This is a genomic window from Streptomyces sp. NPDC090032 (assembly GCF_044748025.1).
Classification (GTDB): domain Bacteria; phylum Actinomycetota; class Actinomycetes; order Streptomycetales; family Streptomycetaceae; genus Streptomyces.
Genome location: NZ_JBIVFF010000001.1, coordinates 775413 through 819234, shown reverse-complemented (window position 1 = coordinate 819234; position 43822 = coordinate 775413). Strand labels below are relative to the sequence as shown.

Sequence of the window (43822 nt, the reverse complement as noted above, 5' to 3'; positions counted from 1 at the left end):
CCGGCAGCGCGTCGCTTTAAACCCACACGCCCCCCACCACCCCGGGGCCCCCCCCGCAGGCGCCTCCCTTCAAGACGCGCCCCCCCGCCGGGGGGGGCCCCCCCCGGGGGGGGGCCCCCGCCACCGGATCTCATGGCACTGAACAGTCAGGGCCCGGTCTGGGCCAGCTCCTCCTTGCCCCAGGCAACGAGAGAAGAGTGCACATACCCGGTAACACCAGTGCCCTTCATCGTCACCTTGACCCACGCCCCGTCGCCCCCAGCCCAGCCATGCGCTGTACAGGTGTCACCCTTGTACGCCGTACCGATGGCTGAAGCACTCTTGCGCGGCTGGGCGCGGACCGTGGCCGAGGATGCAGTGATGCGGCAGAAGTCCTTCTTGGCGACCACCTGTGCGACAGGCGCTTGCCCGGCCGGGGCGGCAACTGCGGGAGACGACATGGCGATCAGCAGGGCGGCGAGCATTCCGACGGTGAGCGGCAAGACGTGGCGGCGTGACAACAGACATTCCCCTCCGGCGTGTTCAGCCCCCGTATGGTGAGGGGCGTCGCAAATCTCTCACCTACCAGCCGCGCTTTGACCAATTTCTAGATCGATTACATCGTTTCGAGTGATTTTCCCTAGATCACCCCGGGCGGGGGGTAGGCCAGCAGGCCAGGCAGAACGGGTCGACGGTGCGCGGTTCCCGGGACCGTCCTCGCATGCGTCTGGCGCTGACTTCAGCGCGCCACTTCGACTGAAGGGCGCCGGGCGCCGCAGCGCGAGGCAGTCCATCGGAGTAATACCGGGCGAGGTTGATCCTTAGGTGGACGTCCGGCTTCCATGCCTAGTTGCGACTTGTCCTGCAACACGGCAGTCCCAGTCTGGCGGGAGGACGCTGATCGAGGACAGCAACACCACCTGAAACGTGTCGTCCCCGCCGACGCCGCAACGCGCAGGCGCCCGGATCTCACGGGCGGAGATCTCACGGCACGGCGAGGAATTGCGCGACGCACCGGATGCCACGGAAGCAGCGTCTGCGTTGCTTGAGGAAAAGATCCAACTCATCGACACGCGCATGGCCGAGCTCGCCACCCTGCGAGCCGACCTTGAGGTGCGCGTCGGCACCGGATACCCGTTGCATGCGACCGATTGAGAAGACCTCACTGATTGCACAAGAGGTGCGGGGTCCGTCGGACTGCGGAGAGCAGGCTGCGCACGTGATCCCACCCGCAGTCGCGCAGTTGGGAGCTCACAGCACGGGACGCTCCGGCATGGGCTGCTCTACGCCGTCCAGCTCCAGCGTGCATCTGGGCTTGAACAGGGCGAGGTGCGGCTCTCGTATCCGGACCCGGAACGGGCGGGTGGGCTCTTCGGGAAGTTCGCCGGTCAGCACGCTCGTCCCGGGGCCGTGCCCTGGCTGGCATGCGACCACCTTTCCGTTGACCAGGAGCTCGATCTCTCCGCTTCTTCCGGGCCCGACGTTCACGGTGATCGAATGGTCACCCTTATCTAGGTGGAAGTGGTAGCTGTGCTCCATGACGCACCTCCCAGTACTGGAGGTACGTCCAGCCTAGATCCGGTGCTCTCCTTGCCCGTACTTGCGCAGCGAGGTGATGAACGGAGTTCACTGGACCGGGAAGCGCGCGTCCCCTGGGCCTCTCGCCGACCGCGGGGAGCGACAATGGTGGTGGGTGCCGTGCTGGTCGGTTTGCGGAGCGCAGGTTGCGAGATCCTGCCCGGTGGACCGGTTCCGGAGCCGGCAGGAGACGACGATGAACGGCTCGGTCCGTGTCGGACAGGTGGTCGGGATACCGCTGCGCATGCACTGGAGTGTGCCGGTGCTGGTGGTTGTGTTCGCGTACGGTCTCGGCCGCCAGACCCTCCCCGTATGGACTCCAGGGCGCTCGGATGCGGTGTACACCTTCGCCAGTGCCGTAGGGGCCGTGCTGCTCATGGGCAGCCTGCTGCTCCACGAGACCGCGCACGCGGTGACTGCCCGCAGGAAGAAGATCGCGGTCGAGGATGTGACGCTGTGGGCGCTGGGCGGGATGACCCGGATGGGGCGCCCGAAGACCGCGGCGGTGGCTTTTGCCGTGGCGGTCAGCGGGCCGCTCACCAGCCTGGCCATTGGGGGCTCCGCGCTCGGAGCGGGAATCGGGCTGCACCAGCTGCCGGGCTGGGCGGTGCCCGCAGCCGTTCTGGTGTGGCTGGGCTGGGCGAACCTGTTCCTGGGCGCGTTCAACCTGCTGCCCGCTGCGCCGCTCGACGGCGGAAGGGTGGTGCAGGCGGCATTGTGGTGGCACACCGGAGACCGGGAACGTGCGGATCGGGCGGCCTCCCGAAGCGGTCAGGTCGTGGGTGTGCTGCTGGCGGTTGTCGGCTGGATAAGCCTCCTGCACGGAGGGCCGGGCGGGCTGTGGCTCATCTTCGTCGGCCTCTTCATCACAGTCGTCGCCGGTGCGGAACGGCAGCGCGCCGTGATCCACACGGCACTGAGGGGCGTGCGGGTGGACAGTGCCATGTCCAGCCCGGTGACCACCGGTGCCGACTGGCTGACCGCCCAGCGGTTCATCGACGAGGTGGCAGTGAAGTCCCGCCATTCAGCCGTGCCGCTGCTCGATTTCGAGGGCCGTCCCAGCGGGATCGTTCAGGTACGCAGGCTTGCCGGGATACCAGAAGCGCGCCGGGAGGATCTTCGTGTGTGCGAGGTGGCGATCCCGATGTCTCAGTGCGCGGTTGCCGCTCCGAGTGATCTTCTGAGTGAGGCTCTCGACCGGCTCCGCCCGAGTACCGGCATGCGCATTCTCGTCGTGGACGACGGCCATCTGGTGGGGATCATCACCGCGAAGGACATCTCACGGCTGATGCAGCAGCACACTCTGCGGGGCCGAGGGTCCAATTGATGGATCCATGGAAGATGCCACACGCAAGTCGGCGCTGTACGACGTCACCCTACGGCCGGCGCTCAGCGCACGACAGTCCGCGAGGTATACAAGGGGCGCAGCACCGTCAGCCGCTCCGTCAACCGCCTGAAGAACTGGCGCGGGCCGGCAACCCGTTACAAGAAGACGGCCACCGTCTACCGGGCCGACCTCCTCATCGCGGGCATCTATACCGGTGCCGGCACGATGACCAAGGTCAGCGATGGATAGACCGGCTACCAGGCCATCAGCTGAGCAGACTCCAGACCGGGTCATGTGGGTGGCCCACACACCAGCAAATACGGCCGAGCATGAGCAACACCGTGGCTCCGGGGCAGCTCACGGCTGTGCCGGCGGGGCAAGTTCGGCTCCGTCGAAGGCGAGTTCCGCTGGGACGGCATCGTCCAGGGCTCGGATCAGCCGCTGCCCGCCGCGATACCAGGCGGGGTTGACTCCGACGTTGCAGCCGCAGCGTCCGATCAGGTTGCGCTCGGGACCCCATCGTTCGAGTGCAATGACGTCGTCGAAGCGGAGTTCGTGGTGGGCGCTGGGTGTGCATGAGACCACTGACTTGTCGGTAAGGATCACCCAGTGCCGGTCCGTGGTGCGCCTGAGCATGTGTTTGGCCAGAGGTTGTTGGAACGCCTGTCCCCACGGAGGGATTTCGTCCCAGGTCCAGCAGGAAGTGCACCATAGACGGCGGCCGTCGGGGCCCGTGAGGTGAAGTAGTAGACCTTGTGGGACGACCAACTGGGCTTGTTCCATTGCTCGTTGCCAGGTGTCGCGTACGTCCCGCGGGGTGACGCACTCCAGGGCGCGGCGCCGGCTGCCCTCGTCGAGGAATGGGGTCCCGAACAACTCTGCACGGGCTGCGTCGTCGAGGGTGCGCAGCTTCTCAACGGCTTCTTCCGGCGGGGCGCTGTGCCGGGCAACCTCGGCTGGAGCGGGTTCGTTCGTGGCCAGAGTCATTGCCTCCGACCACACCGTCGCAGCCACACGCTCAGCATCGCTCGCAGGGGTAGAGGTGAGGAGGAGACGCACGACCGTGACGGAGTCGTGCAGCGCTACGGCCGCCTCAGCTGGGGCCTTGCGCAATGGCTGGCCGGTGATAGCGGCGGTCACCCGTTCCCGGAGAATCCGGTGGGCGACTGTCGCCGCCGCGGATCCGACGGGGGTCTCAACGGACAGCGCGACGCCGTCGATGTTCCGGTGGGTCCAGGTGGCGCGTGATTGGCGGGCCTGGGGTGCGGTACGACGTGGGCGATCGCCCGGGGGCAGAGGGAGCCGCAGGTCCGCGGGGTTCGGTCCGGTCAGGGTCAGGACGGCGTTGGCCTTTGTGAACCAGGCCGCGGCGTGCTCGAGCAGCATGTCCGGTGTGGGCAGGTACTGCCCGCTGCGCTCGTGACCCTCCAGGCCGGTGGTCTCGGTGCCGTACCGGGCGTTCAGCGCACCGGCGCTTCGTAGGTCCAGGCAGCTCGCGACCTCGCCGTCGAGCGTGTGCGCCACTTCGCTGAGCCGGCCGACTGGCAGGTCGGACAGTGCGACGCAGAGCACTTCCAGGCAGTCGGAAACTTCCTGGTGGGTACCCGAGACGGCGAACCGAGTCTCCTCGAGGCTGGTGGACACCACAAGCTCTGCCGGCTCCGGTATCTGCTGTCGTGTCTCATGTGCGGCAAGGGTGGCGACCAGTCGGCTGATGCCGAGCGTGCGGTACGTCTCGTCGCGTGCACCGATGCCAAAGCGCAGGGTCGCGTGGAGCGGTCCAGGCTCGGAGAGCCGGAGGACGGGGACGCCGTCGACGTGGCTACGGTGCATGTCCGCACCCTAACCAGGACGTCCGTTCGCCCCTAGAGCGGGCTGCCGTGCCTGCGGCCGGACCTTGGCGGCACAGCGATGCGAGGCGGCTTGAGGCACTTGTTCAACGCCGTCCTGTACAGCCCGCGTGACCGCAGCCGCCACAGAACCCGCCTGTGCTGCATGCGCAGGTGCAGGGGCCTGCCGGGCGGCGCCATGCGCTCCGTGTCGGGGCCGGGGTGGGGTGCGGCAGGTTCAGGGTGGCGACGGGGCGGGTTTCGGTACGGAGGACAGCCTCCGCCACCAGTGTGGTGCGCTCCTCGTACGGGAGTTGATCGAGTTCGGTGAGGTGAGCAAGCAAGCCAGTGTCGGTGAGCCGGGCGGGGTGGTAAGGATCGGCGCACAGCAACAGACAGCGGGCCGCCTCCTTCACCGCCCAGCTGCGCGCCTGCAACACACCCTCGAAGAGTTCAGCCTCCTCGATGCCGGCGGCAGCTTGGACGAGTACGTCCTTGAGGTGGGTGGTCGGCTGCCGTCCTGCAGTGACGGTGAGCAGGGTGTGCGTGTGGGTGAGGATCCGGTGCGCCGCGTTGCGGTAGTGACGGGGCGGGTGGATTCGGGGCATGGGTGGCATATCTTCCGAGAGGACGAGGGCAGCACTGGGTTTCGGGACGCGTCGACCGATCCGTGCCAACTGAGCTGTCCGTCCCCCGGGGCCCGAGGGTGGGCGCCGGGGATGCGGCGTGTGGTGGTTGTCAGGGGGTGGTCTCGTGGGCGGTTCGGTAGGTGTGAAGGACGAGACCGAGTTGGTTCAGCTGTTGGGCGCAGCGTGCTGCGAGGAGGTCGGTGCTGTGCCCGCATGGGCCGAGTAGTCCGCTGACGGGGATGAAGGCTGTGGTGCGGCGGTCGTCGAGGGCTTCGGTGAGGCGGTCGCGGGAGTACGCGGCTTGGAGGCGCAGTCGTTCGTGGAGCCGGTCGGCCTCCCGGGCGGTGTTCAGGACCAGTTGGGCCAGGGCAGCGTGAGGGCCGTCGGCCTGGGTCTGGGTCCGCAGTCGCTGGTTGGCGTCCGGGCCGAGGAGGTCGTGTACGGCCTGTTCGCCGGGGCCCTGTGGGGTAGCCGGTGTTGAACCCGTGGTGTGCGGAGCGGTCTTGGCGATGTCGTGTACCCGGCTGGGCTGGTTGGTCATGGCTGGTTGCCCTTCGTGCTGCGGGGTTTGCGGGGTGGCTGTTAGAGCTGTTCGCCGTAGGGGCAGGTGTTGGTGTGGGCTTGGTCGCGGTCGAAGGTGTCGGGGGTGCCGCCCTGCCGGTCGCAGTCGGCGATCTGGAGGGGGCCGCGTGCCAGGTACTCGCCGAGGTCGGCGAGGTGGCGGACCATCGCGGCCGGGACTTCAGCGGTACAGGCCGGGCAAGGCCCGAGCAGTTCGAAGGGCTCGTCTTCGTAGACGGGGTAGCGGAGGAGGAAGCGGTACTTCTCTGCGGTGTCGGGGCAGGTGGCGGTGGCCAGTACCGGCTCGCCGGGTGTGGTGTGGCGGCGCTGCCAGTCCGGTTCGGTGGTGATCTGGTCGAGGCCGAGTCCGAGGAGGGCGGCCAGGCGGATCGCGGTGCGGGCGTGTTCCTCTCCCCGGTAGCGGCCGTGCGGGCTGACGGCCATGTTGTGGCGGATGAACACGGCGGCAGCGTGGGCGCGTTCGGTGATCGAGGTCATGGCGGGCTCGCTCCTTCATGGTGAGTTGATGTCTCGCGAGCGGGGCCGCCCGCCGGGTAGGTGGGCGGCCCAGGGGTCGGTTCTGGCAGGGGAACCTGCCCGGGCGGGTCAGGTGCGGGTGGCGGCGGCCAGAGCGGCGCTCGCTGCCGTTGAGATCGCGGTGGCGGCCTGGGCGGGGTCGGTCAACTCGAGGAAGGTGGCCCCGTCGAGCGGGCGGGCGCCGGAGGCGAAGGCGAGCCACAGGACCGCGCACCCGGCGGCGCGCAGGGCGGTAATGCGTGTGGCGGCGCTGGCTGCTTCTTCGGGGTAGTAGTGGCCGTCGGAGGCGATCACCAGGAGGCGGCCTGCTCCGGGGTGGTCGAGGCCGAGTCCGGCGGTGAGGGCATCGATGGCTTCGGCGAGGCGGTGGCCGCTGCCGCTCGCGTCGAACTCGGTGACTCGGGCCGAGGTTTGACCGGGGGCGGTGATCGCGGTCAGGACTCGGTCGTAGGCGACGGCGGCGCTGCGAGAGTCGGGGTCGGTCAGGGCGGTTGCCCGGGCCAGGATCCAGGCGGCCGAGGCGATGGGCCCGGTCGCCGAGCCCATGGACCCGGACACGTCGACCGCAACACCGACCCGTAGGGGTGGAGTGGGGCTGTGCTTGCGTTGGGTGTGGATCCAGGGGGTGGCGCTGGGTACAGCTCCTGCGGCCTGCTGGGCGTCGCGGGCCAGGGCCTGGCGCATGTTCAACCGGCCCGGAGGCGCCGCCGAGGCGGTGATCGAGGGGGTGCGCTCGCGGTAGGCGGCCGCGCGCAGGGCGCGAGCCAGGCGCCCAGCCGCTGCCCTCTCCGCCCCGGTGGGGGTGCGGGTGCCGGTCACCGGGGAGCGCAGCTTGCGGCGCGGGTGCGGGCGCCTGCCGGGCAGGACGGGGCGGGCGCCGGGCGCGAACACCTGCCCGGCGATGTGGGCGGCCTGGCGCTGGTGCTGGGCGTGATCTGCCTTGGCCCGGGCCCGCTCCTGGCGCGCGGCATCGGCCTGCTGGCGCGCGGTGGCCTGGGCGTGTTCGTTGCGCCGTACCGCGCGGACCGCCTGGCCGACCGCCTCGGCCAAGGCGCCGTCCGCGCCGCCGCCTGACGGGGGGCAGGAGCCGGGGATCGGGAGTGGTTCGGGATCCTGGTGGTTTTGGCCGAGTGCCTGGCACCAGGCCAGGCCGTGAGCGAGCATCGCCTCGGCGTCGTCATCTGCCGTGGCATGGGCGGCCGTCCAGATCGCGGCAAGCTGGACCAGGAGCTCGGGACCGAGGATCGCGGTGACCGCCTGCTCGACCGGTTCACTCTCGTCCGGGTCGAGGATTCCGGCATCTCGTCGGGCGAGCAGTAGTCCGGCTACGAAGGCGGCCTGCCACCGGTCGGCCGGGCCCTGGGCCATCACCTCGGCCATCACCACCGTGTGCACCGTGGCCCGCAGGAAGCGCCGGTCGTCGGGGCGGCGCGCGAGGTGGGCTGCCTCGGCGCGGGATTCTTCCAGCATTTCGGCCGCCGCCCGCTGGGCCGTGCCGCGCGGCACAGTGGGGGCGAGCCAGCGGGAGTGCGCGGCGTGCGCGGCCTCGTGGATCATCGCGCCCCAGGCCACCGGGTAGCGCTCCTCGTCCCCGGCCCGCTGCGGGTGCAAGGTGCGGGGGCGGTGCGGGGCGAACAGGGCGGCGTCAATCTCGAGGTTCGCGGAGTGAGGGAAGAAGGCAGCGGGGGCGCCGGAAAGGGTGCCCGGGGCACAGGTCACCAGGATGTCTTCACGGCCTGCGAGTTCAGGCAGGCGCTCGGTCAGCTCCGCCGAGATCCGCATCCACTCGACCGCATCGGGGAGCGGCACCGGGTCATACAGCGGACCGCCGTCGTCCTCCCAACGGGCAAGCGCCTCCTCCGTCTCTGACAGGGCGGGCGGGTGATGGTGCACATGGGTGGGGGCGAGTGTGGTCATCGGAGGGTCCTCTCGAAGCTGCGGCGGGATGGGCGGCCGGGCCGTACCGCCGCCGGGGTGGCGGTACGGCAACCGGCGGGCAGGGCTGGGGGGCTAGAGCTGGCGGCCCAGGGCGAGGGCGGTGACCGGGCTGCCGATGGCCTTGGTGACGATCTCGGTGACCGTGTCCCGGTCTTCCGGGGGCGCGATACCGACCAGGTTGGCGAAGGCCACTGCGGTGCCGAGTACGTCGGCGATCTTTTGGAAGGCGATCAACTCGCGTAGCTGCGGGGCCCAGCCGACCTCTCCGGCCTCCTGGCGGGTGGCGAGGTTGCGGGCGACCCGCACCGCCGTGCGGTTGATGTTCAAGGAGGCGGCCAGGTCGTAGTCGGAGCCGACCTGGATCTGCATGCTGAACCGGGAGGCCAGGGCCTCGGTGAGGACCGCGCCGTGCACGCCGGGGTTGTGCCCGGCGATCACGTAGAACCCGTCGACCGCCGTGATCGTCTCGCCCTTGTGCGCCTTGACCTGGATCGCCCTGCGCCCGTCCATGGCCGGATACAGGGCGGCCAACACCTTCGGCGAGATCAGGGTGGCGTCGTCAAGGAGGAGGGCGCGGCCCTCCTGCATGGCAGTGACCAGCGGCCCGTAGATGAACTCGTAGCCGCCCTTGTCGTCCTGGGTGTACTCCCCGATCAGGTCACCGACCGTCGTGTCCCCGTCCCCCGCCACCGTGAGCAGGTCCCCGAAGGCGGCCTCGATCAGGGAGGTCTTCCCGGTGCCCGGCGGCCCGTAGAGGAGGACCGGGACGCTTGCCTCCCGCAGGCGCTGGAGCGCCTCCACATCGGGCAGGTTCGCCAGCGCCCGGGGGTGGTAGCGCTGCCCGTTGGGGCGGGTGACCGGGGCGGGGCGCCCGCTCGGCGGCGGTGCGGGAGCGGGCACCGCACCCGCCTTCGCGGGCCGGGGCGGGCTCGGGGACGATGCGGCGGCCGGGGTGTGCTGCGCGGCGGCCGCTGTGGTCGAAGTGGCCCGGTAGGTACGGGGCTTGTCACCGAGACGCTCCGCCTCGCCCCGGGTGACGAGGGTTTCGCAGGCGTTGCCGACCGCACCGCCCGAATGCCCCAGCTGCTTGGCCAGTTCGGTCACCGTGTAACGGCCCTGCGGGCTGGTCGCCAGGATCCCGGCGATCCGGGCCCGCAGTTCGCCAGGGCGTGACTTGCCTGATGCGGCGGGCGTGGACGCCGAGGGGGCGGGGGTGGTTGCGGCCATGGCAAAGCCTTCCTCTCACTGCTTAAGGAGAATTCGGTGGGGATTCGCGCCAGCCCTCCCCGGCTCGCGCCGGTCGCCGAGGGCTAGGGGCGGAGGGCGATCAAGGGGCAGGAGGTTGGGGCGGCGGAGTGATTTCGGCATGGAGGTGCCGGGGCCCGTACTCACAGGCGTGGTGGGGGGGTGGGGGTGCCCGTCGCGGGACGGAGTCTCAGGCGAGGGGCGTGGGCCAGGGGTGAGGCAGGCCGGGTGTCGGCGTCAGCCGTCGAGGTCAGTCAGCGTGACCGTGATGTGGCTGCCGAGCACCGAGACGATCTCGGTGGGTAGGCCGGTCGCCGGGGCGGTGACCCGCACCCGGATCCGGGACCAGGCCCGGCCCCTGGTCTGACCGTTTTCGACTGCCACCAGCGTGCCGCCGAACTTCACCCGCGCCCCGAACTTGCCGAAACCGAGCTCTTCCCACGCGTCATGACACACGAGCGTCTCGAACTCGATCCAATTCAGCGCGTCCGCCTGACACAGCTCAACCGCATTCACCATATAGCCGCCCATCAGAATCCCCTTTCCGCATTCGGCTACCCCTTCGAATAATTCCCGCCGGGGCGCTTTCAGCCTTTCCCACTCCCGTCTTTTCGGGAACAATTTAAATATAGCTCGGCTCAAGGGTGCAGTGAAGCGGGATTCCGGCTTGATAATGCTGGGATTCTCGTGAATTCACGACGGGAATTATGGCAATTCCGGGGTGGCGCGACGCTTCCTGTCGTGCCGCTCCGAGTCGGCGACCGAAGCCAAGGCCCGTGCGGGCGTCGGCGAAACCGGAAAGTCGAGCGCGCGCTCGAAGGCGGCACGGCCCCGGCGGCACGGCCCCGGCGGCACAGCCCCGGCGGCACAGCCCCGGCGGCACAGCCCCGGCGGCACAGCGGGCGCCTCCGGCTACGCCTGGGCGCCCGCCTCTTCCGACCCGGAGGCCGGCGAACCGGCTCAAGCAGAGAAGGAGGAAAGGAAGGGAGGGGATTGGAGGAGGAAGAGCAGGTGACAGCAATGGTCAGCAGGGAGTTAGTGAGCTGTATGGACGGGGAGAGCAGGGGTGGGCCGCCGGTGCCGCAGATCGGGACAGGTTCTCGTACCGATATGCAGGCTGGCCCGGTCCGCGGTGGCGGATCGGGCCTTGACCTGGGGTGACGCCCCTGTTGGGTGCTCCCGTGCAAGCAGGACGGCGGGATGGATCCCCGTGACAGGACGGGGGTCGGGACGAGCGGGAGGACTTCACCGTCGGATTGACGAGCTCCTGGCCGGAGTCGGGCGCATGGGCGGGGCCTGGTTGAGCAGTAGAAGGGTGGCGGGTTCGGGCGCCTCGTCGATGGCAGCGAGGCGGTCCGTGAGCAGACTCAGGGTGCGGTGTGCGGCATCGTCGCGGCCCAGGGTGAGCTGGAGCTGGATGATGCGCCGGTAGACGCACTCGTTTTCGGGGTCGAGGTCGGCGGCCTGGTTGAGCAGGGCGAGGGCGGGTTCGGGGTCGGCGGAGTGCTGTGCGGTGTGTTCGGCGAGGAGCATCAGGGCGTCGAGGGCGCGGCGGTGCAGGGCGGTCCTGAGGCCCTGGGCCCACAGGTAGTCGGCGCCTTCGCAGAGCTGTCCGGTGTAGAGGGCGGTGGCGTGCTGGAGGGCTGCGGCGCGTTCGTACGGAGAGTCGGCGCGGGTGGCCTGGGTGAGGGCGTTGGTGAACGCGGTGACGTCCGTGGAGATGTATTGCGGGTCAAGGCGGTGGATGGGCCCGCTGAGGGTAACGAAGGCGACCTCTTTCTTTCCGGTGGCGCTGCGGAAGACGCGCCGGGCGGCGCGCCGTAGGTTTTCGAGGTCAGCTTTCATTTCGGCCGGGTCGTCGGCCAGTTGCATTTTCTCGGCGATTTCTTCGCCACGCAGCCCGCTCTGGTGAGCGGCGAGGAGGGCGATAAATTCACGGGTCTCTTCTTTCCGGGTGTCGGCGAGTGTGCATTCTTCGCCATTGACGAGGAGTTTGAATCCTCCGAGGAGAGACAGGTGCACCGGGCGAGACGAGACGGCCTCCGGTACAGAGGCAGGGGCCTGGCGGTTGCGGCTTGGATCGGGGTCATCGGGGCGCTGGGATGCGGGGGCGCCGGCCGGTTCGGGGCCCGGGGCATCAGCGGCGTCGATGGGGTCGAATGCGGCGGTGTGGTGTCCGTGGGCGGCCAGCAGCCCCTGGGCGAGTTCGTGGGCCGTGTCGAGGGTGAGGAGGAACATCGTGGCGCCGTCCAGGGCGGCGAGGGGACCGGTGGAGGTGCCATCGGCGGCGATGTCTAGCTGGTGCTGTGCCACGTCGCGGTGGCCGCCGAGCGTGACGACGGCGAGCTGACCGGCCCCGGCCCGTGCAGCTAGCGCCCGCAGCCGGCCTTCGTCCTCGCCGGGCCTCTGGCCGTCCAGGAGCAGTACGTGGAGGGCGGGCACGCCGTGCTCCAACGCTTCTGTGTCCAGGCGCTGTTCGTGACGAGCGTGCTCGAGTAGCGCGTGCTCAGCAAGTTGGACCGCTTCGGTGGAGTGTTCGGTGAGGATCCAGGCTGGGACGGATGTCTCGATGCCTGGAAGTAGGCAGCGCGCGGTGGCCGTGTCCGTGAGGAGTTGTACGCGGGGCGGGGTGGGGCGCAGTCGCTGGGCAGCGCCGGCGATGGCGATGAGCAGGTGGCGGGCGGCGCCCTCGGCACCTGGCCCCTCCAGGTGTACGCCGCCCGGTTCGGCGAGGGCGTCGATGTGGACTTCCTGGCCGGCGCGTTCGGCGATGGTGACGGTGCCGGGTTGCTCCGGGTCGGCTGGGGCGGTGCGCCGGGTCATGGTGTCGGGGTTGTGGTGGCGGGTGGCTCGGCTGGCCAGGTGGGCTTGGTTGCTGCGGTCCAGGGCCTGGCCCAGCTGCAGTTCGTCGTCCTCCAAGGGCGTGGCGAGGGTGTCGAGGCTGGGGGTGCGGCGTCGTGCAGCATGCCAGCGGGCGAAGCCGAGGGCTGCCGCGATGCCCGCAGCGGTGGTGACGCCGATCGCGGAGGCGGTGCCGAGCGGGATGGTCACCGGGCGATCGTCCTGGGCCGAGCGGCCATCCTGTTGCTGACGGTCCGTCTGACGGTGCTCGGCGTCATGTTCGTTGCGGTCGGGGGGCTGGTGCTTCTCCGGTCCCGGGGTGGGCGTCGGTGTGCTGGGGGACGGAGCGGGCGTCTCGGTGGACGGCCGCGGCGTATGTGGTGCGGGCGCTGGCTCGTTGTGGACGGGCAGGTGAAGTCGCCAGCCCGGTTGGATGTGGTCTGGGTCGGAGAGTAGTTCGCCGTCGGATTGCCGCAGGGCGCAGCTGAGTTGGTAGATCTTCGGCCAGTGCAGGGGGTCGCCGAGATGTTGCTCGGCGATGCCCCACAACGTGTCGCCGGGTTGCACGATGTAGGTGGCGTGCTCTGGCGTGGCGGTTCGCGCGGGTGGCGCATGCAGGGGCGCGGCGGTCGCCACCGGTGCTGCGACGGGGCTCGCGGCAGGAGCTGAGGCGTGCGCGACGGGCAGGCGCCACATGGCGATCAGGGCGATGAGGAGGGTGCCGACGAGGAGTGCGGCGGCGGCCCGGTGGGCGGGCAGCGTTGCGGTGTGTCGCCGCAGGAGCGCCGTGTCCAGTACGAGTGTGGGCAGGCGTCGTAGCAGCCAGAGCGCTTCGCGCAGCACGGTGGCCGTGAAGTACGCCCAGCAGGCCCATCCCACGAGCGCGAGGATCTGCAAGACGAAGGGGTCGCTGATCGGTTGCGCGAGGCGCGTGGTCAGCTCGTTGAATGAGGTGACTTGGCTGGGCCAGGGCGCGCCGAGGGTGGTGAGGAGAATGTAGGGGATACCGACCACCGCCACGGTGCATGCGCTGGCGGAGGCCAGGAGTCGTACGGCGGCGGTCAGCCGGTTTGGTGTGCGGTGAGCCGGGGCCGGTCTTGTCATCAGGGCGCTCCTTGGGTTCCCTGATCCCAGGGGGTGGTGGTGCCGAGTTCGATGTGTGCGGTGGCGGACGCGGTGGTGGTGAGCCGGTCCAGGCCGACCAGTGAGAGGACCTGGGTTCTCTGGATGTGGGTGACGCTGACCCGTACCTGGTCCTCGCGTACCTGCACGCGGGCGGTGTCGCCGACGGCGGCCACCCGTCCGCGTGCCGCGGCAGCCGCCTGTGGTGTGTTGAGTCTGGTGTGGTGGGTGGCGCGCAGGTAGTCGAGGTCGACTTCCTGGCAGGCGGCGCGCGCGGCCTCCTGCGCGGTGTCGGCGGCGCGTACCTTCCCGGCCAGGGCGAGGCCACCGTCGATTACGAGTCCAGCGAACAGGAACAACCCGGCCACCGACACCACGACGACCGCGGTGACCTGCCCCGAGTCCTCGCACAGCGCACCTCGTCGGTTCTTACGTGTCATGGCTCTACTCCCCGATAGAGGTCGACGACGGAGGCGGCCGAGGCTGTGACGTCCACGCTGCGCATGCCTGGGACGTCAAGGGAGGCGTGGCACGTCACTGTCACGCGCACCACTCCCCCGGGGGCGAAGTCGCCCAGTTCGGGGGCGATCCGGGGGCCGGTGCACGAGGATCCGGCTCCGGTCAGGCTGCGGTTGGCCGCCTGGTCGGCCTCAGAGCGTGCTGCGTCGGCGGAGCGCGCCAGGGAGGCGGCACGGGCCGCCTGGTGGGCGGCTTCGTCGGCGTCCAGGCGCGCGCCGACGAGCTTGCCGAAGGCGACAGCGACCAGCGCTAACAGGATCAACAACGGCGTCACCAGGACGAGTTCGGTCGTCGCCGACCCGGCATCCCTCGGCCTGTGTAAGTGAGTGGTCACGCGCATCCGATCACCCCTTCTGTGCCGCCCAACGTTCGGTGGGTCCCGCCGCGTTACCAGCCACGCGCAGATGCAGTCCCGGTACCACCGCAACGACGCCGCCCTCGACATGTGTCACCACTTTCTCGGCACCGCGGCTGACCTTCACTGTGGGATGTGTGAGGATCCGGCCGCCCAGGAGTCGCAGCGTGGCCGCAGCGCGCGCGTCTCCGGCCGCGGCGGTGGCGTGCTGGGCTCGGGCGGCCGCCAAGGCGCGGGAGGCGGCCGTCTGCGCAATGTGCTGGGCGTGCAGCGCGAGGGAAAACTGCACGATGAGCAGCAGCAGGGTCATCAGCAGCGGAACCACGAGTACCAGCTCGGTACTCACGGCCCCATGATCCGCCGGCCGCTTCATGCGTCGTCGTTGGCTTCCTTTAGCCAAGGTCGATCCCGCCCGCTTTGGCGGTCACCTTGGAGGCGATGATGCCGATGACCGCGAGCCCCATGATGACGAGGAGGGCAGTGACGATGACGGTCTCGGTGGAGTACCCGGCATCCTGGGCCATCCCCCTTTGGGCGCGTCGCCACCAGGTGCGGGTCCGGGCTTCGATCGAGCGAAGGTTCACGGCAAGCTCCGTTTTCGTAGTGAGTGTGTGGGGCTACAACCCCGCGAGAACGTTCTGCAGGGCCGGGTAGCCGATGAAGACGAGGAAGCCCGCGAAGAGGACGACCACGGGCAGCGACATCCGCTCGGTGGCGGACTGCGCGGCGCCGTCGGCCTCGGCGAGGCTGCGGGTGCGCATCGCGGCGGCCTTGGCCTCCAGCGACACGCGGATTTTGGCGCCTTCGCTGCCAGCGAGGGAGACTGTCGCCGCGAGTTCCGTCAGTTCCCGCACGCCGGTGCGGGTTCCCAGTTCGCCCAGCTCGTGCCAGACGTTGGTTCGCCCGACCTCCGCGGCGGTCAGGGCGCGGCGCAATTGGGCCGCGCCCCATCCGTGCGCATTGGCTCCGGCGTCCGCGAGGGCCTGGTGGATGCCGGCACCGCCGGCCAGGGCGATGACGACGAGGTTGAGGAAGACGGACAGGGTGTGGCGCAGTTCCTTGCGGCGCTTGCGGGCCTCGGCGCGTACGGACAGGTCTGGGGTGAAGAACAGCCCCGTCCCGGTCAGCAGTGAGCCGAGGACCGTCAGTCGCACACCGAATCCGCTGCCGGTCAGCGCCCACAGCAGCAGTGAGGCGACACTGGGCGCGAGAAGGCCGGCGAGGAAGGCAGCCGCCTTCTCTGCCAGGAACCGCTCGACCGGCACGTCGGCGACCGCGAGGTCGTCGCGAAGGCTCCGCGTGGGCAGGCCCAGGGTCTTCAGTGTCGGCACGGCCCGCCACCCGAGCCTCGTCGCCCAGCCCTCTACCTTGTTTTCCACGGCCGTCGGCGGTGGTGCGGCCGGGGGTTTGCCGAGTCTGGCGAGTGTGTCGGCGAGGGAGGCTCGGGGTGGGTTGATGCCATACACGGTCAGTGCCAGGAATCCGCCGAGTCCCAGCCCGAGAAGAATCATTGTCATCGGCCCCTCGCCTCCCCCGGCGCAGGGCGTACGGCTTTCAGGATCCGGGGCTCTTCCTCCAGGGTGGCGATCTTCATCAGCCACCAGAAGGCGAGGGCGAACAGGCCGCCCACCAAGGCGAGGACGAGTTGTCCCTCAGCGCTCTCGTACGGAGTGAGGTAGGGGCGGTTGAGGACGACCAGTCCCCCCGCCATGCCCAAAGTGGTGCAGGTGATAACGCGCACCGAGGTCCTCACCCGCCCGCGCCCGGCCTCGGTCTTGAGCTGCATGGTCACCTGTTCCCGGGTCGCGGCCGCCAACTGGCCCAGCAGTGCGGAAAGTTGGCGGGCTTGGCGTTCGGCGGCCATGACCAGTGCGGCCGTGACCATGTCGCAGGTGGCATCGTCGACCTCGTCGGCGAAGGTGCGCAGCGCTTCACCCAACGGGTGCCCGTCGTCGATGCGGGCCGCAAGGCGAGCCGTCTGCTCGCGCAGGGCGGGCGGGGCGATGGGGGCGGTGGCGAGGATCGCCTGTTCCAGTCCGGCCGCCGCGGACAGGGTGTCGCGCAGCATCTCCGCCCAGATGGCGACGGCCTCCAGCCTGGTCGTGCGGGCCGCCGCTTGGCGGTCTCGTCCCAGCAGTCGCGGGAGGGTCAGCACGCCGACCATGGTGAGGAGCCCTGCAACTGGCCAGCCTGTGAGGGCCATTGTCAGGGCGGCGGTGACAGCGGCGACCAGCCACTGCCGCCCGCTCGCCTGCAGGGGCAGCCGCCACCGCCGGTGTGCGCTGCGGCGGCCGAGCGGGCGCGGCAGAACTCCGTACACGGTCAGCCAGAGGGAGAGGGCGAGCCCCGCTCCCAGCAACAGCCCGACGAGCACGTGGTGGGTCATGGAGTCCTCCGCCGCTCGGCGCGCAGGAGGTCCACATCCAGGCCTGCATCGACCAGCTCGTCGAAGGTTTCGGTGCGCACGGGAGCCCCTGGCACGGCGCGCCCGTCCGGGCCGGGCTTGTAGACCTCGTTGGAGACGATCTGGGTGCCGTCCGCGTCTACGACCTCGCGGATCGAGTCGATGACGCGCCTGCCGTCTACGTCCCAGCCCACATGCACCACGAAGTGCACGGCCGAGGCGACCAGCAGATTCGTCGCCTCCAGCGACAGCCGCTCCGGTGACTGGGCGGCGTAGGCGGCGAGTTTCGTGAACACTCCGCGTGAGGTGGAGGCGTGGATGGTGGAGAGCGAGCCGTCGTTGCCCTGGCTCATGGCGTTGCACATCGGCACGACCTCCGGGCCGCGAATCTCCCCGACGATCACCCGGTCCGGAGACATCCGAAGCCCCCAGCGCACCAGCTCCGCCTGATCGACGGCGCCCTCGCCCTCCAGGTTCGCCTCGCGGGCCTGCAGGGCCATCACGTTGGGGTGCGCGAGCGTGTCCTCGTGCAGCCCGAGTTCGAAGGTGTCCTCGATCGTCACCAGCCGCTCCTGCGGTGGAATCACCGAGGCCAGGGCGCGGGCGAGGGTCGTTTTGCCGACGTTGGTGCCGCCGCCGATGATGATGTTCTTCCGGGCCCTCACCAGCGCGGTCAAAAACGCCGCCAGGCGCCGGTCGCACACGCCGAGGCGGTCGACCAGGTCGTCCATGGACACGCGCTTGAAGCGATGCCGGCGGATCGTCAGCCCCACCCGGTGCGACAGCGCCATGACCGCGAACAAGCGGGAACCGTCCGGCAGACAGACGTTCAGGCTCGGTGACCCGCGGTCGAAACGCCGTTCCTCCAAGCCCGAACGCGCCGCGATCTGCCGTACGAGATCGACGAGTTCACCGTCGGAGGCGGCCACCGAGCCACGCTGCTCCTCGGTTCCGTCGGCGTAGCGGACGAAGACCTGGTCCGCGCCATTGATCTGGATGTTCTCGATCCGCTCGTCGTCCAAGAGCTCCTGGAGCGAACCGAGGCCGAACAGGGCCTCCATCACCGAACGTTCGATGCCCTCCCTTTCCACATCACTCAGGGCGGGCTTGCCCACCCTGAGTCGGCCCTGGTTGTGGGAGGCGATCTCATCGGCGAGCAGCTTCCTCGCCAGCGTGCGCCGTTCACCGCCGCTCTGCACCGGCAGTCCGGCCTCACTGCGCGAATGCGCGAAGCCGGTCAGGTTCGCGGCGATGTTCTCCCGGAACTTCTCCGCGGCCACGACATGGTCCATCACTGCGCACCGCCCTTCTCCAGCGACCGCAATGCCCCGGACCGGCCGAGCAACTGGCTGGGCAGGGCACGCGAGCCGAGCTGCGCCAACTCGCCGCACAACCCGCCACGTGCCACGCCCGCATCGGCCCCTGCCAGCCGCCGCGCCAGGACGAATGCCGCCCGGGCCAGCGGTGACCGGCGCCACCGTCCTTCGGTCACACGCGCAGTACCGGCGAAGGCATCCGCGGCGCGGACATCCCAGGGCAGCAGGTGGATCTTGTCCCGGTCCATCTCGAGCGCCTGGGCGATGTCGGACTCGGAGTAGCGGCACTTGCCGACGACGGCGAGCTCCGTCGGGATTCCTTCCAGCCATTCGGGGCGCGCGGCCACATGGGCCAGGGCGTCCGCGCTGCCCCGGGCTACCAGCACCAGACGGTCCGCCGCCCGCGCCAGCTCCCGCGACGGGGCAGCCCCGAGGTGCCCGAGATCGAGCAGCACCGTCCCCTCGCTGCCGGCATCACCGCGCAGAACGGGCAGGCATGCCGCTACCTCCGCGACGCTCGGCAGGGCCTGATCCGCTCCGGTCGGCGCCACCACCACCCGCAGACCTCCCGCAATCTCCTGCGTACAGGCCTCGAGGTCCCGCTCCGCCCCCGCCTGCCGGGCGCCGGCCGCTAACGCGAGCAGGCCCGCCATGTCCGACAGTCCGAACCTCACTGCAAGGTCGCCCCCGGAAGCATCCGCCTCCACCACCAAAGACGCCACCTCACCGCTGGGCGACCACGCCGCGGCCAGCGCCAGAGCAAGCGTGCTCGACCCCGCCGCTCCCTTGAGTGACCCGAGCGCCACGATCTGCCGCATCAGGAAACCGCCTTCACGGACGAGCTCAGCACCGCGACCCTCGGATCGCTCATCTGCGCCACCCGGCGCACCGCCCCAGCATCCACGAGCACCGTCACAGCGCCCTTCCCGGACGCCGACTCCGACCGCCCCACCGCGTTCACCACACCGAGCACCGGATCCGGCACCTTCGCATCCGCTCCCGCGTCGGCCGTCTCACGCCCTCCCGGCAGGGCGCCGGGCACCACAGCGATCCGCTGTCCCTGCGCCAGTCCAGCGGGCAGCATCCCCGGCTCGACCCCCACGACGACGAGCGCCTGCCCATCCGGCGGGAACCCGGCCGCGTCGCCCAACTGCCCGGGCGCGAGCAACTGCCCGGACACCAAAGGCACCACGGCCCGCCGACCGATCACCGCATCCCGATGACCAGCTAGGACCAACTGCGTGGCGTCATCGACACCAAGTCGCACGACACCCACGTCACGCGCCTCGATCACCTCACCCGCAGCCACCGGACGCACCACGGACAGCACCGGCTGCCGCTCCCCGGCATTACCCACCGTCCACGCGACACCGCCCGCACAGGCGATGGCCCCGGCGACGCCGAGCGCGACCAGCCCCGGCCGCCACCGCCGCGGCGCCCCCACCGGCCCGCCACCTGCAGGAGGACCCTCGGCCGGCTGCCGGGGCGGCCTGGGCCGCGCCCACCCACCGTTCGCATCCGCCGACCTGGAAGAAGACAAAGAGGTACCCACACTTCACCTAACTCGTTCTCGTTCAAGAAGATCTGGCCCAGGGCCCCTGCTGCCCCAGTACCTTTCGCCCGGCTCGGTGATCAGGCCACGACCAGCGCCTGCGCCTCAGCGACCCTCAAGGGCATCTGCGCCTGGGTCTGCAGCCCCGAAATGAGGCCCTGCTCGCCCCCGCCGCGCCACTCCACGTCCCACGTGACAGTCACCGACACGGTGTATGCATCGTCCGGCCGGCCAGCGGAGGAGCGCACGTATGTGTGCCCACAGTCCGGAGAGCTCGAATCCGCCGCGAACCTTGGCGAGTACGGCGTCCCCGAGCCGTCACACACCTCTGTCTCGCCGTCACCCATGCGCCATGTCGCCGAACGCGGTATCGCCGTCGCCGTCACCGAAACCCCAGGCACCTTCGCGGTCTTCGACACCGGCCTCCACATCGCCCGGTCCAACCACATCCACGTCGGCACCCGCACCAACTGCGCATGCTTCTCATCGGGACTGGTCCGGATCACCGGATCAGGCAACACCAACTCCCGCACCACCTGCTGCGCGACCATCGCAGGGTCCGGCTTCGGCTCCACATCGCGTCCCCGCGGCCTCGCCTTATCACCGTCGAATCGAGGAAGGATCCCCATCCCGTTACCGAGGTCGTACTCCCAGCCATCCGACTCGATCGTCGGTGGCCCCTTCGGACCCCCATCTCCCTTTCCCGCCGAAGCCCGGTGTGGCGAGGACACCCTCGGCCTCCCCTCACTCGCAGGACGCGCAGCGTTGCTCGCGCCGACACCACATCGCCCGGGCTGACGGCACTTCACTCCCGTGCCGAAGTTCACGCCCTCATCGCCGTCGCCCGCCCAACTTACCCCGGCCATCTGGCCAAACAGCCCCACCACCGCCACGATGATTAGCCCGCGTGAAACACGCGCCATTCGACGTGTCACTTCACGCATGTGCCGATGTCCTCCCAGTACAGGTCGGACACCTTCCACGAGCCCTTGGCCGTACGCACAATGGTGGCTTTGGCGCGGTGTCGTCCACCGGACATGTCATGCGGCGAACTTCCCTGCTTCACCTGAACCCACCGAGAGCCGTCGAAGCAGTCCCGCAGTACGACCCTGTTTGGGCTCACCTTCACCACCATCGGCGCAACGGCTACCTCGCCCGTCATAGTCACCCCCGACTTCCGCGCCTGCCGCATCACGTACTGAAGGAGCCACAAAGCGTTCTTCTCTGCGTGATCGTCGAGCCGCGGATGTTTTGGATCCGAGGTCCGGGAGGCTTCGGCGGCGTCCTCCCACATAGCCCTGTAGGCCGCCACGGCCTCACCATCCGCCTCGCCGGTCGCAGACGGGGACACCGAGGCTCGAGGCTCCGAAGCCTGGGAATCCTTCCCGCCCTCCGGACCGCGCGCACCGTGAGTGCACGCCCCCAATCCGCATGCCAGGACTGCGGCGATGGACACAACTGCCCCCGTGCGTACGCCATTTGCTCTCACGTGTCTCCCCCACTCCCACCTGCTACGCATCACGCAGCGTGGTTGATACGTCACCGCTGCAACCGTCATGCCCCAGGATTCTGGCGAGACAAACAAGATCCAGAACATTCGCGTCCCATTCACTCTTACGGTGCGAGTAATCAGCGATCTCACCGCTCGCTGTCACGCCAATTCACCTGCACGGGAGCGGAGTTAGACGTGTTGATCCACCCGGAGTCGGGCAGTGGAGCTGCCGCTACATCAGCGCACCCGCGGACACCATGGCGTCCAACCGCTGAACAGAGCACCTCACAGTCCGATGGGCGCCTGCCTCTGGAGAGCAGTCGCGTGCGCGCCGGATAGGGCGAGTCCGCGGCGACTGCCAACATCACGGAGGCCCGAGTTTGGAGCCGGGCGACGGAGTGCCCACCGCCGTACCGTCAGCGGTGGCCGGCTCGACCCAGGCCACGGTGGGGACCGGCCTCCCGGGTCGAGCGCACCGTGCGGATCGGCCCTCACAACTCCCTCTCAGACTCTTCTGTCTCAACGATCCAGATCGTAGGAACGCTCAGCGCATTCGGATACCTCATCGGGAGCGCCGTTATCCGGTCGCACGACGGTCTCAGCGAGGAGCGGCGGCACGTTCGCCGGGAATGATGCCCAAGCGAACTTCGTGCGCTGCGTACACCTGAACCCCCATGCTCCTTGGGTGAGTTCATTCACGATGGCCAGCCCTCGACCGCGCTCGGCGAGCAAACTCAGCAAGGCATCCAGCCCGCCTCCACGCCCCTCGGGAACAGGTGCGAAGGGGGCAGCCGAGGGAAACGCTGGAATCCCGGGGATGCGCGGATCTGCGTCCTCGATCTCACAGAAAAACTCGGCTGCGGCGAGCCGCAGCCTCATCTCGTACGGTCCCGGCGCATGCTCGGTCGCATTGGCCACGAGCTCGGACACCGTCAACACTGCATCGCTGATCGCCTCGGCGCTCAAATCGAGTTGGCCAAGGATGCCGCGTAATGCGGCTCGGGCCTGCGCCGGCGCGTTCGGGGTGCAACTAGTCCAGCGCAGCAGGACGCAGGGGTTCGTGAACACACGACGGGGGTCGGGCGGAAACGAGCGGTTCATCGCCGCCCTCCCCTCGCCGCATGCCGCCCTCGCGTGATGCGGCGATGACGGCCGGGACCGGGGCTCATACACGTACGCGCTTCGGCGACGGCGAAGGGGCACGCCAGCGCTACGGAGGGCAGCAGCAGAAGTGCGGTAGCCAAAAGAGGGACCACGACAGGGACCTCCACAGTGATCGCGGTTGGGACGCGACCACGACACCGTGGATCTGCGAAGAGCGGACCACCCCCTCACCCAGAACTTTTCAGGAACCAACAGCTCGCGGCGGTACGCTCCGGCCCCCGGAGACGACAGCCCTGCGCGCGCAGAACCCATGACGAGCGAACCGTGCTGCCGCCGGAACGAAGGCTTGAACTGCTGTCCCCCACGCCTCGCCATCGACTGGCCCGCCCCTCCCGCCGCCGGTCACCTCAAAACACCCAGTAGGGCGCGCCGTCCACCGGACGGTGGACGGGGCATGGGGGGCGGCGCGGCGAGATCACATGGCTGCTCCCGGCCTACCCATGGCTGGGGCCGTCGTAGTAGCCGGGTCGAGCCAGCAACACGGAGTTGAAGTAGTAGCCCTGTTCATCGTCCGGTTGCTCGTCGCCGTCGAAGGGGCGCCAGAAGCTGAGCAGCAGTTCTGGCGCGACGAATGACGCAGGCTCCTCGTCGTCGGCGGCGATGGCTGTAGCTTCGGAGATGCGGGTCACGACCTCGCGGGCTGGCAGGCCGAAGAGATCGATTCCGCGGAAGAGCACGACGTCCGATGGCTCAGTAGGGCGTCCCAGTTCCACGGATTCCAGCTGGTCACGCGCGCATTCGATACTGATCATCAGGCCGCTGGGTCGGAAGATATGCTGACCTGCTTGGTCGGACGGGGAGATCGCCGTCGGTTCCCGCAGTGAGTCCAGCACGCTGTTCGCAGCGTGGCGTGACATGCCAATCTGCAGCGGGCCGACACCTATGGGTGGGACGAGCTCGAAATGCATGCGTGCATGGTGTCACGGTCCGCGCTTCCCGCCAGCGGCGGCCGATTACGGGGCTGCCGCGGAGGTAATGCTCCCAGGGCGGCGATGCGTGCTTCGAGCTCATCGACCCGCCGGTCCTGGAAGCGGAGGCTGCATCTGGCAGCTGTCAGTCGTTCATCGAGAGTGCTGTTGTCGGTGATGAGCAGGGGCCGAGCGAGGCAAATCGATGCCGTCGTGCTTGTTCACCAGGACGACGGGGCCGACGTGGTCCTCCTCGCGCAGGTGCCACACGACGTCGGCGCAGCTCGGCCGGTTGTATCGGCTGCCATACCGCGCTGCGCCGGATCACCTTCTCGTCAGGTGCCGGTGAACCGACGGGATCGGTCTGCGCGCGATGAGATCTCCTGCTGGTCGCTGAGGTCGCTACAGGATGTGGCCGCGACCCACGCTCCAGCCGCATCGCGTAGGCGAGACACCCAGGGCGCGTCGCTCGCCTCCGCGATGTCCTCCCACATAGCCGAGGCCATGACGGCATACGCGTGGCGTGCGGCAGGGGCGGCAGCCCGGTAGGCGGGTAGCCGCGCGGCCCACGCGAGTGCGGCGCTGGGGGTATGGCCGGATGCGACGAGCCAGATCCCCCAGGCGGCAGCATCGAGCCAGGGGGCGCCCAGGGTGGCCCATCCCCAGTCGACGAGGTGAGCTGTGCCGTCCTGGGTGAGGAGGACGTTCTGCGGGTTCAGGTCAGTATGGAGAAGGGTTCCGCCGACGACGTGCCGCAACTGTTCTCCGTCGCCGTATGCGGAGAGGCGTTGTTCGGCTCTGCGGAGGTCAACGCCCACAGGGATAGGGAGCCGGGCGACTTTCTGCAGAAGGTTGACGACGGCAGGGAGGTCCGTAGATCCGGGGCGATAGTCAGCGTGGCGCGCGTCGTCAAGATAGTCGAAAGCGACGAGATGCCAGCCTGACGCGCGAATCTGCCAGCGCGCCCGAGGCCCAACGCCGTGTAGGTGACGACCGATCTCGTACTCGCGGTGCTGAGTCGCGACCCGGCCCGGTGACGTGTCCGGCAGCCCCTTGACGAAGAGTGATCCGAGGGCCGTTTCGAGGCGTACGGACAGAGGGCTGTTGTGCCCCGCAGCAATCGGGCTCGCAGCCAGGATAGGACCCGTCTGCCATGCGACGGCCTCACGGACCGGGGCCGGCAGGTCGGCCAGCATGACGGCTTCCATGTTCCCTGCCCCTGTCTCTCGGGCCCCGTAGGCTCTGCTGCGTCGCAACGAGCCTGGAGCGTGTCCATGTACACCATGCGTCCTGCCACCCTGAGCGACCACGACACCATCGAGCGCCTGACCGCGGACCGTTTCAAGTGGATGGCTGACCGCGGTTACGTTCCATGGCCGCAGAGTGCCGCCGAGATCGCCAGCAAGGCCAGCCATGCCCCCATGTGGTGCCTCCTCGACGGCGACCGACTGTGCGGCGTCACGATCATCGTCGACCGGCTCGGCACCGCGGCGTGGACAGAGGAGGAGCGTCACGAGGCGAGTCGCCTGCTGACCTCAACCGTCACCGACCCCGCCCGGGCCGGTCAGCGGCTCGGCATGCGCATTGCGTCGTGGGCAGTCGACTATGCCGCCCGTGACGGAGCGCGCTGGGTTCGTCGCGTCACGACCGAGCACCGGCTGGCCGTGTACTACGAGGAGCAGGGCTTTTCCCTGGTGCGCAAGCGCGAGTTCAACGGACGGCCGCTCTACGCCCTCCAGCGTCCGGCACAACGCCTCCCGAATCCCCTGGGAAACTGAGCAAACCGGGGGCCCGCAATGAAGGGGCCCCCGGCTCCAGAAGGCAGTGCCGCGTGGTCTGGGCGGCCGTGCCCGTCTAGTAGGGGTTGTCGTCACCCGCGTTGCAGCTGCACTTCTCGCTCTCGACGATCGTCTCCAGGTCGTCTACGAGGGTGATCACGCTGCTCTTCACCGGGGCGATCTCGACGGGCACGGGCCCGGTCGCGGGTCGTTGGGTCGTGATGGCGGTCATGTCGGTACCTCCTGTTTCGTGTGCTGGCAGTACATCTGCAGTGGTGCCTTCGCCTCCTGGTAGAGCTTGGCGAGCGGCCTGCACACCCGGCAGGTGCCGGACAAGGCGCAGCCGGAGCAGCCACCGGTGCGAAGCATGAGGCGATCCGCGATCGGGCCGAGGCGGGTGAGGCCGTCGACGCCCTCGGCGACGAGGTCGATCTGCTCATCCCGGCCGACCTTGCAGATCGAGATGCGGCCGTGCGGATCGGAGTGGAAGAAGGTGTGGCCGGCGTGGCAGCCACCGAACGGCTTACGTTCGCGCAGGTGATCCTTCGACTGGGCGGGCAGTGAGTCGGCGCCGCCATAGATCGTCGGGGACATGTTGGAGAATACGTGGTACGGCAGTCCCCACTGCTGGGCCATGTCGATCATCTGCTGCTCCTCGTGGGCGCAGCTCTCCGTGATGATCAGGTTGAGGGACAGGGCGAGCCCGGCCTCGAGCGCGGCCTCGACACCGCGCTGGAACTTGCGGAAGGATCCGCGGCGCTTGGTGAGCCCGTCGAAGGAGTTCTCGGAAGCCCCGTAGACACTGACGGTGATTCGGTAGGGCCGTCGGCCGGTGAGCAACTCGATGTTCTCCGGCTTCCACATGGCCGAGGCGTTCGTGCTGACCGACAGCATCATGCCCAGGTCCCAGGCGTACCTGTAGGTCTGCGCCCATAGGCGGTCGATCATCGGTTCACCGCCCGTCATCTGGAGCCAGACGACACCGGCGTCGCGCATCGCCATCAGCAGCTTCTCGCGGTCCGGCCAGTCCAGGCCGGCGAACCGCTTCTGCGCCAAATAGCAGTGCGCACAGTCGAAGTTGCAGCCGAGGTTGAGCTCGTAGGAGGCGCGGCAGTAGCCGTAGGGCGATGCGTCGCGGACGAGGACCGAACCGTCCATGGCCCGTCCCGCAAGGTGAAGACCCCATGCCTGCTGGACCGTATCGGCGAGCCACGGCGGGACTGTTCCGCCCCGATTCGCGGTGTCGCGCAGCTCCTCATACATCGGCGCCGGTATCGTGGCGCCTGCCTGATTTCCGGGCCGCAGGAGTAAGTGCCTCTCCAGGAACGGCGCTACCAGGACCTCATAGGTCATCAGGAATCCTCCCGGGGTGTAAACGTGAGCGACTTGGATTGGGACCCGCGCCCCGGCCCTGGGACGGGGCGCGGCACGACCAAGGGCGGGACTCGGGTTACACAGGGGCCCTGGCCTTTCGCGGTGAAGTACGCGCGGGCCTTGGCATCAGACAGGACCCTTCGTTGCGTCTATGCTGGCTCCGGCCGCCCCCGTCAGGGCACGCGGCAGATGGCGGCCGGAGCCTCCTCGGGGACAAGGCGCGTAGCACCGAGGAGTCTTGTCGGTTACTCCCCGACGGAAGCGGGCGGCGTCATACCTGGCTGGTCGATGAACGGCGTGAGGGCGTAGCGCTTGCGGCATGGCGGGCACGCGGAGAGTGCGCAGCCCGGGCCGCTGCCGACCTCTACAACGTGGATGAGCCGGGTGTCGTGGGAGTGGGTCTTGCACCAGAAGCACACGACGCGCCCCTCGCCGACCGTCAACACGACGTCAGCTAGGAGGCGACAGCACGTCGTGAGGCTCTCGACGTGCCAGATCGCGTCCTGAAGAGACGGCTGAAAGGTGCGTTCCAGAGTCTTCAGAGACCAGCCGATGATGCGGGTGATCGCTTCGCGCTGTCTGCATTCGTCGGCCACCTCGGCGAGGGCCGCCCGCGCCTGTGGCAACAGCACCTGAGCCCAGTCCCCCAGCTTCACAGCGCGCCCGGCCGCCTCGTCCCTGGTGGTGACGCGCGGTGTCTCCGCATTGAGGAAGTGCAGAATCTCCACGGCTTCGAGCGCAGAGTCATTCATCGGCCACTCCCTCCGCCGCGGCCAGGCGAAGCCGGCCATAGTCGAGGAGCTGCGTGACCGCGTGCGGGGAGCAGAGGTCGGCGGGGCCGTCCATCGGCACTACCCAGTGACACCGAAACTCGCGGGGATCATCGCGGCCCGGACGAGGAACTCCGACGAAGCAGTGCGCGCCGAGGCATTCGGCTTCAGGCACGGCGGTGCCGTGCCATTGCGACAGCCGCTGTGTGCTCGCCGGCACCAGCACATAGAAACGCCGCGCGGCCTGGTCAGCGAAGACGGGGCCCCGCAGGACGCGGGAGAGGTAGTCGCTCACCGCCACCGGATCTTCCGTCCCCGCCGCTGCGTGCACAATGCCGGCCGAGATACGGATGGCCGTGAAAACGCCACCGCACCGCAGCACCGTAATTCCGTTCTCCGCCCATTCCCTCCTGGCTTCCTTGATCGCCGGAGCCGCAGACAACAGCCAGTGGGCTGACGCCAATTCGCGGTCTCGGGCGGAGTGCACGAGCACCCCAGGGCTCGGCTCCGCAGGAGCCCAGACATCGCTCATCGCGCGACCTCCGGCGTATCGCAAAGCATACTGAAGCTGAACTCCCCAAGTAGAGAGGCAAGTTGGGTACGCTCATGCATGGCGACTCCTAACCAGTCGTCAACGCCCCGGGGTCGGCGGACAGCACTGCCCCGGGGCCTTGGCGTACAGGATGGAATTCCCGAGGAAGCTCTGCCTCCCAGCGCGGGGTATCCCCATGATGGGTACACACCGTGGACACCCACCGCGCAGACTCTGGCGAGCAGGAAGAGTGCCGCATGATCTACCAGCCACCGACGGCCCTGCCGCCCGAACTCCTCAACGACGAGGAAGTGCAACGAGCCCTGGCAGACCATGACTTCGGTGTGGTTTTTCGGATCGCACGCGAGCGGGCGGGGATCAGCTACTCGAAGATCGCAGCCGAGTGCGACATCAAACCTGAACGGGTCGGGACACTGGCCAAGGGGCAGGGTCGGATCACGACTTTCGGCAAAATCATGAACATCGCGGATGCGCTACGCGTCCCAGGACCCATGCTCGGCCTCACACCCCGCCCCTGGGAGGCGGATGCTGCCGAAGACGCCCCCGCAGGAATGTCCTCCTCAGAGAACGGAATGCACGTGCGCCGCCGCACCATCCTCCAAGCCGCGACCACCACGGGCCTCGCCGCCGCTCTGCCGGCCCTGCACCGCCCCGATCCCCCGCGCCGCATCACCAGCACATACGTCGACAGGCTCCGCGAGCGCACCGCCCGTCTACGCCGCCTCGACGACTTCCTCGGCGGCGGTGACACCTACCGCGTATACGTCGGCGAAGTCCAGTTCACCAAGGGCCTCCTGCGGCGCGGGAGCTTCACAGACGAGACCCGCCGCCGCCTCACCTCACTCCACGCCGAGCAGGCCCAACAGGCGGGCTGGGCAGCCTTCGACGGCGGCCGCACACAGGACGCCGAATCCCTCTACACGGAAAGCCGCGAGGCCGCCAAGGACGCCGGCGACGCCGACCTCTACGGCAACTCCCTCGCATTCCTCGCCTACAAGACCATCACGGACGACCGCCGGGCCGCCGTCACCTTCGCCGAAGACTCCTGCGCAACAATTACCGGCCGCACCCCATCGTCCGTCCGCGCTCTCCTCTACGAGCGACTCGCCTGGGCCTGCGCCGTCGACAACCAGGCGACAGGTACCGAACGCGCCCTCGCCGCCGCACACGAAGCCCTGGAGACCGCCCAGGAAGACGAACCTCAACCCGACTGGTCAGCCTGGGTCGACCGCACCGAACTCGACATCATGACCGGCCGATGCTGGACCGAACTCCGCCGCCCTCTGCGGGCCGTGCCGGTCCTCACCGCCGCCCTCGACCGATACTCCGACGACCACGCCCGCGACAAAGCCCTCTACCTTTCGTGGCTCGCAGACGCCTACCTCACAGCCGGCGAGGTTGAGCAAGCCGCCGCGAGAACCAGCCGAGCTCTCGAACTCGCAACAGGCGTCGCCTCCATCCGCCCCAGGCAACGGATCGACCTGGTCCTCGGCCGCCTCCGTGCCCACAAGGATCTCGGGCCCGTCCAAGACTTGTTGGAGCGTGCGGCAGGTTAGGACGCGTTCGGCGAGACGGCGTCGCTGATCCACATCTTGCAGCGCTCCGCACCCTCCGTGATCGGCACGGCACACACCTCCGGGTTGTCCCAAGGGTGGCGCTCGAGCAGGTAAGCCTCCAGTTCGGGGTAGCGCTCACTCGTCGTCTTGAGAAGCAGCTGCCACTCCTCGCCCGTGCCGTACTCACCGAGATGCCAGAACACGCTGGTGACGGGCCCGATGATCTGCGCGCCCGCGGCGAGCCGCTCCTTGACCGCCGAACCAGCGAGATCGATCGCCTCCTGCTTGGTCTCCGTCGCCGTCGAAACCTGCACGTAGTCAGTCATGCCGCAAGCCTAACGAGCAGCTCACGCTGGATCCCTGAGGGCTAACCAAGTTGGCCGGACGCAGCCCCGCCCGGGAGCATCATCTGTCTCCACATCTCCCAAAACAGGCACGGACGCCCCCTGACCAGCCACGGCGCGGTCATCTAAACCATCGCCGCCACCCGCACGCTCACCGTGCGGGCGCCAGCTATTCGAGGGCCACCACCGCTGTCGAGCTGCCGTTTCGCGATCAAGGCCGGATGGGACGGGATCGTGTCTCATGGCCCTACGAGTGCACCATCTGATCTTGTGTCGCTCGGACTCCAAGCTGCCAACTGCCCTCTTCTTCCCGCGATCTGCGGATACCATCCCGTTCCTAGGCCGAGGGACTCCATTCACGGGTGTTTGTCCAGTCTCATGGCGCTCCATCGCAGAAGAGGAACGAACGCCCTGTGAGCATCGCTCGCATAGAATCTCGGGTACAGCCTGCCCGCTCTGGTGACCCGAATCAGGTTGGTCCCTATCGGATCATCGGTCGTCTCGGCTCGGGCGGCATGGGTACCGTTCACGCCGGTCTCGGTCCAACCGGCCTCCGTGTAGCGGTGAAGGTGATCCACCCCGCGCAAGCCGAGGACCCTGAGTTCCTGGCCCGCTTTCGCCGAGAAGTCCAGCTGTCTTCCCGCGTACAAGGGCCGTGCCTCATACCCCTCCTCGCAGCAGACCCGGATGCCGAAAACCCCTGGCTGGCCACCGCCTACGCCCCCGGGCTCACCCTCGACCAACATCTCACCGCCCACGGAGCGCTCACCGGCGGCACCCTGTACGCCTTCGCCACCGGCACCGCCCAGGCCCTCGCCGCCATCCACGCCGCCGGCGTCATCCATCGGGATGTAAAGCCGCAAAATGTCATCCTCACCCAGGCCGGCCCCCGGGTCCTGGACTTCGGTATCGCTCATGCCGCTGACGGCACCTCCGTAACCCGGACCGGTGTCATGACCGGCACCCCCGGTTGGATCAGCCCCGAGCACTACCGCACCGGTACCGCAGGCCCCGAGGGCGACATGTTTGCCTGGGGCACGCTTGTCGCCTACGCCGCCACAGGGCGCTTGCCTTTCGGGACTGGAGCTCCGGACGTCGTCGCCTACCGTGTCATGTCTGGCGAACCCGATCTCGACGGCCTTCCCGACGAACTGCGCGAGCTGTTGATGAAGGCTCTCGCGAAAGAACCTGCCGAGCGAATCAGTGCCGACGCGGCGGCCCGGGAATGCGCGCAGCTCCTGGCCCGCCAGGCGACGCAGGTCCTTGGCGCCGACGCCGGGCCGGCGCCGACGTGCAGCAGCGACTCCCTCACTGCCGAGTGGCACCTGCCCAGCATGGAGGACCCTGCTTGGAGCCTCCCCGCGTCCCCGAGGCGCAAGCGCACTCTCATCGCGGCCGTCGTCACAGCGATCGCCGGCGCTGCTATCTCGGGCGGCCTCTTCACCTTCTACAGCAGTGGCGACCGTGCGGACGGGGACCTCACGTCCCAACGCACCGCCACTTCGGCACGCCCCACCGGAAACGCCGCCTCGATCACCGCCTCCGCCGCCGCGGCTTCCGGAACACATGCCGAACCCACCACCGTTCCCGCAGTCGATTCGCGCACGATCAGGATCCCAAAGGATCCCCTCGCCGAGGTGGCCAACCCTGCCTACACCCGTGCCGGTGAAGAGACGCAGCCACATCCCGGCGAGTGGAGGTCGAGCACCGTCGCCGGCAGCCCCGAGGAACGGGACGCGGAGAAGGCGATCCGTGACCGGATGATGTCCATGCTGGCCACCAAGGACATGGACTTCATGAAACCCACGATCACGTTCAACCAGCGGGCCCAGACTGTGATGGTCACCGGTGGGCCAGTTCCGCAGTTGCCCGAGAACTACCAGGAGGTGTTCCGTAGGACCGGTGAGATGGCAGCCTGCTCCACCCTCGCTCACCGCCTCAAGAACGACCCGACCACCTGGCCCTACGGCCGCTTTTCCATCCACTGGAAGACGTCCGACGATGATCCCGACGCAGCGGCCCTCGGCTACGGAGAGGCGACAGACGGCTGCCTCTCAGAAACAGCCGGTCAGTGGCACGGAGACGAATCCGGCATGGCCACGGCTGAGATACCCAGCAGCAACAAGACGGAGATCCGCGTCGCCGACGCCACGGTCAAAGCCATCGTTGCCACCTGGAACACCAACACCATCGAGACGAACGAGGACGCCCTCACTCTCAACGACGGCATCAGCCTCGGCTTCGATCCCGTCGAAAACGCCGCTTACGTGTGGACCGACGACCCCAACAGCCGATTCGCCAACCGCGCATCCCAGTCCAATCTAGGAGGCGCTGTTGAGGCGGCCGTCTGCCGCAAGCTCACGGTCGAGTTCAACAGCAACAAGAGTTGGAACTACACCCGCTGGGCCGTCGCCGTCTACGACGCGTACACCAACACACGTCAGTTCATCGGGGCAGGCAACTGCACTCCATGAGTCCACCGATGGCTGCGCGAGCTACCCTCTGCCGCCGACCTCCTTTTCTAGGCCGTTGGTGAAGCTGCTCAGGTGAGGCAGGCCGACAACACGTACAGTCGTGAACAGCGATGGCGAGATCCTCCTGCAGCGGCGCCGCGACACGGGCCAATGGGCCCTGCCCGGAGGCGCGCAGGACATCGGCGAGAGCCCCGCCCAGTGCGCTGTGCGCGAGTGCGAGGAAGAGACCGGCATCATCGCGGAGGTCACCGGCTTCCTCGGCGTCTACTCGAACCCCGAGCACATCGTCGCCTACACCGACGGCGAGATCCGGCAGCAATTCGAGGTCGCCTACATCGGCCGCCCCGTCGGCGGCAAGCCAACGATCAACGAGGAGGCGGACGGCGTGCGTTGGGTGCACCCAGACACTCTTGGCACTCTCGACATCCACCCGAGCATGCACGAACAGATCGGCCACTACCTGGCCGGCACCTATCCCTTCCTGGGATAGCCGCTCAGAGCATCACGCCCACCGTGTCCGCCATGGCCCGCACCCGCTCCACACTGGCGTGGATCTCGGGTTCGGCTCGGCGGATGAACCGCCCGACCACACTGTCCACCCCGTAGCGCCCAAGAATCTCAGCCACCCGCGCCTCGGACGTCGTACGTTAGCCGTCAGGCGTTGTGGTCATGTCGCAGTACACCAGGGCGTCCACGAGCAGCGGATCGTCGAGCAGCGGGAACTCGCCAGCCAGCTCCGCGCTGAGCCCGCGCTCTTCGGCCTCCAGCAGCGCGAAGGAGTGGTTCGCCACCAGCCGCACGACGCGATCGTCCACGTCCGGGATCGTGTGCAGATGACGGGCCCCGTCGAGGGGATGGAAGCCAGTCTCGACAGGCGCCGGCGTATACCCGATGTCGTGCAAGACAGCGGCCGCCTCCAGGACCTCGCTCCTGCCCTCCACGAGGGGCGCAAGTCGCCTCGCGCAGGCGGCTACACCCTGGGAGTGTTGCCATCGCTGCGGCAGGCCCTCGCGCAGCAACGACTCCGCCAGCTCGTACGCCCACCCGACTACCGTCACAGCTGGAGAATACGACCGCGGCACAGATGCCGACACGCGGGCAAACGCTTCACAAGACCCGCGGCCGGGACCAGACTCATCCGGTCAGCCACAGGCACCTTGCAGTCATCTCAACCGCGCATGCGAACAAGAGCGGTCCGTGTCTCCCCGCCACAGCCACCCGGACTACCGTTGCAGCGCATGCCCGAGGTCCAACACAAGCGCCGTGGCATTCCGCTCGAGGAATTCCAGCTCACACGACACGGGATCACCAGCAACAGGCCGACCTGGAACGAGTCGTCGACAACATCCCCCAGCAGGTAGAAGCAGACCTTGCTCGGGTACGAGCCGATCCTGAAATGGCACAGCGCAGGCGAGAGGCTTTCGAAGGGGCCTGGAGGCTGATGAAGTCATTCAAGAATGCGGCGCTGGGTCCGGTCCGGCGCCGTTCCCGTTGGGCTGGCGAGACCTCGTGGGGTTGGCCATGTACGCCCCTCAAGACGCAGCGCCGAAACCTCACGGCAGAGGCGGCGTTGGAGGAACTCGTTCACCGCCCCCACCAGGACTCGGCGCAACCCTCCAACCTTCGCGGCGGGGATCTCGCCGGAGGAGATCAACTTGTACAGCGTGGTGCGGCCCCCCATGCGGCGGGCAGCCGCGGCGACCGTAAGGCCGACGAGGGTACCGTCGCCCTGGTCACCGCCGCGCGCGGCTGGAACCGCCTGGGCTTCACCACCGAATCAGCCGCCGCGCTGCACGCAGCCCCGGCGCCCTGGGAGCCGTCTCCGTCTTCAGCTTCGCCGCCACCAAGAACATCACCGCCGACGGCGGCGCCGTCGTCACCCACGACCCCGGCCTGGCCGCCCACATCGCCTCCCTGCGCGACCACAGCCGCCCGCCACACACCCCGCACCTCCACCATGAACTCGGCTGGAACCTGCGACTCAGCGAGTTCCAGTCCGCCCTGCTCCGCGTCCAACTGAAACGTCTCGACAAGCACCTGAAGGCGAAGGAGAAGAGCGCGGCCTACCTCTCCTCCGCTCCGTCCGGCATCCCGGGCCTGCGATCTCCCCCGAAACCTTCCGCCGCGCCTTTCGTGCCGAAGGCATTCCCGTCGCCGTCCGGCCTCTCGTCGCCTGCCCCGACGAGTCGCTCTACGCCGACACCACCAGCCCTGACCACTCCCCTTCCCGAACCTCCTCCGCCACCCAAGCCCGTACCGCGTGGGCATCCCTGATCCTCCTCGGACAAGCACCCGGATCCGGCATGCTCCTCGACGATCCGTCCGAACTCGCTGACGTCGTACGAGCAGTGGAGAAGATCTACGGCAACCGCCGTCGTCTCACACGCCCCTGACCGCGTCACCCTCACACCGACCAAGGACACCGACATGCCCCGATCCCCCTTCCAGATCCTCGTCGTCCCCTTCCGCCGCACCGACGACCAGTTCGAGTACGCCGTCCTCCGCCGCAAGGACATGAACCTCTGGCAGGCCGTCGCCGGCGGCGGCGAGAACGACGAGACCGCCGCCCAGGCCGCTCTGCGCGAGGCCGCCGAAGAACTCGGCCTCGACCGGCCCGCGCCCCTCTACCCGCTGCAGACCACGGCCAGCGTCCCCGCACGCTTCTTCGCCGACCGCATCCACTGGCCCACCGGCACCTACGTTGTCCCGGAGTACTCCTTCGCCCTCGACCTCACCGGTGTCCAGGCCAAGATCTCCCACGAGCACACCGCCCTGGAATGGCTCGCCTTCGACGCCGCCCACGATGCACTGCGCTTCGACAGCAACCGAACGGCCCTCGGCGAACTCAACGAACGCCTCCAGGCCGACGACCTTCCCCACCCCGTCAAGTGATCCCCGTGGCCACCACCGAAGCCGCGGCCACGAGCACACTCCGCACCGCGATACTCAACTAGGGCTACGTCGGCCCCCCTCTCTGCGTCCGGGCCGCGAACGCGGGCCTCCTCGTCGTGGAGCAGGTCGCCAAGGCCGCTCTGCACGCCGACCAGGTCCTCGCCCCACGGTCACTGCCGAAGCGATCAACTGGCTTGTCGAGAAAGCCCACATGGCTGTCGCCCTTCCCGACGCGTCCCGCCCTCAATCTGTTTGGAGCAGGGTGACTGAAAGGACCTGCCCCCGAGGTATGCACTTCTGGAACTGATGGCCACGGCGGCGTACGCGACCCGCACATGACCACGCGTACGATCTCGCCCGGACGTCATCATCATCAGCCCGCTGGACGCGAGATTCCGTTGGTGTACGTGACACTGCCAGCATCGATCACACGTATCGTCCCTGGAGCATCGGCGCGACGAGGTCGGATTGTCCCGCGCTGGTCAGCTTCCTTCACCTCGACCCGTCACAGCTCGAAGAGCACCAGCTCCTCCTCAGAGCTGGCGACCGCCTCAGCCTCATCCGCCTCATCGATCTGCACCACGGTGTCGAGTCCGGCCGCCGCCTGGGTCACCGGGTCGGCGTCCACCGCCGCATCGTCCAACCGGTCCCCTGCGGCGCCGGACTCGTCCGTACCCTCCGGGGCGTCCTCGGCCCGCGTGGGCAGGACGTACTCCTGCGCGAGGGCGGCCAGGTGCAGGGGCAGCGGGTGGGCGAGGGCCTGCGGGTAGTCCGGGGGCTGACGCAGCAGGTGGGCTGTCATGGCCAGCGCCTGCGGGTCATCTCCATCGGCGGTGTGGCACCCAAGTACGGCGAGTTCCACTAGGCCCGGCATCCAACCCTGGATACCGGTGTCGACCGTCGGTTCGCCCTTGCGCTTGCCCTGAGTGATCAGGCGCGGAGCGAGCTTGTCGGCCTGGATGGCCGTGTCGCGGAACTGGACCGGCTTCGGGGTGGTGCTGCAGAAGATCCGGCCTGAGGAGGAATCCTCGGGGACCCACAGATGGGTGCCGATTCCGTTGGGTCCTTCCCCGGGGTTGATGCCCCACCACTGCGCGGTCTCCCGTCCCGTCGCGGTACGTACGCGCAGCAGACGCAGATCCGGGTGGAGGCGCCGGGCCGGGGCGTGGCCGTCGCGGATGCGGTCGGGTTCGGTGCGGCCGTCCTGCAGCCAGGTCCAGTGCGAGCGTGCGTTGACGGCGTCGGCCAACAGCATGGTCGGAGCGCGGTGCAAGGTGGTGCGGATCGTCTGGAGCCATTCCTCCGCTGCACGCCGCTGCTGTTCGCGGTCACGGCCCCAACTGGGGCGCCTGGCGGCGGGAGTCGTGCTGTCGTCCTCGGTGCGCGGGGCGGGCAGGGGCAGGACCTCGGCACGACGCGCGAGCCCGACCAGCATCTGCGGGTACGGCACCCAGGCGCCGGCTCCGTCGTCGGCTTCCGGATCCCAGCCCTCGACGCGCGCGAGTCCGCTGCCCGGCTCCTTGGGGGTGACCAGGACGGCGACGGGTACGTGGGCCGGCCAGCGGTTCTTCGTGGTGCGGTTCTTGCGGACCATCCACACGGCCGCGTAGCGCAGGTTCTCCGGGATGCCCTCGGTCAGGTCGTGTTCGGGGTGCACGCGGGCACCGAGTTGGCGCAGGCCGTCGTCCCAGGCCATCTGGGCACGGTGGGCCATGTTGGCGACCGAGTTGTAGCCCTTGACCTTCTGTGGCACGGCAACGAACTGGGTGACGAAGCCCTCGTCCGCGCAGCCCAAGCGCAGGGCGAACTTGGGGTCGGCGCCTCGGGCGAAATCGTCTGCTCGACGGAGTTCGATCAGTGTGAGGCCGACCGTGCCGTCGGTCCGGTCGCCGTTGAGCCACTGCGCGGTAGCCGTGCGGCGGGCGTGCACGGCCGCCGCAATGTCCTGGTGCTGCGGGCGGCGCCGCTCCTCGGCAGGCAGGTCGAGTCCCGCGGTGAGGTCGATCCCGGTGCGCTCCTGAGTGCGTACGACGGGGCGCAGGCAGCGGACGCGGACGGTGAGTTCGGGCGTGCGCCATTCGTGGAGCACGGGCCGACCCGGCGCGGCTGCCTGGTATGCCGCTTCGTCCACTGCGTCGGCATCGATGCCGGGTCCGTCAAGGCCCAGGCGAATGCGCAGGGCGTCGAGTGCGGCGTCGCGCAGGTCCGCGGTGTGCCACAGCAACCTGGCCTCCATGACCGGCCTGCCGAGGGTGTCGCGGGGGGCGTACGCGGACAGCGCGTGGGCGGCCGCGGCCCGCCGCTGCCGGCAGCAGCGTGCTTCCTCGTTCTCCTTCTCGTCCTTCTTCACGGTGGTGGGGGGCGCGTTGACAGGCTTGGGGCCGGCAAGACGGGAGCGGCTCATCGGGGTCGCGGACCTGAGTTGTTCCGGCAGCGCCTGCTCAGCCCAGGCCGTCAGCTGCGACACCTGGTTCGCCATAAGACCGGGCGCGACCTGGTGGCGACCCATCGCCGGGCGGTGGACGATCGCTGCGCGCATGTCGCGGGCGAGCCATGTCTCCGGCGCGCCGAGCAGCGCGTCCACGTCGGGGAACACCTCCCCGATCGCGAGACCCGCGAGGAGTTCGGCCGGTCCGCCGTCGACCCACCTGTCCTCGAAATTTCCGGTCTCCCGGCTGCGGAAGCGCTTGAGCCGGGTCACCGCGAACCGCTCGCTCAGCGGTACGCCGGGTAGGACCGGTACCTGTGGACGCAGCAGAACGGTGGTGGCCGAGCCCCAGGGCAGGCGGAGCCGCTGCTCACCGTTGTCCGTCGCGCTGCATCGGGTCGCCCAGCGGCGGACGGTCCAGTGCAGATGGAAGCGAGGCTGCGGATCGAAGGGCACCGTATGCAGGGCGATGTTGAGAACCACGGAGAACCAGCCGGCGCCCTTGCCCGGTTCGGGCTCGAACGGCAAGGGCTGGGAGACGAGCTCGGCCCCCTTGTCCCTGCGGCCGCGCGGCATCGCGCGAAAGCGCAGGCTCCCGCCCTCGTACGGGTAGGGGCCGAGGTCGAGGACGCGGCGGGCGAGCCAGTCGGGGGTGAGGGTGAACTGGTCGGACTCGACGGCGGCGGTGCCGCCCGGGGTCTGCTTGTGGGGCAGAAGTTCGCGGGTGACGTGTTCCCACTGTGGCGGGTGGGCGCGCAGTTCGGCGCGTACGTCCTTCAGGAGGGCGCGGTAGCCGGGGTCGTCGGCGAGGTCGGCCCTGAGGCCGCCGAGCCAGTGATTGACGAGGGTGGAGAGCACCTGCGGTGGCAGTGGGTCGGCGATGTCCTCAGCGGCGTACAGCCAGCGCGGGGGCTCGCCCTCCTCCCGCTGGTGGAAGGGACGGGGCATGACGAGGACGTCGGGGGCGTAGGCCTGGAGGACCTGTTCGAGACGGAAGGTGGGGGCGGTGCGCCACGTCGCCTCCTGCGGGTCACGGCCGTACATGCACAGGCCGAGCACCGCGTCGCGCCACTGCTCAGGGAAGGGAAGAGCCCGGTAACGGGCGGTGTGGGAGGCGTCGGCATCGGCCGGCTGCCAGGTCGCGGTGCCGATGTGCTGGTAGTTGACGGGCATGAGCTGCTCCCTGAAATAGGGGATGCGACCGGGACAAGGGACGGGTCGTCAGGCCCCGGTCGGCCGTTGGTGGTTCTCGAGCGCGCGCAGAGCGTTGTGAAACGGCTGATAGAGGAGACGGGCAAGCTGGGCGTCGGCGGGATCGACCGCCTCGGAGCCGGTGAAGTACGGGGTGAGGATGGAGCCGAGGGCCTGCAGCAGCCCGTCCGCGGCGGGTACCGCGCTGGCCTGCGCCCGAGGTGAGAGCGCCTTGGCGAGGGTGGGGGCGAAGGCGGCGTCGACGAACACCACGCGGGCGGGGACGCCGCCGCGCACGAGTCGGCCGATGACCTGCCACATGGTGACCAGTTGGTCCCAGGCGAAGGCCCGCTTCTCCCAGTCGGCGAGGTGGGAGTAGACGTAGCGGCGGGAGAGGAGCCTGCGCCATTCCTCGCGTCCCTCGTGCCGCAACTGCTGTCCGGCGTCGTCCAGGTCGGTGGCCTTGGCGACGAGTTCCGTGAAGGTGGCGGGTCCGGTGCGCCGGTCCGCTCGCCGGATGTCGCGGACGAAGCGGGCGATCCAGTCGTTGACCGCGAAGATCGACAGCGAGAGGTCGTCGGGCCGGGGGTGGGGGCGAGCCAGGAACAGTGCGGTACCGAATGCGGCCTTGGCTTGACTGTTGAGGATGTTGTGGCCGCGCTCGACGGCGAGCAGGGGCGCCACCAGGACTTCGGCGGTCGGGTCGTCCGCGAACCGGGCGAGGTCGCCGCGCCGCAAGGCGGGATGTGACGTCTCGTCGGGGTCTCGCTCTCCCCTGTCGGCGGTGAGGCCGGTGCCGTGCAGGGCCTCCGTGACGTCCGCGTCGTCGGGTACGAGCACGCGCACCCTGCCGTGCCAGCGTTCCTCGCCGTCCAGGGTGTCCGCGACGGCGTACGCCTCGCGGTAGCTGCCGACCAGGAGCAGAGCGCGACGACGGCCGTCGTCAGCCACCTTGGCGATTTCCTGGTCCAGCGGGCCGGACGCCCCCAACAGGCCGGGCCTGGCGAGGCGGGCGGCCATGGCACGGGCCTGGGCGAGCCGGTCCTTGGGGCGGGTGCCCGATAGGCTCATGGGCAAGCCCTTGTCGTCGTAGAGGAAGTGGGTGGCGAAGCGGGTACGGGCAACCGCCTCAAGCGACTCAGGTGATGGTTTCAGTACAGCCGCGACAGGTGCGAGGACATGGGCACGCGTGGACTCCCCGGACCAGCTGGTGCCGGACATGAGGATCACATGCGGGCCGCCGCGTCCGGTAGCCGGGTCCGCCCCCAACTCGTGGAGGTGGAGGAGGAGTTCGCGGCCGACTCCGGTGCAGCGGAAGAAGCGGAGGGTGCCTCCTGTGCGGCCGATCTCGTCGCGATCCTGGTCGTCGGGGAGGTACTGGAAGCCGAGGACGTTTCCCATGGGCGACTCGGGGACGATCGGCGCGTAGTCGAGAGGGGTACGGCGGGCGAGCTCCTTGCCCGCGGCATCGAGCCGGAGGGCTGCTTCGACTTGGGGCCACAGAAATGTCAGCCGGTCCAGGCGCTGATGCATCGCGCTCAGCAGCAGCGTGAAGCCGAGGCGTCGGCAGGTGGTGGCCCACCAGCGTTCGCCCTCGGCTCCGTCGGGGATGTGCGCGATGCAGGGGGTACTGGCTGTCAGGGCTTCAGCAACCGCGCGCAGCCGCTCTCTGGTCCGGGACTCGGACTGGTTGTGCAGCAGGTCCTGGACGGCCCTGACGAGTCGGCCCACGAGCGGGGCCTCGGGATTGGGCTCCTTGTCCCCGAACGGGTCGTCGCGAAAGGCGTCGAGTACGGCGGTGACGGCGTCCCGCAGCGGGTCGGTGACGTCCTGGCCCGCAAGCCCGGCACCGGGCTCGAGGTCGGCTTCGGCATCGGATGCGCCGCTGTCGTCGTACCCCTCGTACAGGTGGGTCTCGTCCTGCTCGGCTCTCGTGCCCTGGTTCTCCTCCCGGCCCGTCCGGAACCACTCGTCGAGAAGCTGCTGTTGAAGCGTCCACGGGCTGAAGTACTCCGGGTCGATCCAGTCGCGGATGTCCTCGTCCTCGATCAGTTGACGGCACAGGGGGTCGACGGCGGTCGTGACGCTCGCGAGGGCCTTGTTCCACAGGTGGACCTGCTGGTCGGTGAGCGGGAGACGGGCGTTCTGGCTAAGTTCCTCGATCTTGTGGGCGTTGAGCCGGTCGAGCCAGGAGGATTCGAAACCCGGTTGGACGAGGGTGGCGGAGGGCGCGAAGAGCTGATCCAGGCGCATCTGCACGTTGTCGGCCTCGTCGACGACGATGATGTCGCTGCGCAGGCAGGCGAGTTCGAGCTGACGCAGGCGTTCGTCGTTGAGATGGCCGGCGACCGGGCTCTGGACCAGGCTGGCCGGGTTGGCCACCCAGATGAGCGCGTCCACCTGCGCGCGGGCGGTGGAGTGGCGGGGGCACTGGGCCCACATGGGGCAGCCGTGCGGGGGCCCGTCCGGTGCCTCTGGCGCTCGTCGGGCAGCGGGTTTCGGTGTGCGGCCGGGTTCCTGTCGCCGCAGCGCGTCGAGCGGGTTCCCGGCGGGCTCCTGACCACTTGTCCTCTCCGAGTCGTTCGGAGTCGTTTCGGGGACGAGTGAGGTGCAGGGGGCGTCCGCGTACCGCAGCGGCTCCGCGTGGTCGGTGCCGCGCAGCCCGCTGGCCAGGCACACGGTGCTGAGCGCGTCGAAGCCCGGGTCGTCGTGGTCCAGGAGGTTGTCCAGGTCGCGGGAGGCCAGGCGCCTGTGCAGGCGCTGCACATGGGTCTCGCGGGTGCTGTTGCCGAGCAGGGGTACGGCGTCGATACCTAGGCCTGTGAAGAGTGCGCACAGCCGCAGTTGCTCGGCGACGTCACCGACCACCAGGGTCGTACGCAGTGGGACGGGACGGCGGGCAGCCCACACGGCGAGCACCGTCATCAGGGTGCTCTTGCCCGCTCCGACCATGCCGACGAGGTGGAACAGACCTTCCACCCGCATTTCGTCGCTGTCAGTGAAGCCGCGCCCGTCGGCGTCGCGGGGTGCGAAGTGGAGGTCCTTGAGGCGGCGTTCCCAGTTACCCGGGCGCTCGGCGCCCACCTCGCGTTCTGTCTCGTCCATCCAGCGTGCGGTGACGGTGAGTTCGGTGCGGGTGAAGGTGAGCGGGGCGCAGCGCCCTGCACGTTCGGCGGCCAGATCGTGCCCACTGGGGCGGTCGAAGCAGAGTTCCCCGGGGATGGTGACCGAGGCGGCGCGGCGCAGTTCCCTGAAACTGCTGCGGCCTGCAGGGGCGAGCGGCAGCACATGACGCTTGAAGTCGGGCAGCGCGGACAGGGCACGGTCATAGACATCGACGCGCCCGGGGGCGATGCCGGGCAGCAGGGGAACCGGCGGGGTGCCTTCGCCGGTCGGCGGCACGTCATAGGCGCGCAGGTGGGCAGGGAGCAGACGATACGAGTCGAGGAGCCCACGCCAGGCGTGACCGCGGCGCAACGGCCACAGCAGGTAGCGGGCCGAGGTCAGCATCGTCTCGATCGCGCGGTCGGAGGTGGTGGTGAGTGCGTCGAAGCCGACGAGCCCGGCCGCCCGCGCGAAGGGGTAGCCGCCGAACAGGCTGTAGGCGCCCTCGGCAGGCTGCCTCGCGTCGAGTAGTTCCAGCAGGCGCAGGCCGAGTTCCACCTGGCACAGGTGGGTCGCGGTAAATCCCTTCGGGACACCGGGCTGGGACAGCAGAGGGCGCTTGAGTTCCTGGCTCACCGGCCGGTGCCACGCGTGTTCGTCACGCATTGCCGTCCTCCTTCGTGGACGTGGGGGAGGTACGGAGATTGCGGATCCGCTCGCCGCGCAGGGCGTGACGTGCGCGCCGTACGAGTTCCGTGTCAGTGAGCAGGGCCGGGGCGGTCCGCGGGTTTTCGCAGGCCCGTTCATAGACCTGCTGATAGTCGGGGCGGGCGTCGACGCGGTGGCGTGGTACCACCCAGAAGGCCTCGTCGTAGGGCGGATTGCGCGGTACGGGTGCGGCCGCCCTGCCGAGGAAATAGGGGCTGGCCCAGTCCTTGACGTCGATGGCCCAGCGCAACCCGTCGGGGAAGACGACGAGCAGGTCGTAGGCGTCGTAGCCGGGCCACATCTCGATCGTGAGGCCGAGAGCCCGCAGCTCCCCCTCCAGGTCGGCCTCCGCGCGGCCCGGTCCTGTGACGAACTGCCTTAGTGCGCGCTCCAGTTGGAGTACGGTGCCCGCCTCCGTCTCGCGCAGGACCCGGCCCACGGGCGGTGGTCCCGCGCGGCGGCACCTGTCACGCTCGCACCACCACTCGGCCGCCCCGAGCGGGGTGAGCAGGGTCAGGCAGCGGCCGCACTGCACGTAGGCGCCGTCTCTGCGGTAGGAGCGGGGAACCTCCTGGTAGATGTACCGGATGAGGTCGTGGACCGGTTCGAGGAGCATGTCACCGAGCACCTCGAACATGTCCGCGGCGGTGAGGACGGGCCGGCGGACGAGCAGGCCGCGGAAGGCGCTGTAGGAGCCCTCTTCACCGTGTTCACGGCAGAGCGTCAGGGCGGTGTGCACGATCTGCCGGTCACGGTGGCGCACTGCCGGGTCGGCGCCCGTTTCGGCCCACTCGTGGCACAGGTCGGTGGGCCTTCCGGAGTCGGGGTCGAGCAGCAGATCACCAGGTCCTGCGGTGCCTGCGGGAAGGTGGAGCGGCCAGTCCTCCAGGGGGATGTCGCGGCAGCGCGCCACCAGTTCGGCGAGCGAAGCCGGCGGCCGCTCCCCGGCGAGCAGGCAGGCGACGGAGAGGCGGTCAAGGGCGTGCTGGGCGACGGCCGGGTAGGGCAGGGTGAACCGGTCGAGGTCAGGCTCGCGTTCGAGGACGCGCAGGGCCTGGGCAAGGGTCTGGAGCAGGGGGATGCCCTGCCACGCCGACCAGGTGTCGATCCCGGCCGCCGCCCCTGTGGAAGCGAAGGAGGACGAGCCGCTGCCCTGTTCTCGTGCGCATTGGCTTGTGCCGTTCACGGGCGCTCCTCGCCGCGTCGGCCCTTCATCCGGTCCTGTCCCGTGGCACACCACTTGTGCGCCTCGCACTGGCCGCAGTCGTATCCGTCCCTCGGCGCCTCGGGGTAGGTGACGGCGCGGATCCAAGGGTCGACCAGAGTGCGTACCACGGCGCGGGCCTGGGTGAG

At 69.0% G+C, this 43822-nt stretch carries 41 protein-coding genes and 4 pseudogenes (1 of these 45 running past the window's edge); 9 read left to right on the top strand and 36 right to left on the bottom strand.

From position 1 onward, the window contains the following. Positions 1–146: 146 nt before the first annotated feature. Positions 147–464, bottom strand: coding sequence for an SH3 domain-containing protein (locus ACIPWY_RS03510; RefSeq protein WP_401532129.1), 318 nt, complete (start codon positions 462–464; stop codon positions 147–149). A gap of 442 nt (positions 465–906) precedes the next feature. On the opposite strand from ACIPWY_RS03510, the gene ACIPWY_RS03505 reads away from it, so the two are divergent. After that, on the top strand, positions 907–1134 hold the full coding sequence (locus ACIPWY_RS03505) for a hypothetical protein (RefSeq protein WP_401532128.1): 228 nt from the start codon (positions 907–909) through the stop codon (positions 1132–1134). 96 nt (positions 1135–1230) lie between these two features. Here ACIPWY_RS03505 and ACIPWY_RS03500 read toward each other — a convergent pair whose 3' ends face one another. Beyond that, the gene (locus ACIPWY_RS03500) at positions 1231–1518 is read right to left on the bottom strand and encodes a hypothetical protein (RefSeq protein WP_401532127.1); all 288 of its coding nucleotides are present in this window, start codon (positions 1516–1518) and stop codon (positions 1231–1233) included. 235 nt (positions 1519–1753) lie between these two features. Between ACIPWY_RS03500 and ACIPWY_RS03495 the strand changes: the two genes are divergently transcribed. Then, entirely contained in the window at positions 1754–2884 is a 1131-nt protein-coding gene (locus ACIPWY_RS03495) for a site-2 protease family protein (protein WP_401532126.1), read from the top strand. 357 nt (positions 2885–3241) lie between these two features. Here the strand turns inward: ACIPWY_RS03495 and ACIPWY_RS03490 are convergent, their stop codons facing one another. From ACIPWY_RS03490 to ACIPWY_RS03385, 22 genes are all read right to left on the bottom strand, one after another. Beyond that, positions 3242–4717, bottom strand: a complete 1476-nt coding sequence (locus ACIPWY_RS03490) for a hypothetical protein (RefSeq protein WP_401532125.1) — start codon at positions 4715–4717, stop codon at positions 3242–3244. Positions 4718–4820: 103 nt separating this feature from the next. Further along, positions 4821–5321, bottom strand: a complete 501-nt coding sequence (locus ACIPWY_RS03485; RefSeq protein ID WP_401532124.1) for a hypothetical protein — start codon at positions 5319–5321, stop codon at positions 4821–4823. A 130-nt stretch (positions 5322–5451) separates the two neighbouring features. After that, a complete protein-coding gene (locus ACIPWY_RS03480) occupies positions 5452–5883 on the bottom strand; it encodes a hypothetical protein (protein WP_401532123.1) in 432 nt (143 codons plus the stop codon). Between the two features lie 41 nt (positions 5884–5924). Next, entirely contained in the window at positions 5925–6401 is a 477-nt protein-coding gene (locus ACIPWY_RS03475) for a hypothetical protein (protein ID WP_401532122.1), read from the bottom strand. A gap of 108 nt (positions 6402–6509) precedes the next feature. Continuing rightward, the gene (locus tag ACIPWY_RS03470) at positions 6510–8357 is read right to left on the bottom strand and encodes a hypothetical protein (RefSeq protein ID WP_401532121.1); all 1848 of its coding nucleotides are present in this window, start codon (positions 8355–8357) and stop codon (positions 6510–6512) included. A 93-nt stretch (positions 8358–8450) separates the two neighbouring features. Next, the gene (locus ACIPWY_RS03465) at positions 8451–9524 is read right to left on the bottom strand and encodes an AAA family ATPase (RefSeq protein WP_401532166.1); all 1074 of its coding nucleotides are present in this window, start codon (positions 9522–9524) and stop codon (positions 8451–8453) included. Positions 9525–9860: 336 nt separating this feature from the next. Beyond that, positions 9861–10154 carry a hypothetical protein gene (locus ACIPWY_RS03460; RefSeq protein ID WP_401532120.1) on the bottom strand — a complete coding sequence of 98 codons (294 nt, stop codon included), beginning with the start codon at positions 10152–10154 and terminating at the stop codon, positions 9861–9863. Positions 10155–10868: 714 nt separating this feature from the next. Beyond that, positions 10869–13568, bottom strand: coding sequence for a BTAD domain-containing putative transcriptional regulator (locus tag ACIPWY_RS03455; RefSeq protein ID WP_401532119.1), 2700 nt, complete (start codon positions 13566–13568; stop codon positions 10869–10871). Beyond that, the gene (locus tag ACIPWY_RS03450; protein WP_401532118.1) at positions 13568–14026 is read right to left on the bottom strand and encodes a hypothetical protein; all 459 of its coding nucleotides are present in this window, start codon (positions 14024–14026) and stop codon (positions 13568–13570) included. The genes ACIPWY_RS03455 and ACIPWY_RS03450 overlap by 1 nt, the downstream gene beginning before the upstream one ends. Further along, positions 14023–14439, bottom strand: coding sequence for a TadE/TadG family type IV pilus assembly protein (locus tag ACIPWY_RS03445; protein WP_401532117.1), 417 nt, complete (start codon positions 14437–14439; stop codon positions 14023–14025). The genes ACIPWY_RS03450 and ACIPWY_RS03445 overlap by 4 nt, the downstream gene beginning before the upstream one ends. 10 nt (positions 14440–14449) lie before the next feature. After that, positions 14450–14806 (bottom strand): TadE/TadG family type IV pilus assembly protein, encoded by a 357-nt coding sequence (locus ACIPWY_RS03440; RefSeq protein WP_401532116.1) that lies wholly within the window; start codon positions 14804–14806, stop codon positions 14450–14452. A gap of 46 nt (positions 14807–14852) precedes the next feature. Continuing rightward, on the bottom strand, positions 14853–15044 hold the full coding sequence (locus tag ACIPWY_RS03435; protein WP_361041503.1) for a hypothetical protein: 192 nt from the start codon (positions 15042–15044) through the stop codon (positions 14853–14855). A 33-nt stretch (positions 15045–15077) separates the two neighbouring features. After that, positions 15078–15977, bottom strand: a complete 900-nt coding sequence (locus ACIPWY_RS03430; protein WP_401532115.1) for a type II secretion system F family protein — start codon at positions 15975–15977, stop codon at positions 15078–15080. After that, positions 15974–16846 (bottom strand): type II secretion system F family protein, encoded by an 873-nt coding sequence (locus tag ACIPWY_RS03425; protein WP_401532114.1) that lies wholly within the window; start codon positions 16844–16846, stop codon positions 15974–15976. Before ACIPWY_RS03425 ends, ACIPWY_RS03430 begins: the two co-directional genes overlap by 4 nt. Further along, positions 16843–18156 (bottom strand): CpaF family protein, encoded by a 1314-nt coding sequence (locus ACIPWY_RS03420; RefSeq protein WP_401532113.1) that lies wholly within the window; start codon positions 18154–18156, stop codon positions 16843–16845. The genes ACIPWY_RS03425 and ACIPWY_RS03420 overlap by 4 nt, the downstream gene beginning before the upstream one ends. Continuing rightward, positions 18156–18998: a MinD/ParA family protein gene (locus ACIPWY_RS03415; protein WP_401532112.1), complete on the bottom strand. Its 843-nt coding sequence runs from the start codon at positions 18996–18998 to the stop codon at positions 18156–18158. The genes ACIPWY_RS03420 and ACIPWY_RS03415 overlap by 1 nt, the downstream gene beginning before the upstream one ends. Continuing rightward, positions 18998–19624 carry an SAF domain-containing protein gene (locus tag ACIPWY_RS03410; protein WP_401532111.1) on the bottom strand — a complete coding sequence of 209 codons (627 nt, stop codon included), beginning with the start codon at positions 19622–19624 and terminating at the stop codon, positions 18998–19000. Before ACIPWY_RS03410 ends, ACIPWY_RS03415 begins: the two co-directional genes overlap by 1 nt. Positions 19625–19812: 188 nt before the next feature. Continuing rightward, entirely contained in the window at positions 19813–20283 is a 471-nt protein-coding gene (locus tag ACIPWY_RS03405; RefSeq protein WP_401532110.1) for a hypothetical protein, read from the bottom strand. Between the two features lie 380 nt (positions 20284–20663). Next, a complete protein-coding gene (locus ACIPWY_RS03400; RefSeq protein WP_401532109.1) occupies positions 20664–21044 on the bottom strand; it encodes a hypothetical protein in 381 nt (126 codons plus the stop codon). Positions 21045–21743: 699 nt separating this feature from the next. Further along, positions 21744–22325 (bottom strand): ATP-binding protein, encoded by a 582-nt coding sequence (locus ACIPWY_RS03395; protein WP_401532108.1) that lies wholly within the window; start codon positions 22323–22325, stop codon positions 21744–21746. A gap of 497 nt (positions 22326–22822) precedes the next feature. Continuing rightward, the gene (locus ACIPWY_RS03390) at positions 22823–23296 is read right to left on the bottom strand and encodes a hypothetical protein (RefSeq protein WP_401532107.1); all 474 of its coding nucleotides are present in this window, start codon (positions 23294–23296) and stop codon (positions 22823–22825) included. Between the two features lie 335 nt (positions 23297–23631). Then, positions 23632–24054 carry a phosphotransferase family protein gene (locus ACIPWY_RS03385; protein ID WP_401532165.1) on the bottom strand — a complete coding sequence of 141 codons (423 nt, stop codon included), beginning with the start codon at positions 24052–24054 and terminating at the stop codon, positions 23632–23634. On the opposite strand from ACIPWY_RS03385, the gene ACIPWY_RS03380 reads away from it, so the two are divergent. Next, positions 23971–24240: a hypothetical protein gene (locus tag ACIPWY_RS03380; RefSeq protein WP_401532169.1), complete on the top strand. Its 270-nt coding sequence runs from the start codon at positions 23971–23973 to the stop codon at positions 24238–24240. The two genes, ACIPWY_RS03385 and ACIPWY_RS03380, sit on opposite strands and share 84 nt — an antisense overlap. A 330-nt stretch (positions 24241–24570) precedes the next feature. Continuing rightward, positions 24571–25074, top strand: a complete 504-nt coding sequence (locus ACIPWY_RS03375; protein ID WP_401532106.1) for a hypothetical protein — start codon at positions 24571–24573, stop codon at positions 25072–25074. Between the two features lie 76 nt (positions 25075–25150). Here ACIPWY_RS03375 and ACIPWY_RS03370 read toward each other — a convergent pair whose 3' ends face one another. The 4 genes from ACIPWY_RS03370 to ACIPWY_RS03355 form a co-directional block, all read right to left on the bottom strand. Beyond that, a complete protein-coding gene (locus ACIPWY_RS03370; RefSeq protein WP_401532105.1) occupies positions 25151–25306 on the bottom strand; it encodes a hypothetical protein in 156 nt (51 codons plus the stop codon). Beyond that, positions 25303–26232: a radical SAM protein gene (locus tag ACIPWY_RS03365; protein ID WP_401532104.1), complete on the bottom strand. Its 930-nt coding sequence runs from the start codon at positions 26230–26232 to the stop codon at positions 25303–25305. Before ACIPWY_RS03365 ends, ACIPWY_RS03370 begins: the two co-directional genes overlap by 4 nt. Positions 26233–26693: 461 nt before the next feature. Further along, positions 26694–27200: a hypothetical protein gene (locus tag ACIPWY_RS03360; protein WP_401532103.1), complete on the bottom strand. Its 507-nt coding sequence runs from the start codon at positions 27198–27200 to the stop codon at positions 26694–26696. Continuing rightward, positions 27193–27750: a hypothetical protein gene (locus tag ACIPWY_RS03355; protein WP_401532102.1), complete on the bottom strand. Its 558-nt coding sequence runs from the start codon at positions 27748–27750 to the stop codon at positions 27193–27195. The genes ACIPWY_RS03360 and ACIPWY_RS03355 overlap by 8 nt, the downstream gene beginning before the upstream one ends. Before the next feature lie 257 nt (positions 27751–28007). Here ACIPWY_RS03355 and ACIPWY_RS03350 point away from each other — a divergent pair, with 257 nt between their 5' ends. Then, the gene (locus ACIPWY_RS03350; protein ID WP_401532101.1) at positions 28008–29327 is read left to right on the top strand and encodes a helix-turn-helix domain-containing protein; all 1320 of its coding nucleotides are present in this window, start codon (positions 28008–28010) and stop codon (positions 29325–29327) included. Here ACIPWY_RS03350 and cutA read toward each other — a convergent pair. After that, a complete protein-coding gene (cutA, locus tag ACIPWY_RS03345; RefSeq protein ID WP_401532100.1) occupies positions 29324–29653 on the bottom strand; it encodes a divalent-cation tolerance protein CutA in 330 nt (109 codons plus the stop codon). The genes ACIPWY_RS03350 and cutA overlap by 4 nt on opposite strands. A gap of 380 nt (positions 29654–30033) precedes the next feature. Here cutA and ACIPWY_RS03340 point away from each other — a divergent pair, with 380 nt between their 5' ends. Together ACIPWY_RS03340 and ACIPWY_RS03335 are read left to right on the top strand one after the other, a co-directional pair. Continuing rightward, positions 30034–32145, top strand: a complete 2112-nt coding sequence (locus tag ACIPWY_RS03340) for a serine/threonine protein kinase (protein WP_401532099.1) — start codon at positions 30034–30036, stop codon at positions 32143–32145. Positions 32146–32242: 97 nt separating this feature from the next. Next, positions 32243–32635: pseudogene (locus ACIPWY_RS03335) on the top strand (NUDIX hydrolase); the annotation flags it as partial. A 4-nt stretch (positions 32636–32639) separates the two neighbouring features. On the opposite strand, the pseudogene ACIPWY_RS03330 reads toward ACIPWY_RS03335, so the two are convergent. Both ACIPWY_RS03330 and ACIPWY_RS03325 read right to left on the bottom strand, forming a co-directional pair. Then, a pseudogene (locus ACIPWY_RS03330) lies at positions 32640–33203 on the bottom strand (HD domain-containing protein). A 389-nt stretch (positions 33204–33592) separates the two neighbouring features. Next, positions 33593–33841, bottom strand: a pseudogene (locus tag ACIPWY_RS03325) (helix-turn-helix domain-containing protein); the annotation flags it as partial. A gap of 53 nt (positions 33842–33894) precedes the next feature. Between ACIPWY_RS03325 and ACIPWY_RS03320 the strand changes: the two are divergent. After that, positions 33895–34185: pseudogene (locus ACIPWY_RS03320) on the top strand (DegT/DnrJ/EryC1/StrS family aminotransferase); the annotation flags it as partial. A 23-nt stretch (positions 34186–34208) separates the two neighbouring features. Here ACIPWY_RS03320 and ACIPWY_RS03315 read toward each other — a convergent pair. Further along, positions 34209–34574, bottom strand: a complete 366-nt coding sequence (locus ACIPWY_RS03315) for a hypothetical protein (RefSeq protein WP_401532098.1) — start codon at positions 34572–34574, stop codon at positions 34209–34211. On the opposite strand from ACIPWY_RS03315, the gene ACIPWY_RS03310 reads away from it, so the two are divergent. Continuing rightward, positions 34573–35037: an NUDIX domain-containing protein gene (locus ACIPWY_RS03310; protein ID WP_401532097.1), complete on the top strand. Its 465-nt coding sequence runs from the start codon at positions 34573–34575 to the stop codon at positions 35035–35037. The two genes, ACIPWY_RS03315 and ACIPWY_RS03310, sit on opposite strands and share 2 nt — an antisense overlap. 505 nt (positions 35038–35542) lie before the next feature. Here ACIPWY_RS03310 and ACIPWY_RS03305 read toward each other — a convergent pair. The 4 genes in view from ACIPWY_RS03305 to ACIPWY_RS03290 are tightly spaced (at most 48 nt apart) and all read right to left on the bottom strand, a layout consistent with a single transcriptional unit that may run on beyond the window. Continuing rightward, positions 35543–38638, bottom strand: a complete 3096-nt coding sequence (locus ACIPWY_RS03305) for a pPIWI_RE module domain-containing protein (RefSeq protein ID WP_401532096.1) — start codon at positions 38636–38638, stop codon at positions 35543–35545. A gap of 48 nt (positions 38639–38686) precedes the next feature. Further along, positions 38687–42427, bottom strand: a complete 3741-nt coding sequence (locus ACIPWY_RS03300; protein WP_401532095.1) for a hypothetical protein — start codon at positions 42425–42427, stop codon at positions 38687–38689. Further along, positions 42420–43655: a hypothetical protein gene (locus tag ACIPWY_RS03295; protein ID WP_401532094.1), complete on the bottom strand. Its 1236-nt coding sequence runs from the start codon at positions 43653–43655 to the stop codon at positions 42420–42422. Before ACIPWY_RS03295 ends, ACIPWY_RS03300 begins: the two co-directional genes overlap by 8 nt. Next, on the bottom strand, positions 43652–43822 hold the final stretch of the coding sequence (locus ACIPWY_RS03290) for a PD-(D/E)XK nuclease family protein (RefSeq protein WP_401532164.1). The gene runs 1494 nt beyond the window's last position; only the last 171 of its 1665 coding nucleotides appear in the window; the start codon falls outside the window, past its right edge; the stop codon is at positions 43652–43654. Before ACIPWY_RS03290 ends, ACIPWY_RS03295 begins: the two co-directional genes overlap by 4 nt.

Coding starts and splice junctions, on each gene's coding strand:
- ACIPWY_RS03510 (WP_401532129.1), bottom strand. CDS start 464: ATGCTCGCCGCCCTGCTGATCGCCATGTCGTCTCCCGCAGTTGCCGCC.
- ACIPWY_RS03500 (WP_401532127.1), bottom strand. CDS start 1,518: ATGGAGCACAGCTACCACTTCCACCTAGATAAGGGTGACCATTCGATC.
- ACIPWY_RS03495 (WP_401532126.1), top strand. CDS start 1,754: ATGAACGGCTCGGTCCGTGTCGGACAGGTGGTCGGGATACCGCTGCGC.
- ACIPWY_RS03490 (WP_401532125.1), bottom strand. CDS start 4,717: ATGCACCGTAGCCACGTCGACGGCGTCCCCGTCCTCCGGCTCTCCGAG.
- ACIPWY_RS03485 (WP_401532124.1), bottom strand. CDS start 5,321: ATGCCCCGAATCCACCCGCCCCGTCACTACCGCAACGCGGCGCACCGG.
- ACIPWY_RS03480 (WP_401532123.1), bottom strand. CDS start 5,883: ATGACCAACCAGCCCAGCCGGGTACACGACATCGCCAAGACCGCTCCG.
- ACIPWY_RS03475 (WP_401532122.1), bottom strand. CDS start 6,401: ATGACCTCGATCACCGAACGCGCCCACGCTGCCGCCGTGTTCATCCGC.
- ACIPWY_RS03470 (WP_401532121.1), bottom strand. CDS start 8,357: ATGACCACACTCGCCCCCACCCATGTGCACCATCACCCGCCCGCCCTG.
- ACIPWY_RS03460 (WP_401532120.1), bottom strand. CDS start 10,154: ATGGGCGGCTATATGGTGAATGCGGTTGAGCTGTGTCAGGCGGACGCG.
- ACIPWY_RS03455 (WP_401532119.1), bottom strand. CDS start 13,568: ATGACAAGACCGGCCCCGGCTCACCGCACACCAAACCGGCTGACCGCC.
- ACIPWY_RS03450 (WP_401532118.1), bottom strand. CDS start 14,026: ATGACACGTAAGAACCGACGAGGTGCGCTGTGCGAGGACTCGGGGCAG.
- ACIPWY_RS03430 (WP_401532115.1), bottom strand. CDS start 15,977: ATGACAATGATTCTTCTCGGGCTGGGACTCGGCGGATTCCTGGCACTG.
- ACIPWY_RS03425 (WP_401532114.1), bottom strand. CDS start 16,846: ATGACCCACCACGTGCTCGTCGGGCTGTTGCTGGGAGCGGGGCTCGCC.
- ACIPWY_RS03420 (WP_401532113.1), bottom strand. CDS start 18,156: ATGGACCATGTCGTGGCCGCGGAGAAGTTCCGGGAGAACATCGCCGCG.
- ACIPWY_RS03415 (WP_401532112.1), bottom strand. CDS start 18,998: ATGCGGCAGATCGTGGCGCTCGGGTCACTCAAGGGAGCGGCGGGGTCG.
- ACIPWY_RS03405 (WP_401532110.1), bottom strand. CDS start 20,283: ATGGTCGCGCAGCAGGTGGTGCGGGAGTTGGTGTTGCCTGATCCGGTG.
- ACIPWY_RS03395 (WP_401532108.1), bottom strand. CDS start 22,325: ATGAACCGCTCGTTTCCGCCCGACCCCCGTCGTGTGTTCACGAACCCC.
- ACIPWY_RS03390 (WP_401532107.1), bottom strand. CDS start 23,296: ATGCATTTCGAGCTCGTCCCACCCATAGGTGTCGGCCCGCTGCAGATT.
- ACIPWY_RS03375 (WP_401532106.1), top strand. CDS start 24,571: ATGTACACCATGCGTCCTGCCACCCTGAGCGACCACGACACCATCGAG.
- ACIPWY_RS03370 (WP_401532105.1), bottom strand. CDS start 25,306: ATGACCGCCATCACGACCCAACGACCCGCGACCGGGCCCGTGCCCGTC.
- ACIPWY_RS03365 (WP_401532104.1), bottom strand. CDS start 26,232: ATGGACGGTTCGGTCCTCGTCCGCGACGCATCGCCCTACGGCTACTGC.
- ACIPWY_RS03360 (WP_401532103.1), bottom strand. CDS start 27,200: ATGAATGACTCTGCGCTCGAAGCCGTGGAGATTCTGCACTTCCTCAAT.
- ACIPWY_RS03355 (WP_401532102.1), bottom strand. CDS start 27,750: ATGAGCGATGTCTGGGCTCCTGCGGAGCCGAGCCCTGGGGTGCTCGTG.
- ACIPWY_RS03350 (WP_401532101.1), top strand. CDS start 28,008: ATGATCTACCAGCCACCGACGGCCCTGCCGCCCGAACTCCTCAACGAC.
- cutA (WP_401532100.1), bottom strand. CDS start 29,653: ATGACTGACTACGTGCAGGTTTCGACGGCGACGGAGACCAAGCAGGAG.
- ACIPWY_RS03310 (WP_401532097.1), top strand. CDS start 34,573: ATGCCCCGATCCCCCTTCCAGATCCTCGTCGTCCCCTTCCGCCGCACC.
- ACIPWY_RS03315 (WP_401532098.1), bottom strand. CDS start 34,574: ATGTCGGTGTCCTTGGTCGGTGTGAGGGTGACGCGGTCAGGGGCGTGT.
- ACIPWY_RS03305 (WP_401532096.1), bottom strand. CDS start 38,638: ATGCCCGTCAACTACCAGCACATCGGCACCGCGACCTGGCAGCCGGCC.
- ACIPWY_RS03300 (WP_401532095.1), bottom strand. CDS start 42,427: ATGCGTGACGAACACGCGTGGCACCGGCCGGTGAGCCAGGAACTCAAG.